We start from the raw sequence: 56,869 nt of genomic DNA on the forward strand, positions 1-56,869 counted from the left end.
CGGCACCGGGGCCGGGACCCTGGGACCGCTGTGGGCGAGTGGCCTCCTCGTAGCGGTCGCGCTGCTCATCGCGTTGCCCCTCCTCACCGGCGTCACGGCGAGCCGAGGCGGCGATGCCCTGCGGTGACCCGTGCGGACGCATGGTGCGGAGCGTGGGTCTCGTGTCCTCGGGTGATGCGAGCCCACCGTCCGGTCAGTCGTGGGAGGCGGGGCATCTCCCCGGCCCGGCGGACCGTCGCTCGGCGGCCTCGGGCCTCGGCCCTGGTGCCGTCAAGAGGCCGGTGGCCCCGCAGTCGCGATCTGCGGGGCCACCGGCCTCATGGAACACGTTCGGTCAGTTCCCCGGGCCCTTCGATGTCATCCCGTGCACCGCGGGGACCGTGCCCAGGCGGCCCTTCTGGAAGTCCTCGAAGGCCTGCTGGAGTTCGTCGCGGGTGTTCATGACGAACGGGCCGTAGTGGGCCATGGGCTCGCGGATCGGCCGGCCGCCGAGGAGGACGACCTCCAGGTCCGGCGTGTGCGCGTCCTGCTTCTCGTCCGCGCGGACGGTCAGCGAGCCGCCGGCGCCGAAGACCGCCGTCTGCCCGAGGTGGACCGGCCGCCGCTCGGCGCCCACGGAGCCGCGCCCGGCCATCACGTAGGCGAGGCCGTTGAAGTCCTCCCGCCACGGCAGCGTGACCTCGGCGCCCGGCGCGAGGGTCGCGTGGACCATCGTGATCGGCGTGTGCGTGATGCCGGGGCCGTCGTGGCCGCCCAGCTCACCGGCGATGACGCGCAGCAGCGCGCCGCCGTCGGGGGAGGCGAGCAGCTGGACGGAGCCGCTGCGGATGTCCTGGTAGCGCGGCGCCATCATCTTGTCCTTGGCCGGCAGGTTCACCCACAGCTGGAGGCCGTGGAAGAGGCCGCCCGACACGACGAGCTGCTCCGGCGGCGCCTCGATGTGCAGCAGCCCGGAGCCCGCCGTCATCCACTGGGTGTCGCCGTTGGTGATGGTGCCGCCACCGCCGTTGGAGTCCTGGTGGTCGAAGATCCCGTCGATGATGTAGGTGACGGTCTCGAAGCCGCGGTGCGGGTGCCAGGGGGTGCCCTTGGGCTCGCCGGGCGCGTACTCCACCTCACCCATCTGGTCCATCATGATGAACGGGTCGAGATGGCGGTAGTTGATCCCGGCGAACGCGCGGCGCACCGGGAAGCCCTCACCCTCGAAACCGCCGGGAGCGGTCGTGACGGTGAGCACGGGACGTGCGACGGCGTCGGCGGGCGCGGATACGCGGGGCAGCGTCAACGGGTTCTCGACGGTCACGGCAGGCATGTCGACCTCCTCGGGCGGTGTGCGCCCCACTTTAGTTGAGCGTTGAACTTCTTGCCACCTCAAACCGCGAAAGCCCGGAGGACATTCCCTCCGGGCCTTGTCGGACGTCCGTCAGCACCTATCCGTACATGCGGCGCATGGCGAAATCGACCATCTGTTCGACGGCCTTCGCGTCGAAGACCATCCGGTGCTCCCCCTCCATGTCCAGGACGAAGCCGTAGCCGGTCGGCAGCAGGTCGATCACCTCGGCGCCGGTGATCACGAAGTACTTGGACTCCTTGCCCGCGTAGCGGCGCAGTTCCTTGAGGCCGGTGAACATGGGGATCACCGGCTGCTGGGTGTTGTGGAGGGCGAGGAAGCCGGGGTTGTCGCCGCGCGGGCAGTAGACCTTCGAGGTCGCGAAGACCTGCTGGAAGTCCTCGGCGGACATCTGGCCGGTGGTGAAGGCGCGCACCGCGTCCGCGAGCGAGGGCGGGGACGGCTCGGGGTACAGCGGCGGCTGCTGCCCGTACCCGCCGCCCATCGGCTGCTGCGGCGGCGGGGCGTACTGCTGCTGGGAACCCGCGTGGGGACCGGCGGTCTGGTCGTAGCCGTACATGCCGCAAAGAGTAGCGAGTGACGGGTCACAGTTGCCCGGCTCGGGGTTGCTTCTTATTACCGACGGGTAGCATCATCGGAGCTACTGCTTGGTACGTACGTATGAGTACATGCGGACGAAGCGGTCGGAATGTGTACGGATGCGAGGAGTCGGTGCCTCGCCGATCTCTCAAGGGAGCGTCGCCATGGGGCACTACAAGCCGAATCTCCGGGACATCGAGTTCAACCTGTTCGAGGTGCTCGGCCGCGACAAGGTCTACGGCACGGGCCCGTTCGCGGAGATGGACACGGACACCGCGAAGAGCGTCCTCGACGAGCTGACCCGGCTCTCCGAGAACGAGATCGCCGAGTCGTTCGCCGACGCCGACCGCAACCCGCCGGTCTTCGACCCGGAGACCGGCACGGCGCCGGTCCCGGCGTCCTTCAGGAAGAGCTACCAGGCCTTCATGGACTCCGAGTACTGGCGGCTCGGCCTGCCCGAGGAGATCGGCGGCACCACCGCGCCGCGCTCCCTGATCTGGGCGTACGCGGAGCTGATCCTCGGCGCGAACCCGGCCGTGTGGATGTACTCCTCGGGCCCGGCGTTCGCCGGCATCCTCTTCGAGGAGGGCAACGAGGCCCAGAAGCACATCGCCGCGATCGCCGTCGAGAAGCAGTGGGGCTCCACCATGGTCCTCACCGAGCCCGACGCGGGCTCCGACGTCGGCGCCGGCCGCACCAGGGCCGTCGAGCAGGCCGACGGCTCCTGGCACATCGAGGGCGTGAAGCGCTTCATCACGTCCGGCGAGCACGACATGTCGGAGAACATCCTCCACTACGTCCTCGCCCGCCCCGAGGGCGCAGGACCCGGCACCAAGGGCCTGTCCCTCTTCCTCGTCCCGAAGTACGAGTTCGACGCCGAGACCGGCGAACTGGGCGAGCGCAACGGCGTCTACGCCACCAACGTCGAGCACAAGATGGGCCTGAAGGCCTCCAACACCTGCGAGATGACCTTCGGCGACCGCCACCCCGCCAAGGGCTGGCTGATCGGCGACAAGCACGACGGCATCCGCCAGATGTTCCGGATCATCGAGTTCGCGCGGATGATGGTCGGCACGAAGGCCATCTCGACCCTGTCGACCGGCTACCTCAACGCCCTGGAGTACGCCAAGGAGCGCGTCCAGGGCCCCGACCTGGCCAACTTCATGGACAAGAAGGCCCCCAAGGTCACCATCACGCACCACCCCGACGTCCGCCGCTCCCTCATGACGCAGAAGGCGTACGCGGAGGGCATGCGCGCGCTGGTGATGTACACCGCCTCCGTCCAGGACGAGATCCAGGTCAAGGAGGCGAACGGCGAGGACGCCGCCACCGAGCACGCCCTCAACGACCTGCTCCTGCCGATCGTCAAGGGCTACGGCTCGGAGAAGGCGTACGAGCAGCTCGCCCAGTCGCTGCAGACCTTCGGCGGCTCCGGGTTCCTCCAGGAGTACCCGATCGAGCAGTACATCCGCGACGCCAAGATCGACACCCTCTACGAGGGCACCACGGCGATCCAGGGCCAGGACTACTTCTTCCGGAAGATCGTCCGCAACCAGGGCGCCGCGCTGAACTCGCTCGCCGAGGACATCAAGAAGTTCCTGGCGCTCGCCACCGGCGGCGAGGAGCTGTCCGGGGCCCGGGAGCACCTGGCCAAGGCCGCGGTCGAGCTGGAGGCCATCGTCGGCCTGATGCTCACCGACCTCGCGGCCACCGAGCAGGACGTCAAGAACATCTACAAGGTGGGCCTCAACACCACCCGCCTGCTCCAGGCCTCCGGCGACGTGATCGTCGGCTACCTGCTCCTCAAGGGCGCCGCCGTCGCCGCCGAGAAGCTGCCGACCGCGTCCGGCAAGGACAAGCCCTTCTACACCGGCAAGATCGCCGCGGCGAAGTTCTTCGCGGCCAACGTCCTGCCCGGCGTCACCCTGGCCCGCAAGGTCGCCGAGGGCGTCGAGCTCGACCTGATGGAGCTGGACGAGGCCGCCTTCTAGGGGGCGCCGTCCCGCCCCGACGTACGAGGGCCCGCTGCCCGCCCACGGGAAGCGGGCCCTCGTGCGTCGCTCGTACGTCGTTAAGGTGAACCCCATGAGCGCAGCAGCCCGCTTCGACCGCGGCCACACCGACGACCTGATGTCCTTCCTCGCGGCGAGCCCCACGCCGTACCACGCCGTGGCGAACGCCGCCGAGCGGCTGGAGAAGGCCGGCTTCCGCCAGGTCGCCGAGACGGACGCCTGGGACGGGACGAGCGGCGGCAAGTACGTGCTGCGCGGCGGTGCGATCGTGGCGTGGTACGTCCCCGAGGGCGCCGCGGCCCACACGCCGTTCCGCGTCGTCGGCGCCCACACCGACTCCCCCAACCTGCGCGTCAAGCCGCGCCCGGACACCGGGGCGCACGGCTGGCGCCAGATCGCCGTGGAGATCTACGGCGGCCCGCTGATGAACTCCTGGCTCGACCGCGACCTCGGCCTGGCCGGCCGCCTCTCGCTGCGCGACGGCACCACCCGCCTGGTCGACGTCGACCGCCCACTGCTGCGCGTGCCGCAACTCGCCATCCACATGGACCGGAACGTCTCCGCGGACGGCCTCAAGCTCGACAAGCAGCGCCACCTCCAGCCCATCTGGGGCCTCGGCGACACCGTGCGCGACGGCGACCTGATCGCCTTCCTGGAGGACGAGGCGGGCCTGGCCCGCGGCGAGGTCACCGGCTGGGACCTGATGACCCACTCCGTGGAGCCCCCGGCGTACCTGGGCCGCGACCAGGAGCTGGTGGCGGGCCCGCGAATGGACAACCTCCTGTCCGTGCACGCCGGTACGGCCGCGCTGGCCGCGGTCGCGACCTCCGGCGGGGAGCTGCCGTACCTCCCCGTCCTCGCCGCCTTCGACCATGAGGAGACCGGCTCCCAGTCGGACACCGGCGCCGACGGACCGCTCCTCGGCAGCGTCCTGGAGCGCTCGGTGTTCGCCCGCGGCGGCACCTACGAGGACCGGGCACGCGCCTTCGCCGGCACGGTCTGCCTGTCCTCCGACACGGGCCACGCCGTCCACCCCAACTACGCGGAACGGCACGACCCGACGCACCACCCGCGCGTCAACGGCGGGCCGATCCTCAAGGTCAACGTCAACAACCGCTACGCCACGGACGGTTCGGGCCGCGCGGTGTTCGCCGCCGCCTGCGAGAAGGCGGGCGTCCCCTTCCAGACCTTCGTCTCCAACAACTCCATGCCCTGCGGCACCACCATCGGCCCCATCACCGCGGCCCGGCACGGCATCAGCACCGTCGACATCGGCGTGGCCATCCTGTCGATGCACAGCGCCCGCGAGCTGTGCGGCGCCGAGGACCCGCACCTGCTGGCGAACGCGCTGGGGGCGTTCCTCCAGCCGTAGGACCGCAGGTCCTCATCCGGCCCGGAGGAGGAACGACCCCCCGCGGCATGCAGGTTGAGGCCCGGGGTACCCGAACGGAACCGGATCGACCGGAAACCCGGAACCGACCGGATCTGACAGGGAGGCGACACACATGGGCCTCGGCGGGTGCATCATCCTCATCGCCGTGGGAGCCATCCTCACGTTCGCGACCGACTGGGACATGCAGGGCGTCAACGTGGACCTGGTCGGCGTCATCTTCATGATCGTCGGCCTGATCGGCATCGCGACGTTCAGCAGCATCGCCCGGCGCCGGCGCGTGGTCGTGCCGCCGGCCACCCCGGTCGTCGAGGATCGGTCCCACCACCACACGCAGGACGGCTACAACAACGGCTACGGCGCCTGACCCGTGCGGACACCGACCTCGCGGACACCGCGCCCGGTCCGGACTGCTCGGACTACCCGGACTGCCCGGACTCAGCCTGTCGGCCTACCGCCCGCGTTGCCCGGCCCCGGGCGGGGAAGCGGTCAGACATGAGATTCCTCGTGTACGACCGGCTCCTCGGCATCGGCGACGACTACTGGATCGAGGACGACAGCGGCAACAAGGTCTTCCTCGTCGACGGCAAGGCGATGCGCCTGCGCGACACCTGGGAGCTGAAGGACGCCCAGGGACGCGTGCTGATCGACATCCACCAGAAGATGTTCGCCCTGCGCGACACGATGGTGATCGAGCGGGACGGCGAGCCCCTGGCACGGCTCAAGCGGAAACGTCTCTCCCTGCTGCGCAACCACTACCGGGTCACCCTCGCCGACGGCACCGAGCTGGACGTCAGCGGCAAGATCCTCGACCGGGAGTTCGCGATCGAGTACGACGGCGAGCTGCTGGCCGTCGCCTCGCGCCGCTGGCTCACCCTCCGGGACACCTACGGCGTCGACGTCGTACGGGACGACGCCGACCCGGCGCTGCTGATCGCGCTGACGGTGTGCGTCATCCACCTGGCGGAGAAGGAGCGGGAGGACGACTGACGCCCTCGCGCCGCCCCGGCCCCGGCCGCCGCGTCGTACGGCGCCCCGCCCGGTCACCGCCGGGGCGTCTCCAGACCCAGCACGCGGTCCTTCAGGGCCGGGAACCGCTCCCGGGTTTCGGCCGCCCTCGCCGGGTCGAACTCCACCGTGAGGACCTCCTCACCGGCGCCCGCCTGAGCCAGCACCTCGCCCCAGGGGTCGACCACGATCGAGTGGCCGGCCTGCGGGACCCCGGCGTGCGTACCGGCCGTTCCGCAGGCGAGGACGAAGGCCTGGTTCTCCACCGCCCGCGCCTGCGCCAGGAGCGTCCAGTGCGACCGGCGGCGCTCCGGCCAGCCCGCCGGGACCACGAAGGTCTCGGCACCGGCGTCGACGAGGGTGCGGAAGAGCTCGGGGAAGCGCAGGTCGTAGCAGGTCGCGACGCCCACCGTGGTCTCCGGCAGCCGGACCGTCACCGGCTCGTGGCCCGCGCCCATCAGCACGGCCTCGCCCTTGTCGAAGCCGAAGCGGTGGATCTTGCGGTAGGAGGCGGCGAGGTCGCCGGAGGGGGAGTAGAGGAGCGAGGTGTTGTAGAGCCGCCCGTCGGGGCCGCGCTCGGGGACCGACCCCGCGTGCAGCCACGCCCCCGTGTCGCCCGCCGCCGCGGCCATCGCCTCGTGCGTCGGTCCGCGCAGCGGTTCGGCCGCCGTGCCGAACTCCTCGAAGGCGAACGCGCCGGTGGTCCACAGCTCCGGCAGCACCACGAGGTCGGCGCCCGCCTGGGCCCTTACCAGAGCCGCCACGCGCGCGCGACGCGCTTCGACCGTTTCGTCCTCGTTCACGGCGATTTGGATCAAAGAGGCGCGCACACTACCACCGTCCTGGCATTCGAGCCGTCCACACGGGCCTACGATCGTCACACGAAAGCACTGCCGGGGTGCCGCACAGCAGCGTAACTTAGCGTCCCAAGACGCCCGCCGACCGCAGCCACCGCCGCCACCGAACGTCCGTGTACCGACCGCCGAGGGGTCCCGTTTCCGTGAGTCTGCATCCCACCCTCCAGCCCTACGCCGACGCCTGGACTCACTCCATCGAGGCGATATCCGAGCTGGTCCAGCCGCTTGTGGAAGCAGAGTGGAACCGCCGCACCCCCTGCCCGGCCTGGTCGGTGCGCGACATCGTCTCGCACGTGCTGGGCCTGGACTCCGAGATGCTCGGCGACCCCCGCCCCATCCACACGCTCCCGCGCGACCTCTACCACGTCACCAACGACCACCAGCGCTACATGGAGATGCAGGTCGACGTCCGCCGCCACCACACGGCGCCGGAGATGACGTCCGAGCTGGAGTACATGATCATCCGGCGCAACCGCCAGCTGCGGAACGAGTCGCGGGACCCGGGCACGAAGGTGCGCGGGCCGCTCGGCACCGAGCTGACCCTGGAGGAGGCCGTGCGCCGGCACGCCTTCGACGTGTGGGCGCACGAGCAGGACCTGCGCACGGCCCTCGGCCGCCCCGGCAACCTGGACTCCCCCGGCGCGCACGTCGCCCGTGACGTGCTGCTCTCCGAGCTGCCCGCCGTGGTCGCCGAACGCGCGGACGCGCCGCGCAGCTCGGCCGTCGTCTTCGACGTGCACGGCCCGGTCGAGTTCCTGCGCACCATCCGCGTCGACATCCAGGGCCGCGGCACCCTCGAAACGGCCCCCGCCCTCGGCCCCGCCGCCACCCTGACCCTCGACTGGGAGACCTACTTCCGCCTGGCCTGCGGCCGGGTGACGCTGGAGGCGTCGCGGGAGCGCATCAAGACAGAGGGCGACCAGGACCTGGCGGAGGCAATCCTCCACCACTTCACCGTGACACCGTAACCGCCTGCCGCGCCGCTGCGGGCAGTCGTGCCGCTGGGGCGGCACGGGTGGGCGCGGCGGCACCCCGTCGGCGCCGGGCAGCGCCACCCGCCCCCGCCCCGCACCGACGCCGGATCACCGTCACACAGGAACGTGCACCGTCTCCACCCGGCTCGCCACCAACCGCTCCCGCTCCCGCAGCGCCGCCCGCTTCCGCAGCCGCAGGATCTGCGTCACCCCCACCGCCTGCAGCACGAACACGGACGAGAAGGCGACCCGGTAGTCGTCCCCCGTCGCGTCCAGCAGCACCCCCACCGCGAACAACGTGGTCATCGACGCCACGAAGCCCCCCATGTTCGTGATCCCGGACGCCGTCCCCTGCCGCTGCGGCGGATTCGCCGGCCGCGCGAAGTCGAAGCCGATCATCGAGGCGGGCCCGCACGCCCCGAGCACCGTGCACAGCACGACCAGCAGCCACATCGGCGCGTGGCCGGCCGGCCAGGCGAGCGTCGCCGCCCACAGGGTCGCCGTCGCCGCCACCGTGCCGAGCGCCAGCGGCAGCCGCGCCGCGTGGTGCCGCGCGATGATCTGGCCGTAGACGAGGCCGACGGTCATGTTGGACAGCACGACCAGGGTGAGCAGTTCACCGGCCGTGGCCCGCGACAGCCCCTGCGCCTCGACCAGGAACGGCATCCCCCACAGCAGCAGGAAGACCATCGCCGGGAACTGGGTCGTGAAGTGCACCCACAGCCCGAGCCGCGTCCCCGGCTCCCGCCAGGACGTGGCGATCTGCCGCCGGACGTACGCGGCCCCCTGGTGCGGCAGCGGTTCCGGCTCGTGCCCCTCCGGGTGGTCCTTGAGGAAGAGCAGCAGCAGGACGAGGACGACCACGCCGGCCAGCGCGCTGCCCGCGAACGCCGCCGTCCAGCCGATGCCGTGCAGCAGCCGGGCCAGGACGAGGGTGGAGACCAGGTTGCCTGCCATGCCGACCAGCCCGGCGAGCTGGGCGACCATCGGACCGCGCCGGGCCGGGAACCAGCGGGTGCCCAGCCGCAGCACGCTGATGAAGGTCATCGCGTCACCGCAGCCGAGCAGCGCCCGCGAGGCCAGCGCCGTGCCGTACGACGGGGAGAAGGCGAAGCCCAGCTGCCCGGCCGTGAAGAGGACGACGCCGATCCCCAGCACCTTCTTCGTACCGAGCCGGTCGACCAGCAGGCCGACGGGTATCTGCATACCGGCGTAGACCAGCAGCTGGAGGATGGAGAAGGTGGACAGGGCGGAGGCATTGACGTGGAAGCGGTCGGCGGCGTCGAGGCCGGCGACCCCCAGCGACGTACGGAAGATGACGGCGACGAAGTAGACGGCGACGCCGATGCCCCACACGGCGATCGCGCGGCGTCCGCCCGGCGGATCGCCGGGCAGCACGCGGCCGGCCGAGGTGGCCGTACTCATCGGACCTCCCCCCGGGCCAGGTGGGAGAACCAGCCCACGTGCCGGCCGACCACGCCGACGGCCGCCTCCGCGTCCCCCGCGCGCAGCGCGTCGAGGAGTTCCTCGTGCTCGGCCAGGGTGTGGGCGATCCGGTCGGGGTGGGAGTGCATGACGGCGACGCCCATGCGGAGCTGGCGGTCGCGGAGCTGGTCGTAGAGGCGGGAGAGGATCTCGTTGCCGCCACTGCGGACGATCTCGGCGTGGAAGCAGCGGTCGGTGACGGAGGCGGCGGTGAAGTCGCCGGCGGCGGCCTGCTCCTTCTGCCGGGCGAGCAGCTCCTCCAGCCGTCCGACGAGCCCGGGCGGTGCGGGTACGGCCTTTCTGGCCGCGTGCTCCTCCACCAGCAGCCGCGTCTCCACCACGTCCGCGATCTCCTGCGCGGAGACGGGCAGCACCAGGGCGCCCTTCTTCGGGTAGAGCCGGATCAGCCCCTCGGCCTCCAGCCGGAGCAGTGCCTCGCGCACCGGGGTGCGGGAGACGCCCACGGCCTCGGCCAGCTCGCCCTCGGTGAGCAGCGTGCCGCCCTCGTAGCGGCGCTCCAGGACACCTTGCTTGACATGGGTGTAGACGCGGTCCGCCGCCGGGGGTTGCTTCACTGCCGTGGTCATGCCGACAGGATAGATACAACAGGGACGCAAGCCGGCGCCCTTCCAGCATGCGGACGCCCCACCGGCCCGCCGCCGCACCCGCCACTCCACCCGGAACCCAAGCGTCACCCCCGTCACACCACCCCGGGGACCCGCGCGTCACCCCCGGGACGCCACCTCACCCCCGGGAGGGATTCCACCACCCCGCTCCGTCCCGCGGCACAACCATCCGCCCCCGCCGTCCGTCGCACAGACGCGGCCCGCACCGCACCGGCCCGCCGGTCGACCGACCGGCCCGTCGACCCGACCGCCAAGAGGGCCGCACCACCGGGGACTTCACCACAATCGGGGTATGTGACTCAATGACCAGCATTCCAGGCATCCAGCTCCGCAGGGCCGTCGCCGTCGCCCTGACCGGCGGCGCCGTACTCGCGACCGGCGCCCTCGCCACCGCACCCGCCCGGGCCGCCGCACCCGAGCGCGTGCCCGCCGCACCCGTACGGGCCGCCGCCGCGCCCTCGATCGCCGCCAAGGGCGGCTTCGTGATGAACAACGCGAACGGCAAGGCGCTCTACACCAAGGCCGCGGACACCAAGCGCTCCACCGGCTCCACGACCAAGATCATGACCGCGAAGGTCGTGCTCGCGCAGCCCAGGCTGAACCTGGACGCCAAGGTCACGATCCAGATGGCGTACAGCGACTACATCGTGTCGAAGAACGCCTCGTCCGCCCGCCTGATCGTCGGCGACAAGGTGACGGTGCGGCAGCTGCTGTACGGCCTGATGCTGCCCTCCGGCTGCGACGCCGCGTACGCGCTGGCCGACACGTTCGGCTCGGGCAAGACGCGGGCGGCGCGGGTGAAGTCGTTCATCGGCAAGATGAACGCGAGCGCCAAGAGCCTCGGGCTGAAGAACACCCATTTCGACTCCTTCGACGGCATCGGCAAGGGCAAGAACTACTCCACGCCGCGCGACCTGACGAAACTGGCGAGCAGCGCGATGAAGAACTCCACCTTCCGCACGGTCGTGAAGACGAAGAAGTACACGGCGAAGACGCGGACCAAGAAGGGCGGCACCCGCACCATGGCGCCCTGGACCAACACCAACACACTGCTCGGCAGTTACAGCGGTGCGATCGGCGTGAAGACCGGGTCGGGCCAGGAGGCCAAGTACTGCCTGGTCTTCGCCGCGACCCGGAAGGGCAAAACCGTCATCGGCACGGTGCTGGCCTCCACGTCCGCCGCCCAGCGCACGAAGGACGCCACGAAGCTGATGAACCACGGCTTCGGCAGGATCTGACCCGTGGGCAGAGGTGACGGAGGGGGCTCGTCGGCGCCGCGACGGGCCCCTTCGCACGGGCAAGACGCACAGTTCATCCGCCCTTGCACCGACTTTGCGGCATATTCGCCCGCAGTCGTGAACATATGTGCCCCAGCTGGCATATGCCCTCGCCTCCGCCCTACGTTCCGCGGCGGAGGTGGTTCTCATGAAGGAACCCAGCAAGCGACAGAACTCGGCCGCCCGGCACGAGGCGATCGACGTCAGCGATTTCGTGTACGCGGCCACCGGCGCCCGGGTCCGGAGGCTGACCATGCCGGACGGAAGCCACTGGTTCCCGGCGGTGGACGTCTGCAAGGAACTCGGGCACACAAACTCTCGGAAGGCTCTCGCGGATCACGTCCCGGACGAGCACCGAGAAATGCTCGAGACCGTAACTGGAGGTTACGGTCTCGGCGTTCCCGCAGGTAGGGGGTGGCGCCGAGACTTGCACATCATCTCTCTGCAAGGTCTCATCCTGCTCGTCAACGCCTGCACCAAGCCGGCCTGCGCCCCCTTCAAGCAGTGGGTCGCCGAAGTCATCGAGACCGTGCAGCGCGAGGGTTCGTACTCTCTCGACGAGGCCGAGGTGCAGCCCGCCGAAGCCGGCGCGCCCATCGCCTACGCCATGCCGGACCAGGTCGCCGAGGCCATCGTCCGGCTGGAGGCGCACAACCTTCGGCTGGACGAGGAACTCGCGGAAGGGCAGCGCACGTCGATCGCTCTGCAGAGGGAGATGCTGACGACGCAGCAGGCCACCCTCGCCACCCAACAGGCCGGCCTCGCCGCCCAGCAGGCGACCCTCGCCGTGCAGCAGGCCATGGTCCGGGCGTTGGAGCGCATCGCGGACCGGTTCGACACCCTGGTCCTGCCGCGCGGAACCGCCGTCGGCCACCCGGCACCGGCGCCCACCACCGAATCGGTGCTGGCCGACTGGCGGCAGCGGTTGTCCGTGACGGAGGACGTGTGGACGGTCGCGCTCGTCATCGCGCCGGTGCTCGTCGCGACGGGTGAGTTGCGGGAGCCTCTGGAGTCGATCGCCGCCCGTACGGGGCTTTCCGTGCGCCGGGTCAACGAATGCCTCCGGCTGCTGCGCCGGCACGCCTGCATCCGCTCGCGGGGCGGGAGCGAGGACGGCGCTCCGGTGTACGTGCTGCACCACGCCTGAGGGCCGGTACGGCAGAAGGGGCGTCGCAACTTCAACTTGCGGCGCCCCTCCCGTCATGAATCTACTCGTTCGCGGCCCTCACGCCCAACTGATCAGCCGCTTCGGCTGCTCCAGGACCGCCGCCACGTCGGCCAGGACCTTGGAGCCCAGCTCGCCGTCGACCAGGCGGTGGTCGAAGCTCAGGGCGAGGGTGGTGACCTGACGCGGCTTCACCTTGCCCTTGTGGACCCAGGGCTGGAGCTTGATCGCGCCGACCGCGAGGATCGCGGACTCGCCCGGGTTGAGGATCGGCGTGCCGGTGTCGACGCCGAAGACGCCGACGTTGGTGATGGTCACCGTGCCGCCCTGCATGGCCGCCGGGGAGGTCCTGCCCTCCCTGGCGGTCGACACCAGCTCGCCCAGGGAGCCCGCCAGCTGGGGCAGCGTCTGGGCCTGGGCGTCCTTGATGTTCGGGACGATCAGGCCACGCGGGGTGGCCGCGGCGATGCCCAGGTTGACGTAGTGCTTGACCACGATCTCCTGGGCGGCCTCGTCCCAGGAGGCGTTGATCTCGGGATTGCGCCTGATCGCGACCAGCAGGGCCTTGGAGATCAGCAGCAGCGGGTTCACCCGCAGGCCCGTGTACTCCTTGTCCTGCTTCAGCGCCTCGACCAGCTTCATCGTGCGCGTCACGTCGACCGTGACGAACTCGGTGACGTGCGGAGCCGTGAACGCCGAGCCGACCATCGCCGCCGCGGTCGCCCTGCGGACGCCCTTGACCGGGACGCGGGTCTCGCGCGCCGTGTCGTACGACGCCGGTGCCGCCGGGGACGGGGCGGGCGCGACGGCCGCGGGGGCGGCGCCGGGCGCCTCCCCGGGGGCGGGTGCCACGGCCGCGTGGACGTCCTCGCGCGTGATGACGCCGTCCGGGCCGGAGGGCACCACGGTCGCCAGGTCGACGCCGAGGTCCTTGGCGAGCTTGCGCACCGGCGGCTTGGCCAGCGGGCGGTCCCCGGCGGACGGGGCGGCCGGTGCGGCCGGGGCCGACGGTCCGTGACCGTTCATCTCGGCCTGGATCGCCGCCGACGCGTCCTGTGCGGCGGCCGGATCCTTCGCGCCCTTGCGCGGGCGACGCCTGGTCGAGGAGGTCGACACCCCGTACCCGACCAGGACCGGCTGGCGGCCCTCGGGCTTGGGCTCCTCTGCCCCGGTGGTGGCCGGCGTGTCCGCGACGGCCTCCTGCACCGGCTCCGCGGCGGCCGCCGCACCGTCCCCGACGCCCACCGCGATGATCGACGTGCCCACGTCGACGGTGCTGCCCTCGGGGAAGTGCAGCGCGCGGACCACGCCGTCGTAGGGGATGGGCAGTTCGACGGCGGCCTTGGCCGTCTCGACCTCGCACACCACCTGCCCGTCGGTGACGGTGTCACCGGGTTCGACGTACCACTTGAGGATCTCGGCCTCGGTGAGCCCCTCGCCCACGTCGGGCATCTTGAACTCGCGCACGGAACTGTCCGTCATCGTCGTCACACTCCCCTCCTCAGTACGCCAGCGAGCGGTCGACGGCGTCCAGCACCCGGTCCAGGTCGGGCAGGTACTCCTCCTCCAGGCGCGCCGGCGGGTACGGCGCGTGGTAGCCGCCGACCCTCAGCACCGGGGCCTCCAGGTGGTAGAAGCAGCGCTCCGTGATCCGGGCGGCGATCTCCGCGCCCGAGCCGAGGAACACCGGCGCCTCGTGGACCACGACCAGGCGGCGGGTCTTCTCCACCGACGCCTGGACGGTGTCGAAGTCGAGCGGCGAGATCGAGCGCAGGTCGACGACCTCCAGGGAGCGGCCCTCCTCGGCCGCCGCGTCGGCGACCTCCTGGCAGAGCTTCACCATCGGACCGTAGGCCGCCAGCGTGAGGTCGGTGCCCTCACGCACCACCCGCGCGGTGTGCAGCGGGCCGGGGATGGCGTCCTTGTCCACCTCGCCCTTGTCCCAGTAGCGGCGCTTGGGCTCGAAGTAGATCACCGGGTCGTCGCTCTGGATGGCCTGCTGCATCATCCAGTACGCGTCGGCCGCGTTGGAGGGGCTGACCACCTTCAGGCCCGCCACGTGCGCGAACAGCGCCTCGGGGGACTCGGAGTGGTGCTCGACCGCGCCGATGCCGCCGCCGTAGGGGATGCGGAGGACGACCGGCATCTTCACCTTGCCCAGCGAACGGGCGTGCATCTTCGCCAGCTGGGTGACGATCTGGTCGTAGGCCGGGAAGACGAAGCCGTCGAACTGGATCTCCACCACCGGCCGGTAGCCGCGCAGGGCCAGGCCGATGGCGGTGCCGACGATGCCGGACTCGGCCAGCGGGGTGTCGACGACCCGGTCCTCGCCGAAGTCCTTCTGCAGGCCGTCGGTGACCCGGAAGACACCGCCGAGCTTGCCGACGTCCTCACCCATGATCAGGACCTTGGGGTCCGACTCCAGTGCACGGCGCAGCGATTCGTTGATCGCCTTGGCCACCGCCATCTTCTCCGCAGCCATGTCAGACCCCCTCGGACTCTGCGAACGACGCCTGGTAGGCGGCGAACTGGACCCGCTCCTCGTCGACGAGCGCGTGCCCGTCCGCGTACACGTGCTCGAAAAGGGCGAGACGGTCCGGGTCCGGCATGGCACGGACCACCTCGCGCACTCGTTTGCCCAACGCCTCGCTCTCCGTCTCCAGTTCCGCGAAGAACCCCTCGTCCGCGTGGTGTGCGGACTCCAGATGACGGCGAAGGCGCAGGATCGGGTCCTTCGCCTCCCAGGCGGCACGCTCGTCGTCGTGCCGGTAGCGGGAGGGGTCGTCCGAAGTGGTGTGGGCGCCCATGCGGTACGTGTACGCCTCGATCAGCGCGGGTCCCTCGCCGCGCCGGGCGCGGTCCAGGGCCCAGCGGGTGACCGCGAGGGAGGCGAGGACGTCGTTGCCGTCGACCCGGACGCCGGGGAAGCCGAAGCCCTGGGCGCGCTGGTAGAGCGGCACGCGGGTCTGCTTCTCGTTGGACTCGGAGATCGCCCACTGGTTGTTCTGGCAGAAGAACACCACGGGCGCGTTGTAGACGGCGGCGAAGTTGAACGCCTCGTTCACGTCGCCCTGGCTGGAGGCGCCGTCGCCGAAGTACGCGATCACGCCGGAGTCCGCGCCGTCCTTGGCGACACCCATGGCGTAACCGGTGGCGTGCAGCGCCTGCGAGCCGATGACGATCGTGTACAGGTGGAAGTTGTTGCTGTTCGGGTCCCAGCCGCCGTGGTTCACACCGCGGAACATGCCGAGGAGGTTGGTCGGGTCCACCCCGCGGCACCAGGCGACGCCGTGCTCGCGGTAGGTCGGGAAGACGTAGTCGTCCTCGCGGGTGGCGCGGCCGGAGCCGATCTGGGCGGCCTCCTGGCCGAGCAGCGAGGCCCACAGGCCCAGCTCGCCCTGGCGCTGCAGGGCGGTGGCCTCGGCGTCGAAGCGCCGGGTGAGCACCATGTCGCGGTACAGGCCGCGCAGCTCGTCGGGGGTGATGCCGGCGACGTACCCGGCGTACTCGGCGTAGGGCGCCTTCCCGGTGGGCTCGACGCGCTCGCCCTCGGGCGTCAGCAGCTGCACCAGCTCCGTCTCGGAGCCCTTCTTGGCAGCGGTACGGGTGGTGCGCGTGGTGCGCTTGGCTCCGGCGCCGGCCTTGCCGCCGGTGGTGGTGGTCCCGGCCGCCTTGGTGCCGGTGGTTCCGGCCGCCTTGCCGCCGGTGGTTCCGGCCGCCTTGGTGCCGGTGGTCCCGGCCGCCTTGCTTCCGGCGCTGCGTCGCGGCTTGCGCGCGGCAGTGCTGTCGGTCACGTGTGCTCCTCCGTCGGTCCGGCCCCCGGGTTCGCCGGAAGCCAGTGCGGCTCACCTGCGGCCCGGCGGACGCACAAGGGTGGGTGCGGCCCGGTCGGCAACAGGCGTGACAGGTGCCCCGGCGAGCGCCCTGCGAACAGCACGTTACCCAGTGCTCCACATTTCTGTGAAACCCCTCCTGACCTGCGTTTTTACTCGGATTTCCAAGTAAATCGGCGAAGTCGGGAAGGTGTCCTGGTCACAGCCTCGCAGGGGGCCGGAACAACGGCACGTTATCCCGGCCACCCCGGGCACGGGAAGAGTCGGTGTGTGACACTGAGCGCGTGCGCGAAGACGGAAAAATCCGGGTATTCCTCCTCGACGACCACGAGGTGGTCCGCCGCGGGGTGCACGATCTGCTCTCCGGCGAGGCCGACATCGAGGTGGTGGGCGAGGCCGGCACGGCTGCCGACGCCCGGGCCCGCGTCCCGGCCGTCCGTCCGGACGTCGCGGTCCTCGACGTCCGGCTGCCGGACGGCAGCGGCGTGGAGGTGTGCCGCGACATCCGCTCCCTGGACGACTCCGTCCGCTGCCTCATGCTGACCTCCTTCTCCGACGACGAGGCGCTCTTCGACGCGATCATGGCGGGCGCCTCCGGCTACGTCCTCAAGGACATCCGCGGCGCCGAGCTGCTGGGCGCCGTACGGGAGGTGGCGGCGGGGAAGTCGCTGCTCGACCCGTCGGCCACCGCGCGCGTGCTGGAGCGGCTGCGCGACGGCGGGACGAAGACCGACGACCGGCTGGCCCGCCTCACCGACCAGGAGCGCCGCATCCTCGACCTGATCGGCGAGGGGCTGACCAACCGCGCGATCGGCGAGCGGCTGCACCTGGCGGAGAAGACGATCAAGAACTACGTGTCGAGTCTGCTGGCCAAGCTCGGCATGCAGCGGCGCTCCCAGGCGGCCGCCTTCGTGGCCCGCCTGGAGGCCGGAAAGCACTGACCGGCCGCCGGTGCCCGGCCCGCGGGGCCCGGCGGCCGGGGACTTACTCGGGACTTACGTCCCCTCCTGCCGGGGCGGGCGACTCTGGCGGCCCGTTCCCCCGCCCCCGCACAGTGAGGCCATGCCCTCCGACGAACAGCTCGCCGTCGGCCTCCTCGGCCGCACCGCCTACGGCCGGGCGGCCACCACCATGCGCGCCCTGCCCTTCCTCGCCCTCGCGCGGCACGTCGTGGCCGACGGCCGGGTCCTGCTGCGCATGCCCAGGAGCTGGGGATACCACCGGGTGTGCGCCGGCAGCGTCGTCGCCTACGGGGCGGACAACCTGACCTCCGCCCGGTCCGGCGAGGGCCTGTGGACCGTGCAGGTCGTGGGCCGGTGCGAGGCCCATGAGCCGACCGCCGCCGAGCTGGAGCTGTTCGGTCCCGCGCCGAGCAGGGTGGACGGCGAGCCGTACGAGCCCGCCTACCTGCGCGTCGACCCGCAGTTCGGCACGGTGCACTTCACGGACGACGGCGCGACCGGTCCCGCGTAGTTCACGGACGACGGCGCGGCCGGTCCCGCGTAGGCGGAGAACGCGACGCGCGCGTGAAGCCCGTTTCCGGACCGCACGCGCGCGTGGGGGATGATTTCGGTCACTCGTTCCCGGTGTCGCCGGTGGCGCCGCCCTGGCCCTCGGTACTGCCGCCCGGCGCGGTCTCCCCGTCGCCCGGCGGGGACTCGCCGCCACCGCCCGGATCGGTCTCGCCGTCGCCCGACGTCTCCTCGGGCGGCGTCGTCGGTTCCGTCTCGCCGCCGGTCGGCTCGTTGGTCGGGCCCTGCGTCTGCGAGTGCGACGGCGTGTACGACGGCGTCCACGACGGGTCCCAGTCCCCACCGGTCCCCGCCCCGCCCGAGCCCTGCTCGGTGCCCGGGTCGGTGGTCTCCTCCGTCGCCTCGTCGCTGGGCGAGGAGCTGGGCGACTCCGTGCCGGTGCTCTGCGAGGTGGTCGCCGACGGGCTCTTGTCCGGGTCGCCGCCGCCCTTGCCGTCGCCGGAGTTGTTCAGAGCCAGCGCGACGCCCGCGGCGACGGCGATCACCGCGAGGACGGCCAGTATCCACAGCTTGCCGCGGCCGCTGCCCCTGTTGCCGCCACCCTCGAAGCCGCCGTCGTCGCCGCCGTAGCGGCCCGGCAGGATCGGCTGGGGGATCTGCTGGGTGCCGGACGCGCCGTGGCCGGGGTGGGGCAGCGCCGTGGTGCCCGCGAGCCCGGCGGCGGGCGTGTGCCGGCCGTCGTGCGCGGCGACCGGGCCGGTGTTCCAGGTGCCGGTGTGGCCGCCCTGCTCGTAGAGCATCTGCAGCCCGTACTGGACCAGGCCGCGCATCTCCTCGGCGGTCTGGAAACGGTCGTCGGGCTCCTTGGCCAGCGAGCGCATCACCAGGCCGTCCAGCTCCGGCGGGGTGGCGTCGGAGACCTCGGACGGGGGCGTCGGGATGTCCTGGACGTGCTGGTAGACCACCGACAGCGGGGTCTCGCCGGTGAACGGCGGGCGCAGCGCGAGGAGTTCGTAGAGCAGGCAGCCCGTCGCGTACAGGTCGGAGCGGTGGTCGACGGCCTTGCCGAGGGCCTGCTCCGGGGAGAGGTACTGCGGGGTGCCCATGACCATGCCGGTCTGCGTCATCGTCGACTGGGCGCCGTGCAGGGCGCGCGCGATGCCGAAGTCCATCACCTTGACCGCGCCGGCGTTGGTGATGATGACGTTGGCCGGCTTGATGTCGCGGTGCACGATGCCGTGCTGGTGCGAGTAGGCCAGCGCCTCCAGGACGCCGGAGACGATGATCAGCGCCTGTTCGGGGCCGGGCGCCTCGGCGTTGAGGAGGAGGTCGCGGATGGTGCGGCCCTCGACGATCTCCATCACGATGTACGGCACGGACTGGCCGCCGGCGACGTCCTCGCCGGAGTCGTACACGGCCACGATGGCATGGTGGTTGAGGCCCGCCACCGACTGCGCCTCGCGCGTGAACCGCGCCTTGGAGACAGGGTCTTCGGCCAGGTCGGCCCGGAGCAGCTTGACCGCCACGGTGCGCCCGAGGCGGACGTCCTCCGCGGCGAACACCTCGGCCATGCCGCCCCGCCCGAGTCTGCGGGTCAGCCGGTAACGGCCGTCGCCGACCAGGCCTCCGTTGCCCCAGTTCTCCGGCGCGTCAGACATACCGCCGCCAGATGCCTCGGGTTCGGACGGGCCCTGGGCGCGCTGCTGCTGTGCCATCAGTCCTCGCCGTCGTTTCTGCCCGCGGTACGCGCGGTGTTGTTACGGGGTCTCCGTCGGCCACGCTACAGCCTCAGCGGGGGCCTCCGGTCCGGGATGGGCGCCGGGACCGGACATCAGACGGACCGGTCATGAAACCCTGGTTCCGTACTGTCGTGCAAATTCTGTGCACCGGCACTGCGGCGGCTGTAACGCTTGCGCGACGCTTCTTTCGCGTACGGTCACGGATCGGGCACCACGCTTGACGTGTCAGTGCCCTGGGGCAGACTTGGCCGGGAATAGCACTTTCGATCACGAGCGCGCGTACCGCTGCCACCGGCGTTGCGGCGCCTACGGGGGACGCAGAGACATGAGCCAGGACGCCGGACAGGGCCGGTACGCGGGGCGGGCGCTCGCCGGCGGCCGCTACCAGCTGCGCGACTTGCTCGGCGAGGGCGGCATGGCCTCCGTGCACCTGGCGTACGACTCGGTCCTCGACCGCCAGGTCGCGATCAAGACACTCCACACCGAGCTGGGCCGCGAGCAGGCCTTCCGCGAGCGCTTCCGCCGCGAGGCCCAGGCCGTGGCCAAGCTCACGCACACCAACATCGTCTCGGTCTTCGACACCGGCGAGGACGAGCTGGACTCCCTGACGACGCCGTACATCGTCATGGAGTACGTGGAGGGCCGGCCGCTGGGCTCGGTGCTCGACGAGGACGTGCGGCAGCAGGGCGCGATGCCCGCCGACAAGGCGCTGAAGATCACCGCGGACGTGCTGGCGGCGCTGGAGATCAGCCACGAGATGGGCCTGGTCCACCGCGACATCAAGCCGGGCAACGTGATGATGACCAAGCGCGGTGTGGTCAAGGTCATGGACTTCGGCATCGCCCGCGCCATGCAGTCCGGCGTGACCTCGATGACGCAGACCGGCATGGTCGTCGGCACCCCGCAGTACCTCTCTCCCGAACAGGCCCTCGGCCGCGGCGTGGACGCCCGCTCCGACCTGTACTCGGTCGGCATCATGCTGTTCCAACTGGTCACCGGGCGCCTGCCGTTCGACGCGGACTCGCCGCTGGCGATCGCCTACGCGCACGTGCAGGAGGAGCCGGTCGCCCCCTCCTCCGTGAACAGCGCGCTGCCCCCGGCCGTGGACGCGCTGGTGGCCCGCGCGCTGAAGAAGAACCCCAACGAACGCTTCCCGAGCGCCGAGGCCATGCGGGACGAGTGCCTGCGCGTGGCCGCCTCCTTCCAGGCGGCCCCGCCAAGCATCGTGCCGGGCGCGAGCACGTCGAACGGCGCCGGTGTCGGCTCCGCGGTGTTCCCGCCCGTCGGCCAGGGCACCCCGGCGCCGACGGGCCCCGTCCAGACGCCGTACCAGCCGACGCCGGTCCCGAACCCGTACGGCACCCCGCCGCCCGCCACACACCCGCCCGCCTACGGCTATCCGCAGCAGGGCGGCGGCTACCAGACGCCCGCCCCGGCGCAGTACGGCCACCAGCAGGGCGCGGCCACACCGCCGCCGTACAACCTGGCACCGTCGGGCCCGGCGTCCGGCTCTGCGGGCGGCGGCAAAAGCAACAAGCCGGTGATCATCGGCTCGGCCGTGGTCGCCGTCCTGGCGGTCGGCGGACTGATCGCCGCGCTGCTGATGAACGGGAGCGGCGACGAGGACCCCGAGGCCGGCGGCGGCTCCCCCGGCGCCTCCGCGTCGGCGTCGAAGGCGGCGGACTACCGCGGGCCGGACAAGACGAAGACGATCGACGACGACAAGTGCACCGAGCCGGACGAGTCGTACAACGACCCCGAGAAGATCCAGGTGCCCAACTTCCAGTTCAAGTACATCGGCTCCGTCAAGGAGTGCTTCAACGCGGCGGGCTGGCGGATGAAGGTCGTCGACGTCGACGAGAACACCTACGGCGAGGGCTCGGTCCAGGACCAGTTCCCCGCGGCCGGCACCGACGTCGACCCCGAGGACATGCCGGAGATCCAGCTCAAGGTCTCGACGGGCAACCCGGCCGGCGGATGAGGGGCTGAGAGACGGACGAAGGGCCCGGCAGCGGATGCTGCCGGGCCCTTCGCGATGTCGGGACGGCCCCGGCCGGAACGGGAGGGCCCCGGCCGGAACGGGACGGCCCCGGCCGGAACGGGACGGCCCCGGCCGGGACAGGCCCGGAGGCCGGGGCACGCCTACAGGTGGGGCACGTCTACAGGTGGGGCACGTTTACAGGGTGGGACACGTCTACAAGTAGGGGCCGCCGGAGCGGCCGCCCGGGTGCGGGGGCTCCTCGCCCTCCCCGCCGGCGCCCGGCGGGAGCGCGCGGCGCATCGACTCCAGCTGGGCACGCGCGGCCATCTGCTGGGCGAACAGCGTGGTCTGGATGCCGTGGAACAGGCCCTCCAGCCAGCCGACCAGCTGTGCCTGCGCGATCCGCAGCTCGGCGTCGGTAGGGGTGGCGCCGTCCGTGAAGGGCAGGGAGAGCCGCTCCAGCTCCTCGACCAGCTCGGGGGCCAGGCCGTCCTCCAGCTCCTTCACCGAACTGGCGTGGATCTCCTTGAGCCGGGCCCGGCTCGCCTCGTCCAGCGGCGCGACGCGCACCTCTTCCAGCAACTGCTTGATCATGCTGCCGATCCGCATGACCTTGGCGGGCTGCTCCACCTGGTCGGTCACGGGGATCTCGCGGGAGTCTTCGTCACCGCCGCCGCCGAGCGCCATTCCGTCCTGGCCGACGACCAGGATCTGAGGGTTCTCCGGCGACCTGTCGTTCCTCGGCATCTCCATGCCGCCATTGTCGCGCACCGGGCGGCCGCGACCGGGCGGTGCCCCCCGCCCGAAGGGACCTCTTCACGTTCGGCCCAGTCCGGAATGCCGGAATGGCGGATGAGTGCGAGGCTTGTGCCGTCGAGTCTCGCGACCGGCCGTCCTCCGTCCCGGAGCGTCAGGGGCGTCACGAGGATCCACTGATCATCACATCGGGAGGGGCCACGGGCGTGACTCCATGGCTGCGCACACTGCGGGCGACAGGGCTGGTGGGAGCGCTGGCCCTCGGCGCCGTGGTGGCACCGCACGGGTCAGGGGCGGCGCACGGCGCCGGGAGCGGTCCGGCGGGCGCGGTGGTGGAGGCCGTGCCGTCGCCGGAGGCTTCGGGGGCGGCACCCGGCCGAGAGCCGGTGAGGGACGACGACGCGGAGGTTTCCGGCGGGCAGGACGGGCAGAGCGAGCAGCAGCGTACGGACGGCCCCGACCGCCCCGACGGCCACGAACGCCCGGCCCCCGGGGACATCCCCCACCGCCCCGACCGTCCCGACGACGCCGGACCCGCCTCCCCTCCCGCCGCGGACGCCGGGCCGGGCAGCGGCGCCGGGCGTGGTTCCGCGACGCCCTCGCCCTCGGCGTCCGGCACGTCCGCCGGCCCCTCGTGGCCGCGGCCGGGTGACGGGCCGGACGAGGAGAAGGGGCGGCCCGGCCGTGCCGAGGGGCGGGGAACGGGGGAGGACGGCACGGACGCGGGCACCGGGCACGGGACCGGCGGTGACGGCGACGGCAACGGCGACGACGTGGCGCCGGCCGAGGACCGGGCCGTCGCCGTGCCGCCCGGGGAAGCCACCCCGGCGCGCTCCTCGTCCCCGTCCTCGGCCCGGCCGCAGGAGGGCTCCTCCACGCGAGGGGTCGCCGAGCCGGTACTGCGGGTCCTGCCCCTCGGCAGCGGGCTGGTCCTCATCGGCCTCGGTCTTGCCCTGGCCTTCGTGGGCCTGCGGCTGCGCCGGGGGTAGTCGGCCCGGCGCCGGGGCAGCGGCACGGGCGGGACCGGCGTCTGCCCGGCCGGCCGCGCTGCTACGAGGCGGTGACCAGCAGCACCTTGCCGATGTGGCCGCTCTCCTCCACCACCCGGTGCCCGTCCCCGGCCCGGCTCATCGGCAGTTCCCGGTCGACGACCGGGCGGATGTGGCCCCCGGCGAACAGCGGCCAGACGTGCTCGCGCACGGCGGCGACGATGGCCGCCTTCTCCTCCAGCGGGCGGGCGCGCAGCGAGGTCGCGCTGACGGCGGCGCGCTTGGCGAGGAGCGTGCCGATGTCCAGCTCGCCCTTCCGGCCGCCCTGCATGCCGATGATCGCGAGCCGGCCGTTCACCGCGAGCGCCCGGACGTTGCGGTCCAGGTACTTGGCGCCCATGTTGTCGAGGACGACGTCGGCGCCGTTGCCGCCCGTCGCGTCCTTCACCTCGGCGACGAAGTCCTGCTCGCGGTAGTTGATCAGGATGTCGGCGCCCAGCTCGGCGCAGCGCTCCAGCTTCTCCTTGGTGCCCGCCGTGACGGCGACCTTCGCGCCGACCGCCTTGGCGAGCTGGATCGCCATGGTGCCGATGCCGCTGGAGCCGCCGTGCACGAGCAGCGTCTCGCCGGGGCGCAGGTGGGCGACCATGAAGACGTTCGACCAGACGGTGCAGACCACCTCGGGCAGGGCCGCCGCCTCCTTGAGGCCGAGACCCTGGGGCACCGGCAGCAGCTGTCCGGACGGGACGGCGACCTTCTCGGCGTAGCCGCCGCCCGCGAGCAGCGCGCACACCTCGTCGCCGACGGACCAGCCCGACACGCCGGGGCCGAGGGCGGCGACCCGGCCGGAGCACTCCAGACCGGGGTACGCGGACGCGCCGGGCGGCGGGTCGTAGTAGCCCTGGCGCTGCATGATGTCGGCGCGGTTGACGGCGCTGGCCGCCACCTCGACCAGGACCTCGCCCTCGCCGGGCTGCGGGTCGGGGACCTCGGCCCACACCAGCGCCTCGGGGCCTCCGGGTTCGGGAATCGTGATCGCATGCATGGAGGCGACGCTACTCCTCTGTCCCCGGCCCCCGTCGGTCCCCGGGCCGGGGACCTGCGGCGTCGGGGCCGTCCGCGGAAATCCCTTCGCACGACCGATGAGTTTGCGGGACGGTAAAGGTCTCCCCATGCGTATCCCAAGAACGCGGAAGGACCACCAGCCATGAGCACGCACACGTCCGGACTCGCGATCGAGACCGCGGGACTGGTGAAGACGTTCGGCGAGACCCGGGCCGTGGACGGGGTGGACCTGGCGGTGCCCGCCGGCACGGTCTACGGCGTCCTCGGTCCGAACGGCGCGGGCAAGACCACCACGGTGAGGATGCTCGCCACCCTCCTGCGGCCGGGCCCGCGTCTTCGGTCACGACGTCGTGCGCGAGGCGGACGCGGTACGCGGCCGGGTGAGCCTCACCGGCCAGTACGCGTCCGTCGACGAGGACCTCACCGGCACCGAGAACCTGGTCCTGCTGGGCCGGCTCCTGGGGCACGGCAAGGCGGCGGCGCGCGAGCGGAGCGAGCAGCTGCTGGCCGCCTTCGGGCTGACCGAGGCGGCGGCCAAGCAGGTCAAGCACTACTCCGGCGGCATGCGCCGGCGCATCGACATCGCCGCGTCCATCCTGAACACCCCCGACCTGCTCTTCCTCGACGAGCCGACCACCGGCCTCGACCCGCGCAGCCGCAACCAGGTGTGGGACATCGTGCGGGCGGTCGTCGCCCAGGGTACGACGGTGCTGCTGACCACGCAGTACCTGGACGAGGCCGACCAGCTGGCCTCCCGGATCGCGGTCATCGACCAGGGCCGGGTGATCGCGGAGGGCACCAAGGGCGAGCTGAAGGCCTCCGTCGGCGCAGGCTCCGTCCATCTGCGGCTTCGGGAGGCCCGGGAGCGGCCGGAGGCCGAGCGGGTACTGCGGGATCTGCTGATCGCCGAGGTGCAGCCGGAGCCCGACCCGGTGGCCCTGACCGCGCGCCTCGGGGCGGCGGCCAGTGACACCGCCGCCGACCAGGCCGCCAAGGCGCTCGCCGAGCTGGCCCGGGCCGGGATCACCGTCGACAGCTTCTCCCTGGGGCAGCCCAGCCTCGACGAGGTCTTCCTGGCACTGACCGGGCACGACACCGGCACCGGCCGGAGCGCCGCGGAGGGCGGCTCCGGCACCGACACGAAGGACGAGGTCACGGCATGAGCACGGCCACGAGCACCCGCGGCGGCGAACTCTCCTCGGTCAGCACCGAATCGCTGGCGGCCCTCCTGGTCGCCGGGGAGCGGCCGCCGCGGCCCGGCGCCCTGTCCGCGTCCCTGGCCTTCGGCTGGCGCGCGATCCTCAAGATCAAGCACGTGCCGGAGCAGTTGTTCGACGTCACCGCCTTCCCGATCATGAACCTGCTGATGTTCACGTACCTCTTCGGCGGTGCGCTGGCGGGTTCGCCCACCGACTACATCCAGTTCGTGCTGCCGGGCATCCTCGTGATGTCGGTCGTGATGATCACGATGTACACCGGGGTCTCGGTGAACATCGACATCGAGAAGGGCTTCTTCGACCGCATCCGCTCGCTGCCGATCTGGCGGCCCTCGGCGATGGTCGGCTACCTCCTCGGCGACGCCCTGCGGTACACCATCGCGTCCGTCGTGATGCTCTCGGTCGGACTGCTGCTCGGCTACCGGCCCGACGGCGGGTTCGTCGGCGTGGTCGCCGGGATCGCGCTGCTGCTGCTCTTCTCGTTCGCGTTCTCGTGGATCTGGACGATGTTCGGGCTGATGCTGCGCACCGAGAAGTCGGTCATGAGCGTGCATGATGGTGATCTTCCCGCTCACCTTCCTGTCCAACGTCTTCGTCGACCCGAGGACCATGCCGGGCTGGCTCCAGGTCTTCGTCAACAACAGCCCGATCACCCACCTCGCGTCCGCGGTGCGCGGCCTGATGGCGGGTGGCTGGCCGGGCGTCGAGATCGCCTGGACACTGGGCTGGGCGGGCGCGCTCCTGCTGGTCTTCGGCCCGGTCACGATGCGGCTCTACAACCGCAAGTAGAGCGACGGCGGGACGGTCGCGAGCGGCGCCGGCGTCAGTCGCGGGGGGAGCGGACGGGCGTCAGTCGCGGGGGAGCGGGCGGGCGTCGGGTGCCACGTGGGTGGCCGGCGTCGCCCGCACGATCGTGATCAGGCGGTCGGTCAGCTCCAGTTCACCCACGGCCGGGTCGTCGTACCCCAGCACCCGGTGCCCGCGCAGCACGCTCACCACCAGGTCGCTCGTCTCCCGGGGCTTCCTGCCCACCTCGGCCTTTATGACCGGCCGCTCGACGAGGTCGAGTCCGCTGCCCTGGCTGATGAGGTCCTCCATGACCATGCCGGCGGCGGGGCTGAGCACCGAGAGCCCGAGCAGCCGGCCGGCGGCGCTGGCGCTGGTGATCACGGCGTCGGCGCCGGACTGCTTCAGCAGCGGCGCGTTCTCCTCCTCGCGGACCGCGACCACGATCTTCGCGCCGCGGTTGAGCTGCCGGGCCGTCAGGGTCACCAGGACGGCCGTGTCGTCGCGCTGGGTGGCGATGATGACCTGCTTCGCCCGGAACACCTCCGCGCGGTTGAGTACGTCGCTGCGCGTCGCGTCGCCTATCACGCCCGCGTACCCGTGGGCGGTCGCGGCCTCGATGGCCTTGCCGCTGGGGTCGACCACGACCACCTGCTCCTTGCGCAGCCCGGTCGCGCAGACGGTCTGGATCGCCGACCGTCCCTTGGTGCCGAAGCCGACGACGACGGTGTGATCGCGCAAGGCGGACCTCCAGCGGTTCAGGCGCCACTCCTCCCGAGTGCGCTCGGTGAGGGCTTCCAGCGTGGTGCCGACCAGGATGATCAGGAACAGCACGCGCAGGGGCGTGATGAGGAAGATGTTGGTCAGCCGGGCGGCGTCACCGACCGGGGTGATGTCGCCGTATCCGGTGGTGGAGAGGGTGACGGTGGCGTAGTAGAAGGCGTCGAGAAGGTCGACGGAGCCGTCGGAGTTGTCGCTGTAACCGTCGGAGTCGGCATAGACGATGAAGGCGGTCGCCACCAGCACCACCAGGGCCAGGGAGAGCCGTTTGGCCACCTGGCGGATCGGGTGCTCCACCAGTTTCCTGGGGAGTTTCACCCGGTGGGTCACGAGGTGCTCGTCCGCCTGGCGGGCGATCGCGTCCTGGCCCGGAAGTTTCACGTGAAACACACTCCGATTCCGCCGGCGGCCCAGGGCAGATCGAGCAGCTCGGCCTCCTCCCCCGACCGCGCGCCACCGGGGGGTACGACGGCCAGCGCGTCGGCGGCGGCGATGCCGCGCAGCATGGCCGGGCCGTTGTAGTGCAGCGGCACGGCCGCGTCGCCGCGCAGCACGACGGGGACGAGACGGGTGTCGTACGGGTGTCCGTGCACCGCGTCCCGCAGGGGCACCGGGTACGGCTCGGGCGCCGGACGGGCGGCGAGGGTGCGCAGCAGCGGCTCGGCGAGGGTGAGCAGTCCGGAGACGGCGGCCAGGGGATTGCCGGGCAGACCGACCAGGTGCTGGTCGTCCTTCAGACGGGCCAGCAGCATGGGGTGGCCGGGGCGTACCTGGACGCCGTCCACGAGGAGTTCGGCGCCGGCCCGGCGCAGGATCGGGTGGACGTGGTCGACGGGTCCCGCGGCGGTGCCGCCAGTCGTGACGACGAGGTCGGCGTCGGAGGTCGTGACGGCGCGGTGCAGCGCCTCGGCGTCGTCGCCGATCCGGCGGACGGCGCGGACCTCGGCGCCCAGGGCCCGCAGCCACGGCGGCAGCATCGGGCCGAGCGCGTCCCGGATGAGGCCGTCGTGGGGCAGGCCCGCGGTGAGCAGTTCGTCGCCGAGGACGAGGACGTCGACGCGCGGGCGGGGGACCACCGTGAGGGTGTCGTACCCGGCGGCCGCGGCGAGGCCCAGTACCGCCGGGGTCGTGAGGGTGCCGACGGCCAGCAACTGGTCACCGGTGCGGCACTCCTGGCCGCGGGGGCGGATGTCCTGGCCGTGGACGACCCCGCGAGTGGGGTGCAGGCGGCCCCGGTCGTCGGTGCGGCCGTGCTCGGTGCGCAGGACGGCGGTGGTGTCCGGGGGGACGCGGGCGCCCGTGGCGACACCGGCGGCCTCGCCGTCGGTCAGGCGTGCGGGCTGCGCGTGCCCGGCCAGGACTCCCTCGTCGCGCACCGTCCAGGGGCCCGGTCCGGCGACGGCCCAGCCGTCCATCGCGGAGGTGTCGAAGGACGGCAGGTCGGTGAGGGCGGCCAGCGGTGCGGCCAGGGTGAGGCCGAGGGCGTGGTCGAGCGGCGCGGAGACCGGTGCGCGGCGGGCGGCGCGAGCGGCGGCGCGGGCGGCCCGCTCGGCGGTCGCTCGGGCCTCGGGCCAGGGAGTCGCGCGGTGGCGTTCCTCCGCCCGGCCGTGCCGCGCGGCGTCGTGCCCGGGGGAGCCCTGGTGCCTGTGGGTGTCCTCGTGCCGAGAGGTGTCGTGGTGCTGCGGCGCGTGCGAGCCCGGTCCGCCGTGGCCTCGGTGCGCCGGGCCGGAGTTCTCCTGCACGAGGGCGAGCGCCTCCTCGACGTCGAAACCGTCGGTCTCCGCGCCGGCCCGCGCGCCGCGGGAGGTCATCAGGCGTCCGGGCGGGGGTCGGGAGCGGCGTCGGGAGCCGGGCCGGGCCGGCTCTCGGCGGCGTCGGGCCCGGCGTCGGCGGGCTTGGTGGCAGTGGGCTCGGCGTCGGCGGGCCCGGCGGCGTCGGGCTTCGCGGCGTCGGGCCGGGTCTCGGCGGCCTCCTCGGCCCAGCGCAGGGCGAGGTCCGCGGCCTTGCGGGCGGCCTCGGCCACCGCTTCGGGACCGCCCTGGGCCCGCCCGACGGCGTAGCCGACCAGGAAGGTGGTCAGCGGGGCCGCGGGCCGGGCCACCGAGTGGGCGGCGTCGCGCGCGAGGTCGAGCAGGACGCCGGTGTCCACGTCGAGATCGATGCCCAGCTCGTCCTTGGCTGCGGAAATCCATTCGTCCAACACGTGACCATGCTCCCTGATGCGTGCCCTTGCGGTGGCGATGTCGTCCCAGGTGTCGCAGTCGAACGAGGCGACGGCGTCGGGGACGCGGGTGAGACGGAGGGCGCCGGTCAGCCGGCGCAGGGGCAGCCCCGCCGGACCGCCGTGGTCCCGGGCGAGCGCCGCCAGTTCGCGACGCAGCGCGGAGGCGCGGTACGCGGCGACGAGAGGCTGGTCCCGGCCGTCGGCGTCGGTCAGCAGCACGCCGTCGACGTCACCGTCCGCGAGGGCCGACAGCAGCCGCACGACGACGGGTCCGCCGAGGAACGGCAGGTCGGCGGAGACCACCACGACGTGCTCGGAGGTGGTGTGCCGCAGCCCGGCGGCGAGGGCGGCGAGCGGTCCGCCGCCGGGCGGGTCCTCGCGCGCCCAGGTCACCGGGCGCACGGTGGGCCGGGGCTCGGCGACGACGACGGTGGCGCGTGCTCCGGCGCAGGCGGTGAGCACCCGGTCGAGGAGCGCGCGGCCGCCCACCCTCAGTCCGGGTTTGTCGGCACCGCCCAGCCGCCGGGCGGCCCCGCCCGCGAGCACGACGGCGTCGTACCCGCCGGGTTCGGCACCCGGCGCGGGGCGGGCGCCGGCGCCGGGGTCGCCGGAGGACTCGTACGCGGTCACCCCCCGAGTATGGGGCCCTGCTGGATCACAGGGAACGCGGGGGAGGACACGCGGTCGGAACGGGCGCCGTCAGAGGGTGCGCAGCAGCACCGCCGGCTGTTCCACGCAGTCCGCCACGTACCGCAGGAAACCTCCCGCCGTGCCGCCGTCGCACACCCGGTGGTCGAAGGTGAGGGACAGCTGGACGACCTGGCGCACGGCCAGTTCGCCCTCGTGCACCCAGGGCTTGGCGACGATGCGGCCGACGCCGAGCATGGCCGCCTCCGGGTGGTTGATGATCGGCGTGGAGCCGTCGACGCCGAACACGCCGTAGTTGTTCAGCGTGAACGTGCCGCCCGTCAGTTCACCGGGCGTCAGCCGGCCCTCGTGGGCCGCCTCGGTGAGCCGGGCGAACTCCGCGGTGAGCCCCTCGGCGTCCCGGGCGTGCGCGTCCCGCACGACCGGCACGACCAGACCGCGGTCCGTCTGCGCGGCGAAGCCGAGGTGGACGTCGTCGAACCGGACGATCTCCCGGGCCTCCGTGTCGACCGTGGCGTTCAGCTCCGGGAAGCGGGCCAGGGCCGCGGTGCAGATCCGGGCCAGCAGGGCGACCAGAGAGATCTTCGGCCCGCCGGAGGCGTTCATCGCGGTGCGCGCCCGCATCAGTCCGGTCGCGTCGGCGTCCACCCAGCAGGTCGCGTCCGGGATCTCGCGCCGGCTGCGGGAGAGCTTGTCGGCGACGGCGCCGCGGACCCCCTTGAGCGGCGTGCGGACGGTGCCGGAACGCGGGGCGCCGGGTGTGGTGGCGGAGGCCGGGGCGGTGGGCGCGGTGACCGGTGCGCGGCCCGTCCGCGCCTCGTGGTCCGCCGCACGGCCGCCCTGCGCGGCGGAGGCCCGCAGCGCGTACTCCACGTCCGCCCGCAGGATCAGCCCGTCCGGTCCCGAACCGGTCAGCTCGCGCAGGTCCAGGTCGTTCTGCCGGGCCAGCCTGCGCACCAGCGGGGAGATCACCGGAACCGGACCGTCCACCAAGCCTTCCACCGGACCGTCCGCCGATCCTTCCACCGGACCGTCCACCGGCCCCGCGACGCGCACCCGGCCGTTCGTCCGCACGGCCGCACCGGTGGCCGCCCGACGGTCGGGACGCACCCTGCGCCGCCGTGCGGGCGCCTCGGAGGTGCCGTATCCGACGAGGACATTGCCGGAACCGGCGGCCTCGGCCCTCGCCGCGACCGGCTCCGCGGCCCTGCTCTCCCCGCCGGTACTCGCCGCGCCCGCGCTCTCCGCGACCCTGCTCTCGCCACCCGCGCTCGCCGCGGCCTCCGTCCCCGCGGCCGGTGCGGCCCCGTCCTCCCCCGTGCCCACCGCCACGGTCACCAGCGGCGCCCCGACGGGCAGCTCCGTGCCCTCCTCGCCGAAGCGGGCGGTGACCACGCCGCCGTAGGGACAGGGCACCTCGACCATCGCCTTGGCCGTCTCGACCTCGACGACCGGCTGGTCGACGGCGACCACGTCGCCGACCTCGACGAGCCAGCGCACGATCTCCGCCTCGGTGAGCCCCTCACCGAGGTCGGGGAGCCGGAACTCCTGACCGCGTCCCTCAGAAGCGTGTGCCATCAGCTTTCGGCCTCCCACTGCAGGCGCCCCACGGCGTCCAGGATCCGGTCCACACCGGGCAGGTGGTGACGCTCCAGCATCGGCGGCGGGTACGGGACGTCGAACCCGGCCACACGCAGCACCGGCGCCTCCAGGTGGTGGAAGCACCGCTCCGTGACCCGGGCCGCGATCTCCCCGCCCGGGCCCCCGAAGGAGCCCGACTCGTGGACGACGACCGCGCGTCCCGTCCGCCGCACCGAAGCGCACACCGTCTCGTCGTCGAACGGCACCAGGGAGCGCAGGTCGACGACTTCGAGGTCCCAGCCCTCGGCCCGGGCCGCCTCGGCCGCCTCCATGCAGACGGCCAGCGACGGCCCGTACGTGATGAGTGTGGCGCTCCGGCCGGAACGCCGCACCACCGCGCGGCCTGTCGGTTCAACGGCTGCCGGTTCCTCGGGGTTCCAGGCCTCCTTCGACCAGTACAGACGCTTGGGTTCGAGGAAGACCACCGGGTCGTCGGAGGCGATGGACTCGCGCAGCAGCCCGTAGGCGTCGGCGACGGTGGCGGGCGTGACGACGTGGAGCCCCGGAGTCGCCATGTAGTACGCCTCGGACGAGTCGCTGTGGTGCTCGACGCCGCCGATGCCGCCGCCGTAGGGAATGCGGATGGTCAGCGGCAGGGGCAGCGCGCCGCGCGTGCGGTTGCGCATCTTGGTGACGTGGCTGACGACCTGCTCGAACGCCGGGTAGGCGAAGGCGTCGAACTGCATCTCCACGACCGGGCGCAGCCCGTACATCGCCATGCCGACGGCCGCGCCGAGGATGCCGGCCTCGGCGAGCGGGGTGTCCGTGCAGCGGTCCTCGCCGAACTCCTTGGCGAGCCCGTCGGTGACCCGGAAGACGCCGCCGAGGGTGCCCACGTCCTCGCCCAGCACGTGGACGCCCGGGTCGGCGGCCATGGCGTCGCGCAGCGCGCGCGTGAGGGCCTGCGCCATGGTGGCCGGCCTGACCGCGGCAGTCGTCATCGGGGCCCTCCTTCGGGCGCCCCGGACACGGATCCGGTCGCCGTCCCCGCGTGCGTCGCCGCGTCCGTGGTGGCTTCCGTCTCCGCTTCCGACTCGGTCTCCGTCTCCGCCTCGGCCTCGGCCTCGGCCGCCAGCTCGGCGCGCAGCAGTTCGCGCTGCTCGCGCAGCTGCGGGGTCGGCTCGGCGTAGACGTGGGCGAACAGGTCCATCGGGTCGAGCTCCGGATCCTCGTTCATCCGGGCGCGCAGGCCGGCGGCCATGGTCTCGGCGTCCTCCCGGGCGGCGCGGACACCCTCCTCGTCGAGCAGCCCGCGTCCGGTCAGCTCCCGCTCCAGCAGGTCGACCGGGTCGTGCCGGCGCCAGGCCGCCACCTCGTCGTCGCCGCGGTACCGCGTGGCGTCGTCGGCGTTGGTGTGCGCCTCGACGCGGTACGTCACCGCCTCCACCAGCGTGGGACCACCACCCTCGCGCGCGTGCCGCACGGCGTCGGTCAGGACCTCGTGCACGGCGGCGGCGTCGTTGCCGTCCACCAGGCGGCCGGGCATCCCGTAGCCGACGGCCTTGTGGGCCAGCGACGGGGCGGCGGTCTGCTTGGCGAGCGGGACGGAGATCGCGAAGCCGTTGTTCTGCACCAGGAAGACGACCGGCGCCCGCCAGACGGCGGCGAAGTTCAGCGCCTCGTGGAAGTCGCCCTCACTGGTGCCGCCGTCGCCGACCATGGCCAGCGCGACCACGTCGTCGCCCTTGAGGCGGGCGGCGTGGGCGAGACCCACGGCGTGCGGCAGCTGGGTGGCGAGCGGGGTGGACAGCGGGGCGACCCGGTGCGCGCGGGGGTCGTAGCCGGTGTGCCAGTCGCCGCGCAGCAGGGTGAGGGCCTCGACCGGGTCGACACCGCGGGTGACGACGGCGAGGGTGTCGCGGTAGCTGGGGAAGAGCCAGTCGCGCTCCTCCAGCGCCAGCGCGGCGGCGACCTCGCAGGCCTCCTGGCCGGTGCTGGACGGGTAGACGGCCAGTCGGCCCTGCTTGGTCAGCGCCGTGGCCTGCGTGTTGTAGCGCCGGCCGTGGACCAGGCGGGCGTAGAGCGTGCGCAGCAGCGCGGGGTCGACGCGCTCGGCGGCCTTCGTGCCGAGGACGCGGTACGGCTCCGCGTCGGGCAGCAGCGGCGCGGGCTCGGTACGGGCCTGCCAGGCGGGCGGCGGTGTGGGCCGGTACGCGCCCCGCTGCTCCATGACCGTCATGACGGCACCTCCTCCTCGTGGGAGCGGCTGTGGGCTCGCCACGGGTGTGACGGGCCTCACCTACCGATTGTTCGGTCGTCGGCACATTTTGGCTACACGCGGCCCCAGGCTGTGGACAAACGGTTCTCCACAGCCTGAGATGGACGCACAACGTCCATGGCGGGAAGGCGGGGGCACGTGGCAGCTGAACAAATGGCCGAGCACCCGGAGGAGGGCGGCGGCGCCGAGGAGGCCGCGCCCCCGCCGCCCCCGCGCCCACTGGACGCCATCGACCAGGACATCCTGCGCATGCTCCAGGCGGACGGCCGCGCCTCGATACGGTCGGTCGCCGAGCGGGTGCACGTCTCGCGCGCGAACGCCTACGCCCGCATCAACCGGCTCGTCGAGGACGGCGTCATCCGCGGCTTCGGCGCCCGCGTCGACCACGAACGCGCGGGTCACGGCACCTCGGCCTACATCACCCTGAAGATCGTGCAGAACACCTGGCGCACGGTCCGCGCAGAGCTGCGCCGACTGCCCGGCGCCTCGCACATCGCCCTGGTGGGTGGCGACTTCGACGTCCTGCTGCTGGTCCACACCCCCGACAACCGGGCCCTGCGCGAGCTGGTGCTCAGCCGCCTCCAGGCCATCCCGGAGGTGCTCAGCACCCGCACCCTGCTGGTCTTCGAGACCGAGGACCTCGAACCGCAGAACTGACCGCCGCCGCCGACCGCGACGCCGCCCCGCAGGGCATGCAGGCCGGGGCTCGGCGGCGGGGCACCGACGGCAGCGAGGCACCGACGGCGACGGCGACGGCTCTCAGGACGCCTTGCGCAGCCCGCCGAAGACCAGCCGCGCCACCGCGTCGACCACCTCGCGCTCCCCCGTGCCGTCCCGGCCGTCACGGCCGTCCCGTCCGTCGGGAGCGTCGGGGCGGTACCACTCGACGATCGAGTTGATCATGCCGAAGACCAGGCGGGTCGCGAGCCGCACCTCCACGTCGGCGCGCACGTCCCCCTCGGCCGCCGCGTCCTTGAGCAGGGCGGCGACCCGGTGGTCGAACTCGCGCCGCCGCTCCAGCGCCCAGCGCTCGGTGCCGGTGTTGCCGCGCACCCGCAGCAGCAGCGTCACGTAGGGCAGTTCGGCCATGAGCACCTCGACCATGCGCCGCACGACGTACTCCAGCCGCGCGGCCGCGGAGCCCACGCGCGCGTGCTCCTCGTCGAGGATCCCGAAGAGCCCGTCCAGCGCCCGGCTCACGGCCCGGCGCAGCAGCTCCTCCTTGCCGGCGACGTGGTGGTATATCGAGGACTTGGAGATCCCCGCCGCCCTGGACAGGTGCTCCATGGAGGTGCCGTCGTAGCCGCGCTCGATGAAGACCTGCACGGCGACGGACAGCAGCGTCTCGGGCGTGTACGTGTCGCGCTTGGCGGTGCTCATGAGGAGGTGCCCTCCTGCTCGTCGGCGGCGTACGCGTGCCGGGTGAGCGCCGGGGAGGGCGCGTACCGGCCCGAAGGGGCGCACTCGTGCAGGTTGCCGAGGACCCCGCGGACCCAGTCCGCGCCGAGCCGGCGGCTCCACTCCAGGGGGCCCACGGGGTAGTTGACACCCAGGCGCATCGCGGTGTCGACGTCCTCGGCGGTGGCCACCCCCTTGGCGACCGCCTCGACCGCCAGGTCGACGAGCCGCGCCACCGTACGGGCGACGATCATGCCGGGAACGTCGCCGATGACGCTGACCTTCTTGCCGAGCGCCTGGAAGAGGCCGGTGGCCTCGGCGACCGTGCGCGGCGCGGCGGACGGCGGGGCGGACAGGGCGACACGCGTCGCCGCGCGGTAGTCGAGCGCCAGGTCGAAGTGGACGGTGTCCCGGGACGCCGCCGGGGCGCGGCCGTCGGCGAGCGCGAGCCGGCCGCCGCCGGGCAGGACCAGCCGGGTGCCGCGGTCCGCGTCCTCCGTGCGGACGCCATCCGCGCGAACGTCCTCCGCGCGGACCTCGATGCCCGCCTCGCGGATCAGCGCGAGCAGTTCGCCGGCCGGGCCCAGGTCACCCCGGGCGACGACGTACGCGGGCGCGTCCGCGGGCTCCGCGGTGTGCGGCCCGGGGCGCTCGGCGCCCTCCCGGTAGTCGTACCAGCCCCGTCCGCTCTTGCGGCCGAGCCGGCCGGATTCGACCAGCCGGCGCTGGGCGAGCGACGGGGTGAAGCGCACGTCCTGGAAGAACGCCTGCCACACGGAGTGCGTGACGGACTCGTTGACGTCCTGCCCGATGAGGTCGGTCAGCTCGAACGCGCCCATCCTGAAGCCGCCCGACTCGCGCAGCACGGCGTCGATGGTGGCCGGGTCGGCGCCCCGGTCCTCGTGGACGGCGAGCGCCTCGGCGTAGAAGGGCCGGGCGACGCGGTTGACGACGAACCCGGGGGTGTCGGCGCAGCCGACCGGCGTCTTGCCCCAGGCGCGGGCCGTGTCGTGCGCACGCGCGGCCGACGCGGGGTCGGTGGCGAACCCGGAGACGACCTCCACCAGCGGGAGCAGCGGTGCGGGGTTGAAGAAGTGCAGGCCGACGCAGCGGCCCGGACGGCGCAGCGCGCCGCCGATCGCGGTGACGGACAGGGAGGAGGTGTTGGTGGCGAGCAGGCAGTCGTCGCCGACGACGTCCTCCAGGGCGCGGAACAGCTCCTGCTTGGCGTCCAGCCGCTCCACGACCGCCTCGACGACGAGCGCGCAGCCGGCGAGGCCGTCGAGGCTCTCGGCGGGCGTGAGCCGGGCGCGGGCCGCGTCCCGTCCGGCGCCGGTGAGGCGTTCCTTCTCGACGAGCCGGTCGAGCCGGGCGCCGATCGCGTCGGCCGCTTCCCGGGCCCGCCCGGGGACGGTGTCGTACAGCCGCACGGGATGGCCCGCGACCAGCGCCACCTGGGCGATGCCCTGGCCCATGGTGCCGGTGCCGACGACGGCCACGGGGCTGCTGAGGTCGAGTGCTGTCATGTGCGCGATCCTCCCGCACGGGGTTTTCCACAGATGCGGCGGTCCCCCTTGTCCCGACCGATCGTTCGGTTACTCTAGCCGTGTCCACCTGTTCCTGCCCAGGTTTCCCCCAGGTCCACGGACTCGACGGAGAGCCGACGGAGCGCCCGCGGCAGTCCGGCGTTCTCGCGCTTCGGCGAGATCGGCACGTTCCACCGGTCCGTGGGAGACGAGGAGTTGGTCCCGCATGGCCGCCGAACTCACCGCACAGCAGCTGATCGCCCAGCACCGGCCGACCCTGGACCTGGCGCTGGAGACGATCCGCACGCGCGCGTACTGGTCCCCCCACCCCGAGCACCCCAAGGCCTACGGGGAGAACGGCAGCCTCGGCACGGCCGCGGGCAAGGCCGCCTTCGACGCCCTGCTCGGCACCCGCCTCGACCTCGGCCAGCCCGGCACCGACGGCTGGGTCGGCGGCGAGGTCTCCCCGTACGGCGTCGAGCTGGGCGTGGAGTACCCGCACCCGGACCTCGACGTGCTGCTGCCCGCCATGAGGGCCGGACAGAAGGCGTGGCGCGACGCGGGCCCGGAGCTGCGCGCGCTGGTCTGCCTGGAGATCCTCGGGCGGATCGCCGCCCGGACCATGGAGTTCGCCCAGGCCGTCATGCACACCTCCGGGCAGGCCTTCATGATGGCCTTCCAGGCGGGCGGCCCGCACGCCCAGGACCGCGGCATGGAGGCCGTGGCCCACGCGTACGCGGAGCAGTCCCGCACGCCCGGGACGGCGGAGTGGACCAAGCCGCAGGGCAAGCGCGACCCGCTCGCGCTCACCAAGCGGTTCACCCCCGTCCCGCGCGGCATCGGCCTGGTCGTCGGCTGCAACACCTTCCCGACGTGGAACGGCTACCCGGGACTCTTCGCCTCCCTCGCCACCGGCAACGCGGTCCTGGTCAAACCGCACCCCCGCGCGGTGCTGCCGCTCGCGCTCACCGTCCGGGTCGCCCGCGACGTCCTCGCCGAGGCCGGCTTCGACCCGAACCTGGTGGCGCTGGCCGCCGAGCGCCCCGGCGAGGGCATCGCCAAGACGCTGGCGACCCGCCCCGAGATCCGGATCGTCGACTACACCGGCTCCACCGCCTTCGGCGACTGGCTGGAGGCCAACGCCCGCCAGGCCCAGGTGTACACGGAGAAGGCCGGCGTCAACACGGTGCTCGTGGAGTCGACCGACGACTACCAGGGCATGCTCGCCAACCTGGCGTTCTCGCTCTCCCTCTACAGCGGCCAGATGTGCACCACCCCGCAGAACCTGCTGATCCCCCGCGACGGCATCCGCACCGACCAGGGCCACAAGACCTACGACGAGGTGAGCGCCGGCCTCGCCCGCGCCGTGGACGCCCTCCTCGGCGACGACGCCCGCGCGAACGGCCTGCTCGGCGCGATCGTCAACCCGGACGTCAAGGCCCGCCTGGAGGCCGCCGCCGGACTCGGCGAGGTCGCCCTCGCCTCGCGCGAGGTGACCAACCCGGACTTCCCGGACGCGGTCGTGCGCACGCCGGTGATCGTCAAGCTGGACGCCGCCAAGCCGGGGGACGAGGCCGCGTACACCAGTGAGTGCTTCGGCCCCGTCTCCTTCGCCGTGGCCGTCGACTCCGCCGCCCACGCCCTGGAGCTGCTGCGGCACAGCGTCCGCGAGAAGGGCGCGATGACGGTGGGCGCGTACACGACCGACGCGGAGGTCGAGGAGGCCGTCCAGGAGGTCTGCCTGGACGAGGCCGCCCAGCTCTCCCTCAACCTGACCGGCGGGGTGTACGTCAACCAGACGGCCGCCTTCTCCGACTTCCACGGCTCGGGCGGCAACCCGGCGGCCAACGCGGCCCTGTGCGACGGCGCGTTCGTCGCCGGCCGCTTCCACGTGGTGGAGGTCCGCCGACCGGCCTGAGCCGGGGCGCCGGGGCCTGTCGTCAGGACACGGGCGGTACGGCCCCGGTGGCGCTCCAGTGGTACAGCGTCATGGCGACGCTGGTCGCGAGGTTGTAGCTGGACACCTGAGGGCGCATCGGGAGCGCCACCAGGTGGTCGGCACGTGCGCGCAGCTCCCGCGAGAGTCCACTGCGCTCGGAGCCGAACGCGAGCAGCGCGTCGTCCGGCAGCTTCAGCCCCCGGATGTCCTCGCCCTCCGGGTCCAGCGCGAACACCGGCCCCGGCGGCAGCTCCGCCACCTCCAGCCGCTCGACGGCGGTCGCGAAGTGCAGCCCCGCCCCGCCGCGCACCACCGTGGGGTGCCAGGGGTCGAGCGTCCCGGTGGTGACCACGCCGGTCGCGCCGAAGCCCGCCGCCAGCCGGATCACCGCCCCCGCGTTGCCGAGGTTGCGCGGCTGGTCGAGGACCACCACGGGCGTGCGCCGGGGCGTGCGCGCCAGCGCCGCCAGGTTGGCCGCACGCGGGGGCCGTACCGCCAGGGCGGCCACCGCGGTGGGGTGCGGCCGCGCGACGAGCCCCGCGTACGCCTCGTGTGCCACCTCGGCCAGCAGGCCGTCCAGCCTCTCCCGCACGTCGGGGGCCAGCTCGTCGGCGAGGGCCAGGGCGCCCGCGCGGTCACCGGCGACGGCCACCGGGACCTCGGCACCGAACCGCAGCGCGTGCTTGAGCGCGTGGAAGCCGTCGAGCAGTACGCACGCGTCCGCGTGCCGGCGCCAGACGGACAGCACGGGCGGCACAGACGGCACGGACTGCGGGCCGGACTCGGTCATGCCCGGAAGCCTACGTGCGTCTCCTCGGAGCCCTCGCCCCGCTCGCCCGCGTCCCCGCCGCGCTTGCCCGCGTCCTCGCCGTCCCTGCCCGAGTCCTCGCCGGAGTCTTTGCCGTCCCCCGGCCCGGCCCCGGGCTCCGTCCGCGGCCCCGGCACCGCCGCCGTACCCCCGCCACGGTCGCCACCGTCGCGCCCGCTGCCCGGTGCCCCCGCCGACAGCCGGCCCGGCAGCCGCGCACGCCCGCGTGCCACCCAGCCGCCCGCGCGGCGCAGGAACGACGTCGGCAGGAAGACCACGTCGGCGGCGATCATGGCCAGCGAGAAGAACGGCAGCCCGAGCGTCACGGCGATCACCGCGTGCTCGATCATCATCACCGCGAGCAGCACGTTCTTGACCCGCCGGTTGAACAGCGTGAACGGGAAGGCCACCTGCACGGCGACCGTGCCGTAGGTGATGAGCATGACCATCGTGCCGCTGGCGGCCAGGGCGTCGGAGAGCGCGGGCCAGGGCGAGAAGTAGTCCAGGTGCAGCGGGTAGTAGACGGCCGTGCCGTCCTGCCAGCGCGAGCCCTGGATCTTGTACCAGCCGGCGGTGGCGTAGATCAGACAGGCCTCGGCCATGATCACGACCAGCGCGCCGTTGTGCACGATGTTGGTGACGACGTCCAGCAGGATCCGCGGCTGGCTCCCCTCCGCCAAGCGCCCCACGGCCCACCAGAGGCCGAGCGCCGCCCACACCGCCCACAGCAGCACCGGGACCAACCAGTCGCCGTCCATGCCGCCCGCCAGCGTCACGGTGAGCAGCAGGAAGCCGAAGACGCACCACAGGACGGGACCGACCCGGTCCACGACCCGCTCCCCGCGCGCGCGTGCCGCATCCGCCCGCCGCGCCCGGCGCGCGTCCAGCGACCACACCTGGCCGCAGCGGGTGAGGACCAGGTAGATGCTCATCAGGTGCAGGACGTTGTCGCCGCCGTCCCCCATGAAGACGCTGCGGTTCTGCAGCGAGAGCACGCCGACCATGAACAGCACGGACACGGTCCGGGTGCGCCAGCCCAGCAGGAGCAGCAGGCTGCTCAGCACGGCCAGCGCGTAGACGATCTCGAACCAGGCCCGTCCGTCCGACCACAGCAGCGCCGTGAACGCCCCGTTGTCCCCGACCATCTGCTCGGCCAGGTCGTGGCTCCAGGGCCCGCCCGGTCCGTACAGCTCGTCCCGGTGGGGCAGTTCGCGCAGCAGGAAGAGCAGCCAGGTCGCGGCGAAGCCGATGCGGATCACGGCGGTCTGGTACGGGCCGAGCGCTGCGCCGGTGGCGCGGGCGATGCCGCGGGAGACCGAGAGGGCGATGCCGTTCACGCGGCACCCCCTTCGCCGGCGTCCTTGCGGGCCCCGTCCTTCCGGTTCCCGTCGTCCCGGTTCCCGTCGTTCCGTTCCGGGGTGACGGACCACCAGGGCAGCTCGCGGTAGGTCGGCCGGTCGGAGACCTTCTCCCCGCTCCACGGGGGCGGCTCCACGTTGGTGGTCCGGGAACGGTACTGGACCCGCTCCACGACGCCGCCCGGTCCGGCGGCCCCGTTCCGGTCCAGGCGCAGGAGCGCGATCCGCCGGAGGTAGGTCTCGGAGAGGGATCCGCGCAGGCCCACCGGGCGGTCCTCGGAGTCGTGGCTGGAGACGAAGAAGTCCCAGGCCCGGCGGAGTTCGTTCTGCACGGTGTGACTCGGCAGCGGATTGCCGTCGATGGCGCGGCCGTCCTCGGCGGACAGGTCGTACCAGCCGGTGGTGCGTATCCCGCCGTCCGCCGTGCCGACCTCGGCGCGGACCTGGACGGCGACGTTCTGCTGGAGCGGGTTGGGCGCGAAGAGCTTCCAGTTCTGCTCGAACTCGGGGAAGACCCACTCGTCCACGGCGGAGCCGTGCTCCTTGGTGAGCGTGTTGGACGGAGCCACGTGCAGGAACACCAGGCCTATGTGGGCGCAGACGGCGACCGCGACGGCCACGAGAGCGGCCACGGCGCCGACCTGGTAGCGGGGGGAGAGCGCGGCAAATCCGGTACGGGGTCCGGAGGGTGCCACAGGCACCTCGCGTGCCTCAGGCACCTCCACCGTCTCGCCCGTCTTGCCTGTCTCCCCCGTCTCGCCTGGTGCGGACGCCTCCTCGGTCCCGTCCGACCCACCGGTTTGTTCCGCTGCGTCGTCCGGCCCGGGCGGACCCTCCCGCCCGTCCCGTCCCAGCCCCTGCCGGGCGTCCGAGCCCTTGTCGTACGCGTCCATTCCGCCCCGTTCGGTCCCGATCCGTCCATCCGCCCGCCCCGCCGCGGGACGCACACGCGCCACCGGTGCGACTGCCCGGCGGCGTTCGAACGGGAACGGTACTCAGGACCGGCCGCCCGCACAGCCCCCGGTGTGCCGCTCGCACCGTGGCCGTCGCCACATCCGGCGCGGGCCGAGCGGACGGACCGCGCGCGGGCCACCGGGAAACGCGTCGGGAAAGGCTAGAGAACGTGCCCCGGTTCGCCCTTGTCGTCCACCACCGCACGACCGGCCGCGGCCCACTCCTGCATGCCGCCGTCGACGTTCACGGCGTCGACGCCCTGCTGGACCAGGTACATGGTGGCCTGCGCCGAGCGGCCCCCGACGCGGCAGAGCACGTGCACCCGGCCGTCCTGCGGCGCCGCCTCGGCCAGCTCACCGTACCGGGCGACGAACTCGCTGAGGGGAATGTGCAGCGCCCCGGCGGCATGGCCCGCCTGCCACTCGTCGTCCTCGCGGACGTCCAGCAGGAAGTCGCCGTCCTTGAGGTCCTCGACCCCGACCGTGGGCACACCAGCTCCGAAAGTCATGCCGCAGACGCTACCCGAGCCGCCGTCCCGCCCAGCGCTGCCCGCTCAGTCCTGCCCGCTCAGTCCTGCCCGCGCACCGCAGCCAGCTCCGCCTCGCGCTCGCGCACCTGCGTCGCCAGCTGCTCGGCGATCTCCTCCAGCAGGCGGTCGGGGTCGTCGGGCGCCAGCCGGAGCATGGCGCCGATCGCGCTCCCCTCCAGCTCCTTGGCGAGCAGCGTGAGCATCTCCTTGCGCCGGTCGAGCCATTCGAGGCGGGCGTACAGCTCCTCGCCCCGGCTCGGGCGGCGCTCGGGCACCGGACCCGCCGCCCACTCCTCGGCCAGCTCGCGCAGCTCCTCCGCGTCGCCGCGGGCGTAGGCGGCGTTGACGCGGGTGATGAACTCCTCGCGCCGCACCCGCTCGGCCTCCTCCTGGGCCAGGTCGGGGTGGGCCTTGCGGGCCAGCTCGCGGTAGAGCTTGCGGGCCTCCTCGCTCGGCCGGACCCGCTGCGGGGGCCGTACCGGCTGGTCCGTCAGCATCGCCGTGGCCTCCGGGAACAGCCCGTCCCCGTCCATCCAGCCGTGCAGCAGCTCCTCGACCCCCGGGATCGGCGTCAGCGCGGCCCGCGCCTCGTCGGCCCGGCGCCGGTCCTCGGCCTCGCCGGTGCGGGCCGCCCTGGCCTCCAGGAGCTGCGCCTCCAGCTCCTCCAGCCGGGCGTACACCGGGCCGAGGCGCTGTTCGTGCAGCCGCGAGAAGTTCTCGACCTCCACGCGGAAGGTCTCCAGCGCGATCTCGTACTCGATGAGTGCCTGCTCGGCAGCCCGTACGGCCTGCTCCAGCCGTTCCTCGGGACGCGGCGCGGCACCCTCGGCGCCGGTGCCGTCGTCGCCCTGCTCAGCTTCCGGGGTCGTCACCCGTCCAGCCTAGGGCCTGTCCGGCGTCTCTCCCACACCCCCGGCTCGGCCGCCACCCGGCCCGACCGCACCGCGGCCACCAACCGGGCGTGGTCCGCCTCCGTGCGGTCGGCGTAGGCGACGGCGAAGGCGGCGACCGCCTCGTCCAGTTCGCCGTTCTTGCCGCAGTACCCCGCGACGGCCCGCGGGTCCGCGCTGTGCGCGTGGGCGCGGGCCAGCAGCGCGCCGGTCATGCGGCCGTAGTCGTCCAGCTGGTCGGCGGCGAGCGCCGCCGGGTCCACGCTGCCCTTGCGGTTGCGGAATTGCCGCACCTGGAAGGGCCGCCCGTCGACCGTCGTCCAGCCCAGCAGGATGTCGCTGACGACCTGCATCCGCTTCTGCCCCATGACCACCCGGCGGCCCTCGTGCGCGGCTGAGGGGGCCTCGAAACCGGCGGCCGCCAGGTGCGGCAGCAGCGCGGAGGGCCGGGCCTCCTTGACCTGGAGGACGAGCGGCTCGCCCCGGTGGTCCAGGAGCAGCACGACGTACGACCGCGTGCCCACGCTGCCGGTGCCGACGACCCGGAAGGCGACGTCGTGCACCGCGTACCGGGCCAGCAGCGGCAGCCGGTCCTCGGAGAGGGTGCCCAGGTACTCAGCCAGGGCGCCGGAGACCGCCGCCGCCTCCGCGTCGGTGGCCCGGCGCAGCACCGGCGGAGCGTCCACGAAGCGCCGCCCGCCGTCCTCCGCGGGCTCGGTCGACTTGGCGGCGAAGCGCCCGCTGGTGTTGGCCCGCGCCTTCTCGGAGACCCGCTCCAGGGTGCCGAGCAGGTCGTGGGCGTCGGTGTGGGAGACGAGTTCCTCGTCCGCGATGGCGTTCCAGGCGTCCTGCGCGGAGAGTCTGGCCAGCAGCCGCATGGTGCGCCGGTAGGCACCCGCCGCGTCGTGGGCGGCCTCGCGGCAGGTGTCCTCGTCGGCGCCGGCCTCCCGGCCCGCGAGGACGAGCGAGGCGGCGAGCCGCTTGAGGTCCCACTCCCAGGGGCCGTGCACCGTCTCGTCGAAGTCGTTCAGGTCGATGACCAGGCCACCGCGGGCGTCGCCGTAGAGACCGAAGTTCGCGGCGTGCGCGTCGCCGCAGATCTGGGCGCCGATCCCGGTCACCGGCGTGCGCGCCAGGTCGTACGCCATCAGGCCCGCCGACCCGCGCAGGAACGCGAAGGGCGTCGCCGCCATCCGCCCGGCCCGGATCGGAGTGAGGCCGGGTATTCGGCCGCGGTTGGACTCCTCGACCGCGCTCACCGCGTCCGGCCGGGCGGCGTCCAGGTCGAGTGCGGCGTGCGCGGACCGCGGCACGCGCGTGCGCAGGGCCTTGCCCTCGGCCTTCGGCGAACCGTCCGCCGGCCACCGCGCGAACCCCGGCACGACCGGCACCCGCACACCCTCTGCCACGCTCCCCGCGTCCGCGCTCCGCACGCCGGCGCCGCCCCCGCGCGCACGTTCCGAGCCCTCCGCGCCCTCGGCTCCCGTACGCGCCCCCGGCACCTCCCCGGCCGCCGTCCGCCTGCCTGCCCCCGCCGTCGCCCCGGTCATCCCGGCCGCCCTCCCCGCCTTCGTTCCTGGTCGCCCGTACCCGCCCGGGCCGGCCGCCTGCCGCACACGCCGTGCGCCCTGCACGCCGTACGCCGCGCGGGCCCGCCCGCGCCGCACCGGCCGCCCGTCCCCCGGGCCCGGCGCCGACGCGCCACGACCGTACCCCCGGCCACACCCCCGTACACCGCACTCCGCCGCACCCCGCACTCCGCCGCACTGGCACACCGGCGCCCCGTCCGCCCCCGCCCCCCTGAGACCTTCCTCACAGCGCACCACCCGCGCACCGCCCCGCCGCCTGGGCCGACCCCGCGTCCCGGCAGGCGTCCGGACATGCGAAAGGCCCCCAGGTCTGGGACCTGGGGGCCTTTCGGCTGGTGCGCGAGGGGGGAGTTGAACCCCCACGCCCTTTCGGGCACTGGAACCTGAATCCAGCGCGTCTGCCTATTCCGCCACCCGCGCATTGGGTGTGTCTTCCGGGCCTTGCCTTGCGGCGCGGCGCCTTCCGACACCAGAACATTAGCACGCTGGAAGGGGTGCGTTCACACGCCTTATTGCGCCCGGGAGCAGGGCACCCGTCCGCCTCCGGGCACTCGTCGCGGTCCCTGCCCGTTCACGTATCAACCTCGTACCGGTCCGGCCCGTCTCACCAGGAGCCGGTAGGGGTCCGCGGCCAGGTGCGGGACACTGGTCCGCGGCCGCCTCTACGATCCTGGGCATGAGTACCCGTGGGGGACCGTCCCGACGCTCCCCGGAGTTCGAAGGACAGCTCCAACGGGAACTCCGAGAGGCGTCGACACCCGTCGACCGGGCCGACAGGGGGAACCAGCCGATCGAGCGGCGCGTGGATACGATCAGTAAGCAGTACCAGGTGGGCAGTGCGCGAAAGAGCGCCCCGCACACCGGCAGTGCGCAGGTCAGCACTACGCACGGCGGCAGTACGCAGTACAGCAGCATGCAGGGCAGTGGACAGGACGGCAGCGACGGAGGAGGTGCCCCATGGGAGTCCTGAAGAAGTTCGAGCAGCGCCTCGAAGGTCTGGTCAACGGCACCTTCGCGAAGGTCTTCAAGTCCGAGGTGCAGCCCGTGGAGATCGCGGGAGCGCTCCAGCGCGAGTGCGACAACAACGCGACCATCTGGAACCGCGACCGCACCGTCGTACCCAATGACTTCATCGTGGAACTGAGCACGCCCGACTTCGAGCGGCTCAGCCCCTACTCCGGACAGCTCGGCGACGAGCTGGCCGGCATGGTCCGCGAATACGCCAAGCAGCAGCGCTACACCTTCATGGGACCGATCAAGGTCAACCTGGAGAAGGCGGACGACCTGGACACCGGCCTGTACCGGGTCCGCAGCCGTACCCTCGCCTCCTCCAGCGGCCAGCAGGGCGGTCCGGGCCCCGCGGCTCCCCCCGCCCCCACCGGCCGGCCCGGCGCACCGGACGGCGGTTACGGCTACCCGCCGGCCGCCGCACCCGCGGGCGCCCCGCCCATGCCGGCCGCGCCGCCGCCCGGCGGCCGCCCCGGCGGCTACGGCTACCCGCAGCCCGCGGGCGGCCAGCAACCCCCGGCCGCGCCCGCCTCCGGCGGACGCACCCGCCACTGGATCGAGATCAACGGCAACCGCCACCAGATCTCCCGCGCGACCCTCGTGCTCGGACGCAGCACCGAGGCCGACGTGCGGATCGACGACCCCGGCGTCTCCCGCCGGCACTGCGAGATCCGGCCCGGAACGCCCACGACGATCCAGGACCTCGGGTCCACCAACGGCATCGTGGTGGACGGGCAGCACACCACCCGCGCTACGCTCCGCGACGGCTCCCGCATCGTCGTGGGCAGCACCACCGTTATCTACAGGCAAGCCGAAGGGTGATCCGGGGGCAATGTCAGAGCTGACCCTCACGGTCATGCGGCTGGGTTTTCTCGCCGTACTGTGGCTGTTCGTGATCGTGGCCGTGCAGGTCATCCGCAGCGACCTGTTCGGTACGCGGGTCACCCAGCGCGGAGCACGGCGCGACGCCGGCCGACCGCAGCAGGCCGCCGCGCGCCAGGGCCAGGCGCCACCACCGCAGCGCCAGCAGTCCGGCGGCGGGCGCGGCCGCCGGGGCGCGCCCACCAAACTGGTCGTCACCGAGGGCACCCTCACCGGCACCACCGTTGCCCTCCAGGGCCAGACCATCACGCTCGGCCGGGCACACGACTCGACGATCGTGCTGGACGACGACTACGCCTCCAGCCGCCATGCCAGGATCTACCCGGACCAGAACGGTCAGTGGATCGTCGAGGACCTCGGCTCCACCAACGGCACCTACCTGGACCGGTCCCGGCTGACGACCCCCACACCGATCGGTCCGGGTTCGCCGATCCGCATCGGCAAGACCGTCATCGAGCTGCGGAAGTAGTGCTACACCAATGAAAGAGCGCGAGCGGAGCGAGCACGCAGCGGCGGCCGGCACCCCGGGCCCCGGCGCGCTCCCGACCGGAGGGTGGGCAGTGTGGCTCGACACGACCGGCTGCAGTCGGAGCCGACGGGCGAGGTGGGCATGAGTCTGTCACTGCGCTTCGCCGCCGGTTCGCACAAGGGCATGATCCGGGAGGGCAACGAGGACTCCGGCTACGCCGGCCCGCGCCTGCTCGCCATCGCCGACGGCATGGGCGGCCAGGCCGCCGGTGAGGTCGCCTCCTCCGAGGTGATCTCCACCATCGTCGCCCTCGACGACGACGTGCCCGGCTCCGACGTCCTCACCTCCCTCGGTGCCGCCGTGCAGCGCGCCAACGACCAGCTGCGGCAGATGGTCGAGGAGGACCCCGCCCTGGAGGGCATGGGCACCACGCTCACCGCCCTGCTGTGGACCGGCCAGCGCCTGGGCATGGTCCACGTCGGCGACTCGCGCGCCTACCTGCTGCGCGACGGCGTCCTCACGCAGATCACGCAGGACCACACCTGGGTGCAGCGCCTCGTCGACGAGGGACGCATCACCGAGGAGGAGGCCGGCACCCACCCGCAGCGCTCGCTGCTGATGCGGGCCCTCGGCAGCGGCGACCACGTCGAACCCGACCTGTCCATCCGCGAGGTGCGGGCCGGCGACCGCTACCTCATCTGCTCCGACGGACTCTCCGGCGTCGTCTCCCACCAGACGATGGAGGACACCCTCGCCAGCTACCAGGGCCCCCAGGAGACCGTCCAGGAGCTGATCCAGCTCGCGCTGCGCGGCGGCGGCCCCGACAACATCACCGTCATCGTCGCCGACGTCCTCGACATCGACACCGGCGACACCCTCGCCGCACAGCTCTACGACACCCCCGTGGTCGTCGGCGCCGTCGCCGAGAACCAGGCCCAGACGGGCGACAACGGCATCATGCAGACCCCGGCCGGCCGCGCCGCGGGCCTCGGCCGCCAGGGCGGACAGCCCGGCGGGGGCGGCGAGTTCGGGCCGCCCGGCAGCGGTGACACCACCGGCTACGTCCCGGCCGGCGGCTTCGACGACTACGGCCCCGACGACTTCGTCAAGCCCCGCAAGGGCCGCAAGTGGCTGAAGCGGTCCTTCTACACCGTGCTCGCCCTCGCCGTGATCGGCGGCGGCACCTACGGCGGCTGGCGCTGGACGCAGACCCAGTACTACGTCGGCACCAGCGACGACCACGTCGCGCTCTACCGGGGCATCAGCCAGGACCTCGCCTGGGTCTCGCTCTCCAAGGTCCAGAAGGACCACCCCGAGATCGAACTCAAGTACCTCCCGCCCTACCAGCAGAAACTGGTCGAGGCCACCATCGCCGAGGGCGACCTCAACGACGCCCGGGCCAAGATCGAGGAACTGGCCGTCCAGGCCTCCGCCTGCAAGAAGCAGGCAGACCGGCGCGCCTCGGAGACCGACAAGAACGCGAAGACGGGTGAGGGCGAGGCCGGAGGCACCACGGGAACCACGCCCGCCTCCTTCACGTCCAAGGCCTCACCGAGTCCCGACCCCTCGCAGAACGAGTCGCAGAACGAGTCGGAGTCACCGAAGGCACCCGACTCGTCCCCGTCCACGACCGCACCCAACCCAGGCTCCGGACCGACCCTCTCGGAGGAAGAGCAGAAGGTCGTCTCGCTGTGCGGTAAGCAGTAGGCAAGCCGTGAGAGGCCCTGTCACACGATGAGCAGTACTACCAACCCGTCGACGCACCACACGTCCACGATCGGCGCCATCGGCGCCCCGAGCCGGCGCAACACCGAGCTGGCCCTGCTCGTGTTCGCCGTCCTCATCCCGGTCTTCGCCTACGCCAACGTGGGCCTGGCCATCAACGACGAGGTGCCCGCCGGCCTGCTGAGCTACGGTCTCGGCCTCGGCCTCCTGGCCGGCGTCGGCCACCTCGTCGTGCGCAGATTCGCGCCGTACTCGGACCCGCTGCTGCTGCCGCTGGCCACGCTGCTCAACGGACTCGGCCTCGTCGCCATCTGGCGCCTGGACCAGTCGGAACTGCTCCAGAGCATCGACCAGGCCGGCAACGCCGCCCCCCGCCAGCTGATCTACACCGCGATGGGCATCGCCCTGTTCGTCGCCGTGCTCGTCTTCCTCAAGGACCACCGCGTCCTGCAGCGCTACACCTACATCTCCATGGTCGGCGCCCTGTTCCTGCTGCTGCTGCCGCTCGTGCCGGGCCTCGGCAAGAACATCTACGGCGCCAAGATCTGGATCCAGGTCGGCTCCTTCTCCATCCAGCCCGGTGAGTTCGCCAAGATCGTCCTGGCGATCTTCTTCGCCGGCTACCTGATGGTGAAGCGCGACGCGCTCGCCCTGGCCAGCCGCCGCTTCATGGGCCTCTACCTGCCGCGCGGCCGCGACCTCGGCCCCATCCTGGTCGTCTGGATCGTCTCGATCCTGATCCTCGTCTTCGAGACCGACCTCGGCACCTCGCTGCTCTTCTTCGGCATGTTTGTGATCATGCTGTACGTCGCCACCGAGCGGACCAGCTGGATCGTCTTCGGCATGCTGATGTCCGCCGTCGGCGCCGTCGGCGTGGCCACCTTCGAACCGCACATCCAGCAGCGCGTCGACGCCTGGCTCGACCCGATGCGCGAGTTCGCGCTCTCCCGCGCCAACCAGGTCGGCCACTCCGAGCAGGCCATGCAGGCCCTGTGGGCCTTCGGCTCCGGCGGCACCCTCGGCACCGGCTGGGGCCAGGGCCACTCCGAGCTGATCCGCTTCGCCGCCAACTCCGACTTCATCCTCGCCACCTTCGGCGAGGAGCTCGGCCTCGCCGGACTGATGGCGCTGCTCCTGCTCTACGCGTTGATCGTGGAACGCGGCGTGCGCACCGCCCTCGCCGCCCGCGACCCCTTCGGCAAGCTCCTCGCCATCGGCCTCTCCGGCGCCTTCGCGCTCCAGGTCTTCGTCGTCGCCGGCGGCGTGATGGGCCTCATCCCGCTCACCGGTATGACCATGCCCTTCCTGGCCTACGGCGGTTCCTCCGTCATCGCCAACTGGGCGTTGATCGGCATTCTGCTGCGCATCAGCGACACCGCGCGCAGACCGGCACCCGCCGCGCCCGCCAACCCCGACGCCGAGATGACCCAGGTGGTCCGCCCGTGAACAAGCCACTGCGCCGCATCGCGATCTTCTGCGGTCTGCTGGTCCTCACCCTGCTCATCCGCGACAACTGGCTGCAGTACGTCCAGGCGGACGAGCTCAAGGAGGACGAGCACAACCGCCGCGTCGCCATCGAGCGGTACGCCAGTCCCCGCGGCGACATCATCGTCGACGGCAACGCCATCACCGGCCACGCCACCACCGAGGGCGACTTCAAGTACAAGCGCACCTACAAGGACGGCGCCATGTGGGCGCCCGTCACCGGCTACGTCTCCCAGGCCTACGGCGCCACCCAGATCGAGGCCATCAACGACGGGATCCTCACCGGCAACGACGACCGGCTCTTCTTCCGCAACACCCTCGACATGATCACGGGCAAGAAGCGCGAGGGCGGCAACGTCGTCACCACCCTGAACGGCGCCGCGCAGAAGGCCGCCTACGACGGTCTGAAGAAGCAGGGCGCCAAGGGCGCGGTCGTCGCGCTCGAACCGTCCACCGGCAAGATCCTCTCGATGGCCTCCTACCCGTCGTACGACCCCACCTCCATCGCGGGCGGCGACGACGCGGCGGGCGAGGCGTGGACCAAGCTGCAGAAGAAGAACGACCCCGACGACCCGATGCTCAACCGGGCCCTGCGCGAGGTCTACCCGCCCGGCTCCACCTTCAAGGTGGTCACCGCGGCGGCGGCGCTGGAGAACGACTTGTACGGCTCGGCGGACGAGAAGACCGACTCGCCGCTGCCGTGGACCATGCCCGGCACCACCACCGAGCTGCCCAACGAGGGCGACCTCCCCTGCAAGGACGCCACCCTCCGCGAGGCGCTGCGGGTCTCCTGCAACACCGTCTTCGGCAAGGTCGGCTCCGACCTCGGCAACGAGAAGATGCTGGAGGAGGCCAAGAAGTTCGGCTTCACCGAGGAGCAGTTCGTCCCGGTCCGCTCCAGCGCGTCGGTCTTCTCCGAGGACATGGCGCCGTCCGAGGTCGCCCAGTCCTCCATCGGCCAGTTCAACACCGCCGCGTCCCCGCTGCAGATGGCCATGGTCGCCTCGGCCGTCGCCAACAACGGCACCCTGATGAAGCCGTACATGGTCGACGAACTCCAGGCCCCGAACCTCGACACGATCGAGAAGACGGATCCCGAGGAGATGAGCAAGCCGCTGTCCGCGGACAACGCCCAGATCCTGCAGTCCATGATGGAGACCGTTGTCGAGGACGGCACGGGAACCAACGCGCAGATCGACGGCGTCAAGGTGGGTGGCAAGACCGGTACCGCGCAGCACGGTGTCGACAACAGCGAGAACCCCTACGCCTGGTTCCTCTCGTACGCCAAGGGTGACGACGGCGGCGCGCCCGTCGCCGTGGCCGTGGTGATCGAGGACGAGAACGCCGGCCGCGACGACATCTCGGGCGGCGGCCTCGCGGCGCCGATCGCGAAGAACGTCATGGAGGCCGTCATCGACAGCAAGAAGTGACCGCGTCATGAACGGGACGTGACTCCGGTCACGTCCCCTTCACATCGGCGCACGTTGCGATACCGGTCCTGTATCGGCTGCCCGGCTCGGCCAAAGGGCCCCCAGCGAGCCGGGTACGGTAGGCCGGACGGCAGCCTCCGACCGTACAAGCAGGCCGGTCGGGACCGACGGAGAGGGCTGGTAGGTAACCATGGAAGAGCCGCGTCGCCTCGGCGGCCGGTACGAGCTGGGCCCTGTGCTCGGCCGTGGTGGCATGGCGGAGGTTTACCACGCTCATGACACCCGGCTCGGACGCCAGGTGGCGGTGAAGACACTCCGCGCGGACCTCGCGCGTGACCCGTCCTTCCAGGCCCGCTTCCGCCGGGAGGCCCAGTCGGCCGCCTCGCTCAACCATCCCGCGATCGTGGCGGTGTACGACACGGGCGAGGACTACATCGACAACGTGTCGATCCCGTTCATCGTCATGGAGTACGTCGACGGCTCCACGCTCCGCGAGCTGCTCCACTCCGGCCGCAAGCTCCTGCCGGAGCGGACGCTGGAGATGACCATCGGCATCCTCCAGGCCCTGGAGTACTCGCACCGGGCCGGCATCGTCCACCGCGACATCAAGCCGGCCAACGTCATGCTCACCCGCAACGGCCAGGTCAAGGTCATGGACTTCGGCATCGCCCGCGCCATGGGCGACTCCGGCATGACGATGACCCAGACCGCCGCCGTGATCGGCACCGCCCAGTACCTCTCCCCGGAGCAGGCCAAGGGCGAGCAGGTCGACGCCCGTTCCGACCTGTACTCCACGGGCTGCCTGCTCTACGAGCTGCTCACGGTGCGCCCGCCCTTCGTCGGCGACTCCCCGGTGGCCGTCGCCTACCAGCACGTGCGCGAGGAACCGCAGGCGCCGAGCGTCTTCGACCCCGAGATCACGCCCGAGATGGACGCGATCGTGCTGAAGGCCCTGGTCAAGGACCCGGACTACCGCTACCAGTCGGCCGACGAGATGCGCATCGACATCGAGGCCTGCCTCGACGGCCAGCCCGTCGCCGCCACCGCCGCGATGGGCGCCATGGCCGCGGGCGGCTACGGCGCCTACCCCGACGAGCAGCCGACCACCGCGCTGCGCTCGGACGCGGGCGGCGCCACGACCATGCTGCCGCCCACCAACCCGGACGACGGCGGCTACGGCTACGACGACCGCCCCGACCGGCGCCGCCAGCAGCCGCGCAAGAAGAACACCTCCACGATCTTCCTGGTGCTGGCCGGCATCCTCGTCCTGGTCGGCGCCATCCTGATCGGCAAGTACGCCTTCACCGGCAACGGCGGGGCGGGCAACGACAAGATCCCGGTGCCGACGTTCGTCGGGCTGAGCAAGGGCGACGCCCAGCAACAGGCCGGCAACGTCGACCTGGAGCTGACCTTCAAGGAACAGCCCTGCGAGGACCAGCCCAAGGGCAACGTCTGCGAGCAGAACCCAAAGCAGGGCACCGAGGTCGAGAAGAAGACCAGCGTCAGCCTGGTCGTCTCGACCGGCGCCCCGAAGGTCGAGATCCCCGATGTCGACGGACTTGCCTTCGACGAGGCTGAAGCAGCCTTGAAGGACAAGGGCTTCGACGTCGAGAAGCAGACCGAGGAATCCACCGAGACCCCCGACACCGTGCTGTCCCAGAGTCCCAAGGGTGGTGCCTCCAGCGAGAAGGGCTCCACAGTCACCCTCACCGTCGCCAAGGAGACGGCCAAGGTGACCGTGCCCAGCCTGCTGGGCAAGTCGCCCGAGGACGCCAAGAAGCTTTTGGAGGACAAGGGTCTCGTCCTAGGTAGTCAAGAGGAGGCGGAGTCCACCGCCCAGCCCGAAGGCACGGTCTTCGAGCAGAGCTTCCAGCCCGGAACGGACGTCGACCGCGGCAGCACGGTGACCATCAAGATCGCCAAGCCCCCGGTGGAGGAGAAACTGGCGATGCCGAAGGTCACCCAGATGACCGTCGGCCAGGCCAAGCAGGTCCTTGCGCAGACCGGACTGGAACTCGCAGGGGTTCAAGGCGGCGGTGACGACAACGCCGTGGTGGTCGCCAGCAATCCGACCGAAGGACAAGAGGTCAAGAAGGGGGACGAGGTCACCCTCTTCGCTCCCGCCCAGCAAGGCAATAACAACGGCGGTTTCATCGGCGGCCTCCGCGGTGACGACTGACGTCTCAACCGCATCCGTCGTGTTTCGGAAAGTCAGGGAAAGGCTACTTACAGCTATCGCTGGCCTGCGCTCACGTATAGGATGCGATCATGTCAAACAACATGAAGCGTCTCTCGGTAGCAAGCGCCGCGCTGGCAGCTGCCCTGGTCGCGACTTCAGCGGGAAGCGCTGAGGCCGCCGGAGCGCAAGCCCAGGCATCGTGCAATGTCAGTGGCGCGTCGGGTGTTGGCAACTTCAAGAACTGGACCAACAACTACGCCGACATGAGCCTTACTGTCAAAGACACCTCGTCGGATGGCAACTCTGTTGCCATCCGGCTCATCTCGAAGGATGACAACGACAAGACCAAGTATTGGTCTTGGCACTCCAACGCGAACGGCTACAACAAATCGGTCACTTGGAACACCCATGCCTCCACCGGGAGTGGCGGTCTGAGCTACATAGGCATCCAGGCAGCCGTGATAAAGAACTCAGCAGTCGTCAGGTACTGCACCGACTGGGCTTCCTAGCCCGGATTTGCCACTGCCGAAGTGCTTCGCGGACCCGTTGGCGGAGCACTTCGGCGGCGGTTCCCTACAGCGCTGGTCCACGCCGCGTTGCACGGATTGACGGGTGGTGTGTGTGCATCGGTGGCCGAGGGCTAGGAATCTTTGTGCGTGCAGTGTGCGTACGGTCCCGTAGGTGTCACATACCAGGCGCGGCGTCCACGGAGACAAGCCTTTTCCACTGTCTTGACGGTCGGAGAAGATGATGAATTACTGAGCTTCATTCGTGTCGCCGTCACCGCAGCTCGGCCGGCGGCGTCCGGTCGCCGTCGACCTTCTCCGTGCGGACCAGTTCGCCCCACACCACGTACCGGTAGCGGCTGGTGTAGACCGGCGTGCAGGTCGTCAGGGTGATGTAGTGGCCGGCCTTCTTCCTGCCGGACTCCTCGGGGACGGCGTCGAGCACGTCGACGTTGTACTTCGAGGTCTCGGGGAGGGTGGCGTACGTCTTGTACACGTACCAGGTGTCCTTCGTCTCGAAGACGATCGGGTCACCCTCCTCGATCTTGTCGATGCGGTGGAACTTCGCGCCGTGTCCGTCGCGGTGGGCGGCGAGCGAGAAGTTGCCCTCCTTGTCCGCGGTGGGCAGCGTCGCCTCGACCGGGTCGGTGTAGTAGCCGGCCACGCCGTCGTTGAGGACCTTCATCGACGTGCCCTTCTCCACCAGGATGTCGCCCTTGCCCATGGCCGGGACGTGGAGGAAGCCGATGCCCGCCCTGGTGTCCAGCGCGCCGGGGCCGTCCGGGCCGACGCGGTCCTCGGCCCAGTTGTCGCGGACCTTGTCCGCCTGCCGGTCCGCCGCGCGGTCGGCGACCACGTTCGTCCACCACAGCGAGTAGACGACGAACAGGCCCATCACCAGGCCCGCGGTGATGAGCAGTTCGCCGAAGACGCTGACCGCCTGCGCGACGATCCGCCCCGGGCCCCGGCGGCGTGCCGCGGGCTCCCGCGGACCGTCCTCGCCGGCGTGCTCCTGCTGCTCCGTGTCGGTGCTCGCTGCCACTGGTCATCCGCCCTTAACTGACGAGCGCATCCGGCTTGCCCTTGCTGCGCGGCCGTTCCTCGACCATCTTGCCCCAGACGATCATGCGGTACTTGCTGGTGAACTCCGGTGTGCAGGTGGTCAGCGTGATGTAGCGGCCGGCCTCCTTGAAGCCCGACTGCTTCGGGACCGGGTCCAGCACGCTCACGTTGCTCGGCGACGTCACCGGCAGGATCGACGCCATCTTGTAGACGAAGTACTCGTCCTGCGTCTCCACGACGATCGGGTCGCCCGGCTGGAGCTTGTTGATGTAGCGGAACGGCTCGCCGTGCGTGTTGCGGTGCCCCGCCAGCCCGAAGTTGCCGGACTTCGCGTCCGGCATCGCCGTCTTCAGGGCGCCCTCCGCGTAGTGCCCGACCATGCCGCGGTCCAGCACCTTCTTGCTGCTGATGCCCTCCGCGATCGGCACCACGACGTCCAGCTTCGGGATGTGCAGGAGGGCGAAGCCCTGGCCCGGCTCGAAGGCCCCCGGAGCGCCCTTGCCGTTCGCCCAGTCGTCCTGGAGGCTGCTCGCCGCCTGGTCCGCCTGCGCGTGCGCCCGGACGTTCGTCCACCACAGCTGGTAGGTGACGAACAGCAGCATCAGCACACCGGTCGTGATGAAGACCTCACCGATCGCCCGGCTGGCGATCACCGCCGCGCCGGGCTTGCGGGCGCGAGCCTGGCGACGGGCCTCCACGCGCGACAGCGGCGCCCCCGGGGCCTCCTCGGCCTCTGCACCCGCCGGCCGCCCCTGGGGCGCCCCACGGCGCCCGTGACGCCGTTTCGCGGCCTTCCTGCGGGCCGCGCGGCCACCGTCCGCGGGAACGGCGGGCGTCCGCTCCGGCGGGGGGTCCGGGATCCGCAGCGCCACGGTCTCGTCGTCGACGGCCGGCGCACGGTACTGCTCCCCGGCCGCCCCGGCCCCTCCTGCGGCGAAGTCCTCGTGCCGACCGTCCCCGAACGCACCGGAATCCCCGTACGACTGCCCGTACGGGGATCCCTGGTCACCGGCCGTGCCGGACTGGCGCTCGGGGCGCAGCGCGGTCACGCCGTGGCCC

49 protein-coding genes, 1 tRNA gene and 2 pseudogenes (2 of these 52 running past the window's edge) are annotated in these 56,869 nt (G+C 72.2%); 23 read left to right on the forward strand and 29 right to left on the reverse strand.

Features of this window, described 5'->3' with window-relative positions:
* A protein-coding gene (locus IG94_RS0116215) for a Cmx/CmrA family chloramphenicol efflux MFS transporter (RefSeq protein ID WP_031036327.1) crosses the window boundary here: on the forward strand, positions 1-127 show its 3' portion. Its footprint begins 1,052 nt before the window's first position; 127 of the gene's 1,179 nt are visible here — the last part of the coding sequence; the start codon falls outside the window, past its left edge; it ends in the stop codon at positions 125-127.
* 207 nt (positions 128-334) lie between these two features.
* On the opposite strand, the gene IG94_RS0116220 is transcribed toward IG94_RS0116215, so the two are convergent.
* Both IG94_RS0116220 and IG94_RS0116225 read right to left on the reverse strand, forming a co-directional pair.
* On the reverse strand, positions 335-1,312 hold the full coding sequence (locus IG94_RS0116220) for a pirin family protein (protein ID WP_031036330.1): 978 nt from the start codon (positions 1,310-1,312) through the stop codon (positions 335-337).
* 118 nt (positions 1,313-1,430) lie between these two features.
* Positions 1,431-1,910 (reverse strand): SseB family protein, encoded by a 480-nt coding sequence (locus IG94_RS0116225; protein ID WP_031036333.1) that lies wholly within the window; start codon positions 1,908-1,910, stop codon positions 1,431-1,433.
* Between the two features lie 184 nt (positions 1,911-2,094).
* Between IG94_RS0116225 and IG94_RS0116230 the strand changes: the two genes are divergently transcribed.
* The 4 genes from IG94_RS0116230 (at position 2,095) to IG94_RS0116245 (ending at position 6,322) form a co-directional block, all read left to right on the forward strand.
* Complete coding sequence (locus IG94_RS0116230; protein ID WP_031036337.1) at positions 2,095-3,921, forward strand: acyl-CoA dehydrogenase; 1,827 nt, start codon at positions 2,095-2,097, stop codon at positions 3,919-3,921.
* A gap of 94 nt (positions 3,922-4,015) precedes the next feature.
* The gene (locus tag IG94_RS0116235; RefSeq protein WP_031036340.1) at positions 4,016-5,314 is read left to right on the forward strand and encodes a M18 family aminopeptidase; all 1,299 of its coding nucleotides are present in this window, start codon (positions 4,016-4,018) and stop codon (positions 5,312-5,314) included.
* Between the two features lie 133 nt (positions 5,315-5,447).
* Complete coding sequence (locus IG94_RS0116240; protein WP_031036343.1) at positions 5,448-5,699, forward strand: DUF6458 family protein; 252 nt, start codon at positions 5,448-5,450, stop codon at positions 5,697-5,699.
* Between the two features lie 128 nt (positions 5,700-5,827).
* Complete coding sequence (locus tag IG94_RS0116245; protein ID WP_031036346.1) at positions 5,828-6,322, forward strand: LURP-one-related/scramblase family protein; 495 nt, start codon at positions 5,828-5,830, stop codon at positions 6,320-6,322.
* 53 nt (positions 6,323-6,375) lie between these two features.
* Here IG94_RS0116245 and IG94_RS0116250 read toward each other — a convergent pair whose 3' ends face one another.
* A complete protein-coding gene (locus IG94_RS0116250) occupies positions 6,376-7,170 on the reverse strand; it encodes a carbon-nitrogen family hydrolase (protein WP_031036349.1) in 795 nt (264 codons plus the stop codon).
* 170 nt (positions 7,171-7,340) lie between these two features.
* Between IG94_RS0116250 and IG94_RS0116255 the strand changes: the two genes are divergently transcribed.
* Positions 7,341-8,165, forward strand: a complete 825-nt coding sequence (locus IG94_RS0116255) for a maleylpyruvate isomerase family mycothiol-dependent enzyme (protein WP_031036351.1) — start codon at positions 7,341-7,343, stop codon at positions 8,163-8,165.
* A 120-nt stretch (positions 8,166-8,285) separates the two neighbouring features.
* On the opposite strand, the gene IG94_RS0116260 is transcribed toward IG94_RS0116255, so the two are convergent.
* Entirely contained in the window at positions 8,286-9,596 is a 1,311-nt protein-coding gene (locus IG94_RS0116260; RefSeq protein ID WP_031036355.1) for an MFS transporter, read from the reverse strand.
* The gene (locus tag IG94_RS0116265) at positions 9,593-10,243 is read right to left on the reverse strand and encodes a GntR family transcriptional regulator (protein ID WP_031036358.1); all 651 of its coding nucleotides are present in this window, start codon (positions 10,241-10,243) and stop codon (positions 9,593-9,595) included. The genes IG94_RS0116260 and IG94_RS0116265 overlap by 4 nt, the downstream gene beginning before the upstream one ends.
* Before the next feature lie 341 nt (positions 10,244-10,584).
* Between IG94_RS0116265 and IG94_RS0116270 the strand changes: the two genes are divergently transcribed.
* Positions 10,585-11,520 carry a D-alanyl-D-alanine carboxypeptidase family protein gene (locus IG94_RS0116270; RefSeq protein WP_031036360.1) on the forward strand — a complete coding sequence of 312 codons (936 nt, stop codon included), beginning with the start codon at positions 10,585-10,587 and terminating at the stop codon, positions 11,518-11,520.
* 187 nt (positions 11,521-11,707) lie between these two features.
* A complete protein-coding gene (locus IG94_RS0116275; protein WP_031036366.1) occupies positions 11,708-12,706 on the forward strand; it encodes a BRO-N domain-containing protein in 999 nt (332 codons plus the stop codon).
* Positions 12,707-12,784: 78 nt separating this feature from the next.
* Here IG94_RS0116275 and IG94_RS0116280 read toward each other — a convergent pair whose 3' ends face one another.
* The 3 genes from IG94_RS0116280 to pdhA (IG94_RS0116290) are packed head-to-tail and all read right to left on the reverse strand — an operon-like array spanning position 12,785 to position 16,518.
* Complete coding sequence (locus tag IG94_RS0116280; RefSeq protein WP_031036368.1) at positions 12,785-14,215, reverse strand: dihydrolipoamide acetyltransferase family protein; 1,431 nt, start codon at positions 14,213-14,215, stop codon at positions 12,785-12,787.
* A 10-nt stretch (positions 14,216-14,225) separates the two neighbouring features.
* Positions 14,226-15,191, reverse strand: coding sequence for an alpha-ketoacid dehydrogenase subunit beta (locus IG94_RS0116285; protein WP_031036370.1), 966 nt, complete (start codon positions 15,189-15,191; stop codon positions 14,226-14,228).
* Positions 15,192-15,207: 16 nt separating this feature from the next.
* Positions 15,208-16,518 (reverse strand): pyruvate dehydrogenase (acetyl-transferring) E1 component subunit alpha, encoded by a 1,311-nt coding sequence (gene pdhA / locus IG94_RS0116290; RefSeq protein WP_031036379.1) that lies wholly within the window; start codon positions 16,516-16,518, stop codon positions 15,208-15,210.
* Positions 16,519-16,841: 323 nt separating this feature from the next.
* Between pdhA (IG94_RS0116290) and IG94_RS0116295 the strand changes: the two genes are divergently transcribed.
* The gene (locus tag IG94_RS0116295) at positions 16,842-17,498 is read left to right on the forward strand and encodes a response regulator (RefSeq protein ID WP_031036382.1); all 657 of its coding nucleotides are present in this window, start codon (positions 16,842-16,844) and stop codon (positions 17,496-17,498) included.
* A gap of 121 nt (positions 17,499-17,619) precedes the next feature.
* Positions 17,620-18,030, forward strand: coding sequence for a pyridoxamine 5'-phosphate oxidase family protein (locus tag IG94_RS0116300; RefSeq protein WP_031036384.1), 411 nt, complete (start codon positions 17,620-17,622; stop codon positions 18,028-18,030).
* Positions 18,031-18,130: 100 nt separating this feature from the next.
* Here the strand turns inward: IG94_RS0116300 and IG94_RS0116305 are convergent, their stop codons facing one another.
* On the reverse strand, positions 18,131-19,744 hold the full coding sequence (locus IG94_RS0116305; RefSeq protein WP_043483784.1) for a protein kinase domain-containing protein: 1,614 nt from the start codon (positions 19,742-19,744) through the stop codon (positions 18,131-18,133).
* Positions 19,745-20,093: 349 nt separating this feature from the next.
* Between IG94_RS0116305 and IG94_RS0116310 the strand changes: the two genes are divergently transcribed.
* Positions 20,094-21,749, forward strand: coding sequence for a protein kinase domain-containing protein (locus IG94_RS0116310; protein WP_031036389.1), 1,656 nt, complete (start codon positions 20,094-20,096; stop codon positions 21,747-21,749).
* 213 nt (positions 21,750-21,962) lie between these two features.
* Here IG94_RS0116310 and IG94_RS0116315 read toward each other — a convergent pair whose 3' ends face one another.
* Positions 21,963-22,502, reverse strand: a complete 540-nt coding sequence (locus IG94_RS0116315; protein WP_031036398.1) for a bacterial proteasome activator family protein — start codon at positions 22,500-22,502, stop codon at positions 21,963-21,965.
* 209 nt (positions 22,503-22,711) lie between these two features.
* Between IG94_RS0116315 and IG94_RS43520 the strand changes: the two genes are divergently transcribed.
* A complete protein-coding gene (locus tag IG94_RS43520; protein ID WP_224326356.1) occupies positions 22,712-23,494 on the forward strand; it encodes a hypothetical protein in 783 nt (260 codons plus the stop codon).
* 61 nt (positions 23,495-23,555) lie between these two features.
* On the opposite strand, the gene IG94_RS0116325 is transcribed toward IG94_RS43520, so the two are convergent.
* Positions 23,556-24,539, reverse strand: coding sequence for an NAD(P)H-quinone oxidoreductase (locus IG94_RS0116325; RefSeq protein ID WP_031036410.1), 984 nt, complete (start codon positions 24,537-24,539; stop codon positions 23,556-23,558).
* A gap of 162 nt (positions 24,540-24,701) precedes the next feature.
* Here IG94_RS0116325 and IG94_RS44345 point away from each other — a divergent pair.
* Together IG94_RS44345 and IG94_RS38650 are read left to right on the forward strand one after the other, a co-directional pair.
* Positions 24,702-25,722 (forward strand): annotated as a pseudogene (locus IG94_RS44345) (ATP-binding cassette domain-containing protein).
* Positions 25,719-26,565, forward strand: a pseudogene (locus IG94_RS38650) (ABC transporter permease). The pseudogenes IG94_RS44345 and IG94_RS38650 overlap by 4 nt, the downstream one beginning before the upstream one ends.
* Positions 26,566-26,625: 60 nt before the next feature.
* Here the strand turns inward: IG94_RS38650 and IG94_RS0116340 are convergent.
* The 6 genes from IG94_RS0116340 to pdhA (IG94_RS0116365) form a co-directional block, all read right to left on the reverse strand.
* Positions 26,626-27,723 carry a potassium channel family protein gene (locus IG94_RS0116340; RefSeq protein ID WP_031036413.1) on the reverse strand — a complete coding sequence of 366 codons (1,098 nt, stop codon included), beginning with the start codon at positions 27,721-27,723 and terminating at the stop codon, positions 26,626-26,628.
* Positions 27,720-29,153, reverse strand: a complete 1,434-nt coding sequence (locus IG94_RS0116345; protein ID WP_031036416.1) for a molybdopterin molybdotransferase MoeA — start codon at positions 29,151-29,153, stop codon at positions 27,720-27,722. The genes IG94_RS0116340 and IG94_RS0116345 overlap by 4 nt, the downstream gene beginning before the upstream one ends.
* Positions 29,153-30,196: an NTP transferase domain-containing protein gene (locus IG94_RS0116350; protein ID WP_078892321.1), complete on the reverse strand. Its 1,044-nt coding sequence runs from the start codon at positions 30,194-30,196 to the stop codon at positions 29,153-29,155. Before IG94_RS0116350 ends, IG94_RS0116345 begins: the two co-directional genes overlap by 1 nt.
* A gap of 69 nt (positions 30,197-30,265) precedes the next feature.
* On the reverse strand, positions 30,266-31,792 hold the full coding sequence (locus IG94_RS0116355) for a dihydrolipoamide acetyltransferase family protein (protein ID WP_031036420.1): 1,527 nt from the start codon (positions 31,790-31,792) through the stop codon (positions 30,266-30,268).
* Positions 31,792-32,796: an alpha-ketoacid dehydrogenase subunit beta gene (locus tag IG94_RS0116360; protein WP_031036422.1), complete on the reverse strand. Its 1,005-nt coding sequence runs from the start codon at positions 32,794-32,796 to the stop codon at positions 31,792-31,794. Before IG94_RS0116360 ends, IG94_RS0116355 begins: the two co-directional genes overlap by 1 nt.
* Positions 32,793-34,034, reverse strand: coding sequence for a pyruvate dehydrogenase (acetyl-transferring) E1 component subunit alpha (pdhA, locus tag IG94_RS0116365; RefSeq protein WP_169752366.1), 1,242 nt, complete (start codon positions 34,032-34,034; stop codon positions 32,793-32,795). Before pdhA (IG94_RS0116365) ends, IG94_RS0116360 begins: the two co-directional genes overlap by 4 nt.
* 192 nt (positions 34,035-34,226) lie before the next feature.
* Between pdhA (IG94_RS0116365) and IG94_RS0116370 the strand changes: the two genes are divergently transcribed.
* Entirely contained in the window at positions 34,227-34,730 is a 504-nt protein-coding gene (locus IG94_RS0116370) for an Lrp/AsnC family transcriptional regulator (RefSeq protein ID WP_031036427.1), read from the forward strand.
* A gap of 102 nt (positions 34,731-34,832) precedes the next feature.
* On the opposite strand, the gene IG94_RS0116375 is transcribed toward IG94_RS0116370, so the two are convergent.
* Both IG94_RS0116375 and IG94_RS0116380 read right to left on the reverse strand, forming a co-directional pair.
* Positions 34,833-35,453, reverse strand: coding sequence for a TetR/AcrR family transcriptional regulator (locus IG94_RS0116375; protein WP_031036429.1), 621 nt, complete (start codon positions 35,451-35,453; stop codon positions 34,833-34,835).
* Positions 35,450-36,997, reverse strand: coding sequence for a 3-hydroxyacyl-CoA dehydrogenase (locus tag IG94_RS0116380; RefSeq protein WP_031036432.1), 1,548 nt, complete (start codon positions 36,995-36,997; stop codon positions 35,450-35,452). The genes IG94_RS0116375 and IG94_RS0116380 overlap by 4 nt, the downstream gene beginning before the upstream one ends.
* 226 nt (positions 36,998-37,223) lie before the next feature.
* On the opposite strand from IG94_RS0116380, the gene paaN reads away from it, so the two are divergent.
* Positions 37,224-38,915 carry a phenylacetic acid degradation protein PaaN gene (paaN, locus tag IG94_RS0116385; RefSeq protein ID WP_031036435.1) on the forward strand — a complete coding sequence of 564 codons (1,692 nt, stop codon included), beginning with the start codon at positions 37,224-37,226 and terminating at the stop codon, positions 38,913-38,915.
* 22 nt (positions 38,916-38,937) lie between these two features.
* Here paaN and IG94_RS0116390 read toward each other — a convergent pair whose 3' ends face one another.
* The 7 genes from IG94_RS0116390 to IG94_RS0116420 form a co-directional block, all read right to left on the reverse strand.
* Positions 38,938-39,726: a TrmH family RNA methyltransferase gene (locus IG94_RS0116390; RefSeq protein ID WP_031036436.1), complete on the reverse strand. Its 789-nt coding sequence runs from the start codon at positions 39,724-39,726 to the stop codon at positions 38,938-38,940.
* On the reverse strand, positions 39,723-41,081 hold the full coding sequence (locus IG94_RS0116395; RefSeq protein WP_031036439.1) for an HTTM domain-containing protein: 1,359 nt from the start codon (positions 41,079-41,081) through the stop codon (positions 39,723-39,725). Before IG94_RS0116395 ends, IG94_RS0116390 begins: the two co-directional genes overlap by 4 nt.
* Complete coding sequence (locus tag IG94_RS0116400) at positions 41,078-41,995, reverse strand: DUF5819 family protein (RefSeq protein ID WP_078892322.1); 918 nt, start codon at positions 41,993-41,995, stop codon at positions 41,078-41,080. Before IG94_RS0116400 ends, IG94_RS0116395 begins: the two co-directional genes overlap by 4 nt.
* Before the next feature lie 221 nt (positions 41,996-42,216).
* Positions 42,217-42,546, reverse strand: coding sequence for a rhodanese-like domain-containing protein (locus tag IG94_RS0116405; RefSeq protein WP_031036443.1), 330 nt, complete (start codon positions 42,544-42,546; stop codon positions 42,217-42,219).
* A 77-nt stretch (positions 42,547-42,623) separates the two neighbouring features.
* A complete protein-coding gene (locus tag IG94_RS0116410) occupies positions 42,624-43,457 on the reverse strand; it encodes a hypothetical protein (RefSeq protein WP_031036445.1) in 834 nt (277 codons plus the stop codon).
* Positions 43,454-44,884 carry a DUF2252 domain-containing protein gene (locus IG94_RS0116415; RefSeq protein WP_308043524.1) on the reverse strand — a complete coding sequence of 477 codons (1,431 nt, stop codon included), beginning with the start codon at positions 44,882-44,884 and terminating at the stop codon, positions 43,454-43,456. Before IG94_RS0116415 ends, IG94_RS0116410 begins: the two co-directional genes overlap by 4 nt.
* 513 nt (positions 44,885-45,397) lie before the next feature.
* Positions 45,398-45,484 (reverse strand) — tRNA-Leu (locus tag IG94_RS0116420).
* Between the two features lie 537 nt (positions 45,485-46,021).
* Here IG94_RS0116420 and IG94_RS0116425 point away from each other — a divergent pair.
* From IG94_RS0116425 to IG94_RS42585, 7 genes are all read left to right on the forward strand, one after another.
* Positions 46,022-46,894, forward strand: a complete 873-nt coding sequence (locus IG94_RS0116425) for an FHA domain-containing protein (RefSeq protein ID WP_031036451.1) — start codon at positions 46,022-46,024, stop codon at positions 46,892-46,894.
* A 10-nt stretch (positions 46,895-46,904) separates the two neighbouring features.
* Complete coding sequence (fhaB, locus tag IG94_RS0116430; RefSeq protein ID WP_031036453.1) at positions 46,905-47,423, forward strand: antibiotic biosynthesis regulator FhaB; 519 nt, start codon at positions 46,905-46,907, stop codon at positions 47,421-47,423.
* 141 nt (positions 47,424-47,564) lie between these two features.
* Positions 47,565-49,130, forward strand: coding sequence for a Stp1/IreP family PP2C-type Ser/Thr phosphatase (locus IG94_RS0116435; protein ID WP_037764086.1), 1,566 nt, complete (start codon positions 47,565-47,567; stop codon positions 49,128-49,130).
* Positions 49,131-49,157: 27 nt separating this feature from the next.
* The gene (locus IG94_RS0116440) at positions 49,158-50,594 is read left to right on the forward strand and encodes an FtsW/RodA/SpoVE family cell cycle protein (protein ID WP_031036456.1); all 1,437 of its coding nucleotides are present in this window, start codon (positions 49,158-49,160) and stop codon (positions 50,592-50,594) included.
* Entirely contained in the window at positions 50,591-52,063 is a 1,473-nt protein-coding gene (locus IG94_RS0116445; protein ID WP_031036459.1) for a peptidoglycan D,D-transpeptidase FtsI family protein, read from the forward strand. The genes IG94_RS0116440 and IG94_RS0116445 overlap by 4 nt, the downstream gene beginning before the upstream one ends.
* A gap of 190 nt (positions 52,064-52,253) precedes the next feature.
* Positions 52,254-54,242, forward strand: coding sequence for a Stk1 family PASTA domain-containing Ser/Thr kinase (pknB, locus tag IG94_RS0116450; RefSeq protein ID WP_031036462.1), 1,989 nt, complete (start codon positions 52,254-52,256; stop codon positions 54,240-54,242).
* Positions 54,243-54,331: 89 nt separating this feature from the next.
* Positions 54,332-54,751, forward strand: a complete 420-nt coding sequence (locus IG94_RS42585; RefSeq protein ID WP_157852259.1) for a hypothetical protein — start codon at positions 54,332-54,334, stop codon at positions 54,749-54,751.
* A 271-nt stretch (positions 54,752-55,022) separates the two neighbouring features.
* Here IG94_RS42585 and IG94_RS0116455 read toward each other — a convergent pair whose 3' ends face one another.
* The 3 genes in view from IG94_RS0116455 to IG94_RS0116465 are tightly spaced (at most 13 nt apart) and all read right to left on the reverse strand, a layout consistent with a single transcriptional unit that may run on beyond the window.
* Entirely contained in the window at positions 55,023-55,790 is a 768-nt protein-coding gene (locus IG94_RS0116455) for a class E sortase (protein WP_031036464.1), read from the reverse strand.
* A gap of 13 nt (positions 55,791-55,803) precedes the next feature.
* A complete protein-coding gene (locus tag IG94_RS0116460; protein WP_031036470.1) occupies positions 55,804-56,859 on the reverse strand; it encodes a class E sortase in 1,056 nt (351 codons plus the stop codon).
* Positions 56,856-56,869: the 3' end of an aminodeoxychorismate/anthranilate synthase component II gene (locus IG94_RS0116465; protein ID WP_031036472.1), read on the reverse strand. Its footprint extends 625 nt past the window's final position; 14 of the gene's 639 nt are visible here — the last part of the coding sequence; the start codon falls outside the window, past its right edge — the gene reads right to left on this strand; it ends in the stop codon at positions 56,856-56,858. Before IG94_RS0116465 ends, IG94_RS0116460 begins: the two co-directional genes overlap by 4 nt.

Origin of the sequence: Streptomyces olivaceus (assembly GCF_000721235.1) — a bacterium.
In the GTDB taxonomy this organism is placed as follows: domain Bacteria; phylum Actinomycetota; class Actinomycetes; order Streptomycetales; family Streptomycetaceae; genus Streptomyces; species Streptomyces olivaceus.

Bases quoted from the DNA above. Each gene is read 5' to 3' on its own strand.
- IG94_RS0116220 (WP_031036330.1), bottom strand. From the start codon at position 1,312: ATGCCTGCCGTGACCGTCGAGAACCCGTTGACGCTGCCCCGCGTATCC.
- IG94_RS0116225 (WP_031036333.1), bottom strand. From the start codon at position 1,910: ATGTACGGCTACGACCAGACCGCCGGTCCCCACGCGGGTTCCCAGCAG.
- IG94_RS0116230 (WP_031036337.1), top strand. From the start codon at position 2,095: ATGGGGCACTACAAGCCGAATCTCCGGGACATCGAGTTCAACCTGTTC.
- IG94_RS0116235 (WP_031036340.1), top strand. From the start codon at position 4,016: ATGAGCGCAGCAGCCCGCTTCGACCGCGGCCACACCGACGACCTGATG.
- IG94_RS0116240 (WP_031036343.1), top strand. From the start codon at position 5,448: ATGGGCCTCGGCGGGTGCATCATCCTCATCGCCGTGGGAGCCATCCTC.
- IG94_RS0116245 (WP_031036346.1), top strand. From the start codon at position 5,828: ATGAGATTCCTCGTGTACGACCGGCTCCTCGGCATCGGCGACGACTAC.
- IG94_RS0116260 (WP_031036355.1), bottom strand. From the start codon at position 9,596: ATGAGTACGGCCACCTCGGCCGGCCGCGTGCTGCCCGGCGATCCGCCG.
- IG94_RS0116265 (WP_031036358.1), bottom strand. From the start codon at position 10,243: ATGACCACGGCAGTGAAGCAACCCCCGGCGGCGGACCGCGTCTACACC.
- IG94_RS0116270 (WP_031036360.1), top strand. From the start codon at position 10,585: ATGACCAGCATTCCAGGCATCCAGCTCCGCAGGGCCGTCGCCGTCGCC.
- IG94_RS0116275 (WP_031036366.1), top strand. From the start codon at position 11,708: ATGAAGGAACCCAGCAAGCGACAGAACTCGGCCGCCCGGCACGAGGCG.
- IG94_RS0116285 (WP_031036370.1), bottom strand. From the start codon at position 15,191: ATGGCGGTGGCCAAGGCGATCAACGAATCGCTGCGCCGTGCACTGGAG.
- IG94_RS0116300 (WP_031036384.1), top strand. From the start codon at position 17,620: ATGCCCTCCGACGAACAGCTCGCCGTCGGCCTCCTCGGCCGCACCGCC.
- IG94_RS0116305 (WP_043483784.1), bottom strand. From the start codon at position 19,744: ATGGCACAGCAGCAGCGCGCCCAGGGCCCGTCCGAACCCGAGGCATCT.
- IG94_RS0116310 (WP_031036389.1), top strand. From the start codon at position 20,094: ATGAGCCAGGACGCCGGACAGGGCCGGTACGCGGGGCGGGCGCTCGCC.
- IG94_RS0116315 (WP_031036398.1), bottom strand. From the start codon at position 22,502: ATGGAGATGCCGAGGAACGACAGGTCGCCGGAGAACCCTCAGATCCTG.
- IG94_RS0116325 (WP_031036410.1), bottom strand. From the start codon at position 24,539: ATGCATGCGATCACGATTCCCGAACCCGGAGGCCCCGAGGCGCTGGTG.
- IG94_RS0116345 (WP_031036416.1), bottom strand. From the start codon at position 29,153: ATGACCTCCCGCGGCGCGCGGGCCGGCGCGGAGACCGACGGTTTCGAC.
- IG94_RS0116355 (WP_031036420.1), bottom strand. From the start codon at position 31,792: ATGGCACACGCTTCTGAGGGACGCGGTCAGGAGTTCCGGCTCCCCGAC.
- IG94_RS0116360 (WP_031036422.1), bottom strand. From the start codon at position 32,796: ATGACGACTGCCGCGGTCAGGCCGGCCACCATGGCGCAGGCCCTCACG.
- pdhA (WP_169752366.1), bottom strand. From the start codon at position 34,034: ATGACGGTCATGGAGCAGCGGGGCGCGTACCGGCCCACACCGCCGCCC.
- IG94_RS0116370 (WP_031036427.1), top strand. From the start codon at position 34,227: ATGGCCGAGCACCCGGAGGAGGGCGGCGGCGCCGAGGAGGCCGCGCCC.
- IG94_RS0116375 (WP_031036429.1), bottom strand. From the start codon at position 35,453: ATGAGCACCGCCAAGCGCGACACGTACACGCCCGAGACGCTGCTGTCC.
- IG94_RS0116380 (WP_031036432.1), bottom strand. From the start codon at position 36,997: ATGACAGCACTCGACCTCAGCAGCCCCGTGGCCGTCGTCGGCACCGGC.
- paaN (WP_031036435.1), top strand. From the start codon at position 37,224: ATGGCCGCCGAACTCACCGCACAGCAGCTGATCGCCCAGCACCGGCCG.
- IG94_RS0116390 (WP_031036436.1), bottom strand. From the start codon at position 39,726: ATGACCGAGTCCGGCCCGCAGTCCGTGCCGTCTGTGCCGCCCGTGCTG.
- IG94_RS0116400 (WP_078892322.1), bottom strand. From the start codon at position 41,995: ATGGACGCGTACGACAAGGGCTCGGACGCCCGGCAGGGGCTGGGACGG.
- IG94_RS0116425 (WP_031036451.1), top strand. From the start codon at position 46,022: ATGGGAGTCCTGAAGAAGTTCGAGCAGCGCCTCGAAGGTCTGGTCAAC.
- fhaB (WP_031036453.1), top strand. From the start codon at position 46,905: ATGTCAGAGCTGACCCTCACGGTCATGCGGCTGGGTTTTCTCGCCGTA.
- IG94_RS0116435 (WP_037764086.1), top strand. From the start codon at position 47,565: ATGAGTCTGTCACTGCGCTTCGCCGCCGGTTCGCACAAGGGCATGATC.
- IG94_RS0116440 (WP_031036456.1), top strand. From the start codon at position 49,158: ATGAGCAGTACTACCAACCCGTCGACGCACCACACGTCCACGATCGGC.
- pknB (WP_031036462.1), top strand. From the start codon at position 52,254: ATGGAAGAGCCGCGTCGCCTCGGCGGCCGGTACGAGCTGGGCCCTGTG.
- IG94_RS42585 (WP_157852259.1), top strand. From the start codon at position 54,332: ATGTCAAACAACATGAAGCGTCTCTCGGTAGCAAGCGCCGCGCTGGCA.